The sequence below is a fragment of the Streptomyces canus genome, from assembly GCF_041435015.1.
Taxonomy (GTDB): Bacteria; Actinomycetota; Actinomycetes; order Streptomycetales; family Streptomycetaceae; genus Streptomyces; species Streptomyces canus_G.
Window position 1 is genome coordinate 56,310 of the sequence record NZ_CP107990.1, and the last position, 56,199, is coordinate 112,508.

Sequence of the window (56,199 nt, forward strand, 5' to 3'; positions counted from 1 at the left end):
GCACGACGCAGGGGGAGCGCGGGCATGACGCCTGAAGAGGCTGTGGCGCAGTTGCGTCAGCGAGTTGACCGGGCGAGGGTCGCGGCCGGCCTGACCAAGACTGCGTTAGCTGAACGCACTGCTCAGGGACGAGTGAAGGTCTCCCGCGGGACGGTGCAGCAGTTCTTTCGTGCTGACGGGCCGATGCCGAGCATGGACACGGTCACCGCGCTCGCGACGGTACTGAAACTCGATGTCCAGGATCTGCTCGATCTCCGTGATGTAGCTGCGGGAAGTGCGGACGTGGCGGATGAAGCAGTGCCGCCTGGACCCGCGCCCAAACCTGGCGGTGGACCGAGCAGCGTGCTCAGGGACGGTCCGGGGCCCGAGCCGCGGCTGGTCGGGCCGATCCCTCCGGCCGCGTTGGCTTTCCAGCACCGTGCAGAGGCCGACCAGTTGCGGGCAATGCTGGAGGACGGCGGGACCGCCGTCCTCGAGGGCCGGTCAGCGGGCAGGATCCCGGTAGCGGGTGCGCTGGTCGGCCTGGGAGGTGTCGGCAAGTCCCAGCTCGCCGCTGACTACGCCCGCACGGTGCTCGCCGACGGGACAGTGGATCTGGTGGTGTGGGTGACCGCCACCGAACGGCCAGCGATCATCGACCGCCTCGCGCAGGCTGGCCGTGAACTCTGCGCGAGTGGATTGGCAGATCCGGAGCAGGCCGCCCGCGCTTTCCTAGCGTGGCTCGCCCCGAAACGGTCGGCTGCACCACTGCGGTGGCTGGTAGTACTGGATGACCTCACCCTCCCCGGGGACATGAACGACCTGTGGCCGCCGGCCAGCCCCCAGGGACGCACCCTGGTCACCACCCGCCGCCAGGACGCAGCGCTCACCGGGCCCGGCCGAAACCGCCTCCAGGTCGGCCTGTTCACCCCCGGGCAGGCCATCGCCTATCTCTCCGAAGCCCTCGCCGCGTACGAACGGACCGCGCATGACGAGGACCTCGCAGCATTGGCCGCGGCCCTCGGCCACCTGCCGCTCGCCCTGTCACAGGCTGCCGCCTACCTCGCCGACACCGGCAGCACCATCAGCGCGTACCGGCAGGCCCTCGCCGACCGGGCGACCGCGCTGCACGACCTCGCCCCCGACCTGCTGCCCGACCAGCAATCACACACGGTCGCCGCCGCATGGGCACTGTCCATTGACCACGCCGACACCCTCAAGCCCGAAGGCCTCGCCCGCCCCCTCCTCCAGCTCGCCGCCTGCCTCGATCCGTACGGCATCCCGGCCACCGTCCTAACCAGCGGGCCCGCCCGCACCTACCTCGCACACCACCGCACTTCCCGGCCCGACAATCAGCCAGCTGAGAGCAGAACCAAGTCGGCAGCGGAGGTTGAACCGGTCTCGGCAGCGGAGGTGGAACGGGCGATCAGCGCACTGCGTCGGCTCAGCCTCCTTACCTACACCCCCGACACACCCGCGACCGCCGTACGCGTCCACCAACTTCTCCAGCACGCCGTCCGCGACACCCTCACCCCTGATCAAAGGTACGAAACCGCCCACGCCGCAGCTGACTCGCTGATCGACGCCTGGCCCGACATCGAACGCGACACCCAACTCGCCCAAGCCCTACGCGCCAACACCACCGCTCTCACAGCACAAACGGAAGCCGAACTGCACCGGCCCAACGCGCACAGGGTGCTGCACCGCTCAGGCCACAGCCTGGGCGAAGCAGGACAGGTCACCGCCGCCCGCGACCACTTCCAGTACCTCACCAAAACGACCCACCGTCACCTCGGCCCCGACCATCCCGACACCCTCACCACCCGAGGCAACCTCGCCACCTGGCAGGGACAGGCGGGAGACGCCGCCGGAGCGGCCAAAGCGTACGCCGACCTCCTAACACACATGATCCGGGTACTGGGTCCCGACCACCCCGCCACCCTCCCCACCCGAAGCAACCTCGCCAGTTGGAGGGGAGAGGCAGGAGACGCCGCCGGAGCCGCCGAAGCGTACGCCGACCTGCTCACCGATCTGATCCAGGCACTGGGCCCCGACCACCCCGCCACCCTCACCACCCGAAGCAACCTCGCCACCTGGCAGGGACAGGCAGGAGACGCCACCGGAGCCGCCGAAGCCTTTACCGACCTGCTCACCGATCGGATCCGGGTACTGGGCCCCGACCATCCCGACACCCTCATCACCCGAAGCAACCTCGCCAGTTGGAGGGGAGAGGCAGGAGACGCCGCCGGAGCCGCCGAAGCCTTTACCGACCTGCTCACCGATCGGATCCGGGTACTGGGCCCCGACCACCCCGACACCCTCATCACCCGAAGCAACCTCGCCACCTGGCAGGGACAGGCAGGAGACGCCACCGGAGCCGCCGAACCGTACGCAGGCCTCCTAACACACATGATCCGGGTACTAGGCCCCGACCATCCCGACACCCTCACCACCCGAAGCAACCTCGCCACCTGGCAGGGACAGGCAGGAGACGCCACCGGAGCCGCCGAAACGTACGCCGACCTCCTAACACACATGATCCGGGTACTAGGCCCGAACCACCCCGCCACCCTCACCACCCGAAGCAACCTCGCCAGTTGGAGGGGAGAAGCAGGAGACGCCACCGGAGCCGCCGAAGCCTTTACCGACCTGCTCACCGATCGGATCCGGGTACTGGGCCCCGACCACCCCGACACCCTCACCACCCGAAACAACCTCGCCACCTGGCAGGGACGGGCAGGGGACGTGAGCGGAGCTGCCGAAGCGTACGCCGACCTGCTCACCGATCGGATCCGGGTACTGGGCCCCGACCACCCCGACACTCTCACCACCCGAAACAACCTCGCCACCTGGCAGGGACGGGCAGGGGACGTGAGCGGAGCTGCCGAAGCGTACGCGCAACTCCTTGCTGCTCAGCAACGACTCAACGGCGAGGATCATCCCGATACATTCGCGGCCTGGGGCAGCTACGCATACTGGCGAGGTCAAGCAGGGGACACAGCAGAAGCCATCGCCGCAACCACACAACTGCTGGAGCGAATGACAGAGGCTCTAGGAGACGATCACCCGCACCTCCAGGTCCTACGGCACAACCTTGCCTATTTGCGCGATCACAGCTGACCTTCGAGTTAGGCGGCCAGCCGGTGCGCGGCCGCGGTGGTGATGTAGCTGGAGGGGGCGGCTGGGGTGCCGTCGTGGCATTCCAGGCAACTGCCGAGGGTTTTCAGCGGGATGCAGTGGAAGTAGCGGCGGCCGCAGAGGGGGCAGGTCTGCCGGGCGGCCATCGCCTTGTCGAGCGCGAGTTCTTTCGCGAGCGTCATCGGCAGCTTCGGTTTCGCCAGGTCGATCCTGTACAGCCAGGCGAAGCGCTGGCCGCCGCGGCATTCGATCCGCGCGACGGGATCCTGGCCGCCGGGACGCAGCCCCATCTCCCGCAGCTGCCTGCGGGTTGCCAGGTTCTGGTGTCCGGCCTGCTTCCACCTAAAGACTGGTAGGGAGCCGTCGCCGGGATCGTGCGGGTCGACGTCGACCAGGTCGACGCCTTCGTGCTGTGGGGCGCCCATCATCGCCACCAGGCACGGGGCAGCCGCCGGGGCCGGTGCGAGTAGCGGGGGCCGGGCCGGTGCGGGCGGGGCCTGCCGATCCGTCGTCGGGGAACGAGCACGAGCGATCTCCTCCAGCAGGTCGTGGACAGCACCGCGCCCCCGACAGAGACGGTGTGGCGGGGGGGAGGTGCGGGTTCGGCAAGGTCAGGCGGTGCCGAAGGCCGTGTGCGTGCTGTGCGGGCCGGGCGTGGTGGGGGCGGTGTGTCCCGGGGCGCGGGGTGTTCGGCTGCTGCGGCGCGGGTGCGTCGCCGATGTGGGTGCCGATGTAGTAGCCGGCTAGCAGGCCCAGGATGAGAAGCACCTTGTGCCGGTTGGCTCGCCACCAGGTGGGGGCCGGGGGCTCCGTGAGGATGCCTATGACGGTCGGGCCTTTCGCCAACGCACGATCTCCTTCTGTCTCGGGGAAACGGGGCGGCCGGGCAGCCTGTCCGGACTTCGCGCTCTCGCGGCTGTACGCGAGCAGGGCGAGGACCAGGCGGAACACCCGGAGATCGGCGCGTGGTGGGAGCCGGGGGCCCGTTGGGCCCCTACACGCTGCGGGCCCGCGCCCCGTGAAAGGGGTGCGGGCCCGCAGCGGCAGGATGGGATCTAGTCGGAGGGAAGTCGCTTGCCGGTGTCGCCGTCGTAGGCGACGCCGGTCGGGGACAGCCGGATTGTCCGGGACTGCGCCCGGGCGCCCTCCTTCCATGTCTTGCCGCCGACCGCGATGTTCACGGTGATGTCCGCGAGCGGGTCCTTGACCGGGAGCGAGAGCTCGGGGGTCTTGGGGTACCAGCGGTCATTGCCCCGCGTGGTGTAGGCGCTCTTGCCGGAGGCGTCGATGCGCAGGTACTTCGCGTTGCGGTCGAAGTAGGAGCGCAGTTCGATGACGACCCGCTCCCGGTCGCTGCTCCACTGGGCGATGAGATCGGTGCTGATGCCGTCGAGCTGGACGGTTGCCCCGGATCGGCCCTTGTAGGCGGCGGCTTTGGCCTGGCGTTCCTGCTGCTTCTCATTGTCGGCCGCGTACTGGTAGACGCCTGCGATCGTGATGCCCAGGGCGGCGATCGCGGCGACGTAGGGCCAGGTCCGCCGGCGCGGTTGCGGCTGCGGGGCGGCCTGGGGTTCGGGTGTGTACGGCTGGGGGCCGCGGTGCCATTGCGGGGACGTGCCGTCGTCGGTCTTCTCGAACCATGCAGCGTCGTCAGTGCCCATGCGGGCGACCGTAGCGCGCAGTTGCATGGCCTGTCCGGGCTCTCCACTGAGATCGGCTACCTGTGCCCGGGTCTCCAACCAGGCAAGCGTCTGGGCGGAGTTGAGGCCGTGGGTGGTGATGTCCTCCCGCTCGTAGAGAGCGGCGAGCTGGGAGGCTTCGTTGAACCGGTCTTCGAGCGCGGCCTGGAGGACGCGCTCGTGCCGGGTGAGGTCGCCGATGACGTTCGGAGGCAGGCTCTCCCAGTCCCAGGTGTCGTTGGCGGTGGTGAACGGGGCGTGCAGGTCCTCGGTCGGGTGGACGGCGCCGGTCTCTTCGCGGCTCGATGCCGTGACCGGTTCCGCCAGGGCGGTGGCGGCCTGTTCCACGGCCAGGTCCTGCTGCGCCAGTTCCTCGGTAGCGGCCTGTTGTGCTCGCCGGCGCCGCGACGACGTGTCGGTCAGTGTGATCTCGTCTTCGGTGAGGATCGTCTGGACGACGTCGATGTAGTCGGGGCCGACCTTCCACACTGCCTGGCCGGGTTCGAGGGTGGGGATGATGTCGATGAGCGACTGGGGGAGTCCCAGCAGGGCGCCGACGATCGCGGCTTCCTCCGGTCCGAGGCGTCCGACGTGGGCGATCTCGCACAGCTTGGCCAGGTCTTGCGCCTTGCCCTGTCCGAGGTCGGACAGGGTGTGCATCACCACGTCCAGACTCAGGGCGGCCTTGCGGCTGTTCTTCAGCAGGCGCTGGATGAGTTCGCTGGTGGCCGGGGACAGCAGGATTTGCCAGGCCTCTTCGAGGACCAGGTGGCGGTGCACGGCGGTGGACTGGGGCAGCCATACGTGTTCAGCCCAGCAGGAGATCGCGGCCATCAGGGAGGGGATCGCCGGGGAGTTGCGGTCCAGTCGGCTGAAGTCGAAGGTCAGGATGGGCAGGTCGGTTTCGGGGAGGCTGGCGTCCTGGCCGTCGAACAGGCCGGTCAGTGAGCCTTCGGTGTAGCGGGACAGGGCGATCGCCGGGCCCTCGCCCCACTCGGTCAGCTTGGCGGCCGGCCAGCGGCCGTCCTGCGGCGTCACCAGCGCGTCGACCAGCCCGTTGAGCGAGGTTGCCTTCGGGTGGGCGAGGGCGTGCTGGAGGGCGTGGGCGGCCTGGACGGTGAGGGCGCCCGGCTCGACGGCGGTGATCAGGGAGCGCACCAGCTGTTCGCGGACCTCGCGCGGGAACAGCTCGCTGCACGGGTTGAGGGTGAAGGAGCCGGCCTCGATGACTCGGCCCTCCAGCGAGCGGGCCAGCGGCGCCCACTCGCCGCTCGCGTCCTCGCCGAAGGAGTCGATGACGACGTACTGGTGGGCGTTGTCGAGGATCTCGCGGCGGGCCCTCGTCTTGGCCGTCGTGGACTTGCCGGAGCCGAGACCTCCCAGCGCGAGCGAGTTCGTGGAGGGGAGGATCGCGGCGTCGGTCAGGACGGGGGAGAGGTGGAAGGCGCGGCCGTCCAGCAGGGAGCGGCCGATCGGGATGCCGGGGAAGGTGGTGTTGGAGGCGATGAGGGGTGCGGTGATCGCGGCGTGGTTGGAGGGCAGGCGGATCACAGGATCGCCCCTTTCCGGGTGGATGCTCCGTGCGGGGTGGTCATCACGTGGGCGCGGTGCTGCTGGCCGGGCAGCCAGTCGAGGCGGATGCGGTGCCGGTCGGCGGCCAGGGATGCATGCCAGCGGGTGTCGGTGACGGCCTCGGGGCTGTCGCCCCACACCGTGAGGTAGCCGTCGAGGTCGACGAGGGTGGCGCCTTGCACGAGGGCACCGTGTCGGGTGCCGCTGGCGATGGCGTTGGCGTCCTGCTTGACCTTGTCGGCCGTAAACGCCTCGGAAGCCGCCTCCTGCCACTTCGCGGAGCGGCGCGACGCCGCCACGGGAAGCGGCCGGTACAGCACGGCGAAGGAGCGCTCTGCCTGGTCGTCGAGCAGGAGCTTGCCCATCAGGTCGCCGCCGGTCTCGTCCGGCCAGCCGGTGATGCGGGCGGTGGCCGCGTACCGGCCGTCCTCGAGGCCGACCCAGCCGGGGCCGCGGTCGACAACGACGGGCAGCGGTTCGGGGTCGAGGGGGGTGAGGGAGCCGAGGCGGGCGAACTCGCCCTCCAGCGTGGCCAGGATCCGGTCGGGCTGGCCGGCCAGTCCTTTGGGGACGTGCACGGAGAGGGTCTGGGTGTGGTCGGTGTACGCGCCGACCGCGGCGTGGTGGGTGACGTGCACTTGGACGCCCGCCTGGCGGGCCTGCCCGGCCGCGAACGTCAGTGCCTTGGAGAACGCGTCGTGGAAAGCGGTGCGCCGCGCATCGTCCTGCATGGTGCCGTGGCCCGGGTACAGGGCCCATGTCGCGGTGGCGCCGGGCTGGTTGGTCATGGAGGCGGGTGCGGTGCGCTCGCGCAGGTGCCGGTATCCGACGGTCGCCCACCGGGCCATCGAGCGCGGGCCGGGGGCGAGGTTGAGCGCGGCCGCGGCGGCGCCGACCGCGCCGAACGCCCACACGGGGGGCGGGGAGATCATCGCGGACGCGAGGACGGCGCTTCCGACACCGGCGTTCACCCGTGTCAGCAGAGTCTCCGCCGGGCTCAGTCCGCGCTGGAGGGCGGGGATGCGGTAGCCGGGTGTCAGGGAGTACATCGGAACAACCTCCGGAAGTCTGGGGGTGAGCCGAGCCGGGCCCGGCCCCTCCCTAGCGATGCAGGGGGGAGGGGCCGGGCCCGGCTGGACTCGTTACGGGGTGGGCCGTCGCCGACGGGGCGCTGGCGGCGGGGAAGTGGCTGGGGTCTGGCCGCCGTTGGCGTCCGGGTTGCGCTGCTGTCGGCCGGGGAGGTTGTAGGCGGCGCGCACTCGACTGCGGCGGTCGGCGTCCCGGTTCGCCTCGCTGACGGCGGACTGGGTGGTCAGCCGTCCCGGCCGCCGCTGCTGCCTCACGCCATACGCGGCGAGCAGGACCCCGCGGTCCTGGTGCGCGGCCCGGCCTGGGGTGTCGATGATGCGGCGCGGCCGGCGGGCGTTCTCCCGCTCGTAGATGTCCGGGGCACCGGCCCGGACGACCGCGTGGGCCAGCCGGTTGTCGGTGCGCCGTTCCACAAACGTCCGGGCTCCGCGCGCGATCCGGGGTCCGAAGTAGGGGATCCCGTGGAAGATCATGCGCAGCATCAGGGCGTCCGCGGCGAGCAGGAGGACGGTGTCGACCACGAGGGAGCCGTGGGCGAGGGCGACGAACGGGGAGACCAGGAGCAGGGCGAACGGGCAGAGCATGAGCCCGAGCAGGCGCATCGCCCACGTCTTCACGGCCGTCGTGTCGCCCCCTCGGGCCAGCGAAGCCAGCACGAGGGGAGCCATGCACACGAACGCGAGGATGCCGAGGTTGCGGGTGAGGAAGACCAGCCCGGCGGGGGCGAGCGCGACCACCAGGGCGGAGATCAGCAGGAGCCGTGTCAGCGGCACGTTGGTGTCCGCGCCGTTCTGGATGTCTTCCACGATGACCTTGAACAGGGTCGACTCGTTGCTGTTGAACGCGGCCGTGAACGCTGCGCTCACGGCCTTGTTCAGCATCATTACCGCCCCCGGGACCGCCGCCATACCGGCGACGGCCGCCAGGGTCCAGCCGGTCGACGTGCCCATCTGGCGCAGGCGCGGTGCGCCCTGCCAGGCGGTCAGGCCGCATACGACGATCACGCACACGAAGATGGCGACGGCCAGGTGCTGACCGAGCCACAGGAACGGCTCGTACAGGGCACTGTCCGCGCTCTTCGGCGCCCACGCGTCCTTCGGCGCGACCAACGCGTTGATCTTCTTTAGGAGGCTCTCCGCGGTCTTTTGGACGTTGTCGGCGGCCCCGTCGGTGAGGCTGGTGCCCCCGCCGGTGCCGCCGCTGGAGGGGAGGTTGTGATCCTCCTCGCAGAGCTTTCGCACCGGTTGAGTGAGGTAGCGGCAAGGATTGTCTTTGTTGCCCTCCGATTCGCAGATCTCCAAGGCCTGGCCGGTGAGCAGACTGCAGTTGTCGTTCTTGCCCGCCATGCCGGATCAGCCCTTGGCCTGGGTGACGGTGGAGAAGAGGGTGTCGCCGTAGAGGGCGAGGACGACCGCGACGAACAGCGTGCCGATCGCCATCGACCCCTTCCTGAGGGCGCCCTTCGGGTCGCCGGACAGCTGCAGCAGCATGCGCAGCGCGATGACCACGATGACGGCGGCGATGCCCTTGGTGACCAGGCCGCCGCCGGTCAGGCCGATGGTGTCGAAGAAGTCCTTGAAGCCGGTGGACATGTCGATCGGCTTGGCGAGGAAGAGGGACTTGTTCATGGGTCAGATCTCCTTGTGGTGCTGCGGGGTGGGGCGGGCGAGGGCGTACAGGTCGGTCAGCGCGTTGAGGGAGTCGAGGCGGACCGTGGTGCCGGGGCGGGGGGCGTTGAGCATGTAGCCGCCGCCGACGTAAATGCCGACGTGGTGAATTCCCGCGGCGGTCTTTCCGTAGAAGACGAGATCGCCGGTGCGGACGTCTTCCGGCTTTACCGGCTCGGAGGCCGCGTACTGCTGGGCTGCTGTGCGGGGCAGGGAGATCCCGGCCTTCGCGTAGGCGTAGAGGGTGAGCCCGGAGCAGTCGAATCCGGTGATGTTCGCCCCGGACTTGCCGTTGGGTGAGCAGCAGATTCCGGTGCTGGGACCGCTGGCGTTTCCGCCGCCCCACGAATAGGGCTTGCCGAGCATCGCGTAGGCCGCGTTGACGGCCATGGCGGCCTGCTGCACCGTCGATGTCGTCCCGCCGGACGGCTGGGCGGCGAGCGCCTGAATCGATTTGACGTAATTCTGGGTCTCTTTGTACGGGGGTATTCCCCCGTATTTGCGGACGGCGCCGCTTCCGGCGTTGTAGGCGGCCAGCATGTTGGACTGCTGGTCTCCCGGAACGCTCTTGACGTCCTTGGCGATGGAGCAGAGGTACTTGGCTGCCGAGGGGATCGCGTCAGCGGGATCCATGACGTCGCGTTTTCCGTCGCCGTTGCCGTCGATTCCGTGGGCTTCCCACGTGGACGGCATGAACTGCGCGATGCCCTCCGCACCGACCGAAGATCTTGCCTTCGGATTGAAATTGGATTCCTGGGTGAGGAGCGCGGCGAGCAGGTTCGGCGTGACCGCCGGGCAGGTGTTTCCGGCGGCCTGGATCAGGGATTTGTACTGGCTGGGCACGGACAGGCTGAGCAGCGTTGAGGCGGGGTCGTCGCCGACCGCTTGCAGGCAAGCGGCCGCGGCAACGAGCACGGTGGCGCCCACGCCGGCGGTAACGGCTGTAGAGGCACGCAAGGGGCCTCCTCCCTCCTTCCGGGGTGTTGTGATCGTTTTCGCTGATCAGGACCGTCACCCGGCACCGTCAGAGCACCGTCAGGCCACCGCCACCCAGAGGGTGCTGACCGTCACCCGGGCAGGCCGGGTGACGGTGTTGTGGCGGTGACCTGGCGGTCTGTTCGGCGGTGCCGGGTGACGGTCACGAATCGGACAGAGCGGCGGCCGTGAGATCGGTCAGGCGGTAGCCCCGCACGCCCTTTGAGCTCCGGTCTGCGGAAACCCCGAGAAGACGGCTCAGCTGCTTTCCGCGTTCAGCAGGATCGCTTTCCGTGATCCCGAGAGCCGGAGCGAGATCAGCCGTGGGCATGAACTCGGCACCCGCATTCCGCATCAGCTCGATTGCCTGCTTGATCGGAGACGGAGGACCTGTGTCGATCACCTTCTGCTGACGGTCATACACCTCGTCGACGATCTCCCACATGAACTCATCCGCGAAGTTGAAGCCTCGGATGAGAGTGGACACCCCGTGAGCAAACAGCACGCCTTGTCCCTTGATGTCCGGGTCCAGGAGTGCCGGATTGATCGGGGCGATCGTGTCGAAGTACGTGTCACCGAGGGCGACCTTTGCGGTTCCTTCCGATGCCACGTAGAGGCACAGTCGGTAAAGGAACTGGTCCCTCACCATGACAGGAATCGCATTCTGTGACGGACGCTGCGTCAGCATCACCACGGAGATCCCGGACTCCAGGCACTTGGAGACCAGCGACCGCGACTTTTCAGCGATCCGTCCGGCGTTATCCTTGCCGGCGTTGGTTCCGTCGTGGGCGAAGAAGTCTGCCGCTTCATCAACGATGAAGAACACCGGCTTGAACTGGGGTTCGGGCTGACGGTTCCTTTTCGCCTCCTGGAGGCGCTCATACCTCCGGTCCGCACGGGTGTTCAGCGTGTCGACCATGTCCTCGTACACGTCCGGATCATCGGACGCCTCGTACCGGACGGCGACTTTCTCGAATTGCGTCAGCCCGCAGAACTTCCCGTCGAGCAGATACAGGTCGAACTCGCCGTACGCGATCAGCAGACAGGTGATCAACCCGTTGATCAGGGTGGTCTTGCCGGTCTGCGTCATGCCCGCGACCAGCAGCGATGCCTTGTTGAAGGTCCTCGCGCCCGTCAGCTGACCGGTGACGTCGTGACCGAAGGGAACCCCGGCAAACGACTCGATCTCATGCCGGGCGGGCACGATGAACGGGCGGGTGAACGGCGGCTCGTCGAGCACCAGCAGGCGTACCCGGCGCTCGTTGTCCCGGCTGCGCTCCATCTTGGTGTGCAGCCTGGTCTTGCCGAACATGCCGGCCACTTCTCCCAGACGTCGCTCGACGTGCGCGTACGTCTTCCCCTCGGGAACGAGGAAGTCGTAGAAGGTGCCGACGCCGGGCAGCGGCTCGATGCGGACCTCATCGTCCCGGACGATCTCGTCTTTGCTGATCGCTCCGGCCTTGATGAGGGCCGCGGTCAGCTGGGGGTGCGCCACGGCGGCCTGTGCGGCGGCCTGGTCGCCCCCGATCACCGCGGTGGCGGGCGCCGCCTCCTGATTCAAAGCAGCCGCGGGCTTCAACTCGCTCGCCAGCCACCGCTTCAGACGGGTACGCAGCTGCCAGGCCGCATAGGCCAGGCCGACCAGCACTCCGGCGGTCAGCAGGACGGTGGCTGGCCACGACAGACCGAGCTTGTCCTTGATGGCCGCGAGGACACCGAACACGATGGCCAGGACGCCGATCGCGCCCGCCGCCTGCCCGTAGGTGTCCTCGCTGACCTGGGATTTCTGGGCTTTTCTGGTTCCCACATCCCCTCCTTTCGTGATCGCAGGCATGCGGGGCTGTCGGGGTGGTGCGGTGCGCGCCGGGGTCTGCTCGCCGGGTCTGCGGCTGTGCCGCTCGCCGGGTCTGCTGGCCGGGTCTGCACCGCGCTCGACTGCGGTGTTTTGGGTTCCGGCAGTCGCAGCAAGGGCCAGCCCGCATTGGCGGGCTGGCCCTCACTGGTGGTGCCGGACGCGCTGGTCAGGCGTCCGCGTCTTCCTCTTCCTCGCTCTCGCTGGGGTCGCCTTCCTCCTTCGAGAGCAGTGCGCCCCATGCGCGGCGAACCCGCTCCTCGCTGCCGACGAAGCCGGCCTTGCGGTAGGCCTCACCGGCCTTGCGGTAGGACGGGGGCGGGTCCTCGCGGTAGCGCAGGTGCCGCAGCACGACGTCGAGCTGAGCGTCGGTCAGCGGCTCGCCGGGCTGCGGGGTCGGCACGCCCGCGACGGTCGCGAGCTGCGCGAGCGTGACGGCGTCACGGTCCTCGTCACGCCTACCGTGACGGTCACCGTCACGGCCGTCACCGGAATCGCTGTGACCTGCGTGACGGCCACGGGCGTCCGTGCCGGTGGTGTCACGGCCACCAGGCAGTGCCGGGTGATCCTCGCCAGGGGCGTCACGGTCGGCCGTGACGGGCAGGGCGGGCGCGGTGGGCGTCCATGTGCCGAGCTCGGGCAGCCGGATCGCTGCGACGGTGGTGGGCAGCGGCTTGTCCGCGACGGTCTTCGCGGTGGACACGGCCTGGGTGTGCAGGTCCTCGGTCATCTCCTGCTGGATCTTGAGCTGGGACTTGCGGTAGGCGGTCTCCGCTTCGGCGACCCGCTCCTCCAGCGTGGTGGCCAACTCGAGCAGTTCGATCCGGTCGGCTGCCTCCGCCTCCATTTCCTCCAGGCGGTCGGCGACCTGCTGGCGCTTGGCGTCGATGCGCTCGCGGGTGGTGGGGGACACCCGGCGTCCCAGCGAGGGCAGCGCGATCCACCAGGCGCCCTTGGTCGCGACGATCGCGACCGGGGTGAGGATCACGGCCAGGCTGAACTCGCCGTGTCCGGTGAGGATCAGGTCGGTGGTGGGGATGGCGGCGTTGATGGCCGTGAGGGCGAGGCCGGCGTACTGGACGCGGCGGGCGCGGGCCCGGTTGTTGCCGGAGAGGATCTCCGTGGCCTGCATGACGACCCACAGGGCGTCCAGGGCCCCCACGGTCGGCACCGCCCAGCTGCCGAACTTCGGCTGGAGGATCTGGTAGCTGACGTACATCGACAGGATGGCCACCCCGAGGGTGACGATCCCCAGGACGGTGATCACCATCCCGCGCTGGGACGGCGTCCGCTTCCACCATCGGTTTTGCGAGTTCTTCGCGGTCACGGTCGTTGTCCTTTCTCTCAGACGGTGGCCGTGCCGGACAGGCGGCCGACCTTGGTGATGTGGTTGTCCTGCTGCTCGATGAGGCGGCGCACCCGCTCCGTGAGCGGGACGCCGGTGTCGTACTGGCTGAAAAAGCCGCTGCCGTAGTCCTCGGCTGAAGCGATGTGCCAGTCCTTGGCCTCGGGGTAGCCGTCACGGGCGAATGCGGCGTCGTGACCGAGGTCGGCGTAGAGGTGCTTGCGGTGGACCACCGCGATATCCAGGGCCCGTTCGTCGAACGCGACGGCGGCCGCGCGGGTGCGGTCTTGGGCGTCGACCAGGCGGGAGAGCGCGGCCGGCCATACCCGGGCGGCGTCGGGGGTGCGCAGGTAGGAGTACGCCGACTCCAGCGCTTTGGCCTCCCGCTCGTAGGTCTTCCACCGGTCCGGGGCGTCCGCGACGACCTGCTTCAGGTCCGCGACGTAGGCCGCGTCCCGCCATTCGTCACCCGCCTGTTCCAGCAGGTCGGACATGACGCGGTCGGCCATCTCCCGGATCCGGAACTCGCGCGGGTCGTCCTCCTCTGCCACGAAGCGCAGCGCGGGGTCGTCGTAGAACGACCGGGGCCTGGTCGGGCACTCTTCGCGGCCGGTGAACGGGACCAACTCGAACCGCAGCCTGTTGTACGCAGTCGGCTCGATCTTCCGCAGGTACGGCGGCAGGTGCGGCTGGAGACGAGCGAAAGCCTCGCTGACCTCGTCGGCCGGGACGGTGATCGTGCGACCGCGAGACATGGCGGCTCCTTCGCGGGGTTCGGCGGGCTCGCTTGTGCTCTGCTGCGGCAGGGCGGCCGGCGCGGGGTGCGGCAGCCCGGAGTCGTCCAGGCGGGCGCGTAACGGAATGAGTGGGGACACGAAAGTCCTCCGTGATCAGACGGAACGAGGGTGTGGCGGAGCGGCTGCGCGGCTCCCCTGGACACCGCCCGGACCGGCGCCGGCAGGGCGGGCCGGGCCTGGCGGGTCAGGCCCGACAGACGGTGCACTCACACGAGGGCGAGCACGGGGGTGGGCCGGTGCGGGGCGATGGCGCGGCCGTCGGGCAGCAGATCGCCGGTGTCGTCGAAGAGCAGGACGCCGTTGCACAGCAACGACCAGCCCTGTTCCGGGTGGGCGGCCACCACCAGGGCGGCTTCCGCGTCCGCGCTGTCGGCGGTCGGGCAGGCCGGGGTGTGCTGGCACAGGGAGCGCGGCTGACGGCAGGTCGACGTATGCATCAAGAACCTCCAGGCGGGTGAGAAGCGGGGTGCGCGGCTGCGCGGCTCCCCTGGACACCGCCCGGACCGGCCGCCGACGGGGGGCGGGGCCGGGCCGGGCGGGTCAGGCAGCCGACAGAGGTGGCGATGTCGGGCTGGGGTGATGGCTCATCGGTGGCCGTTGGCCTGACAGGCTCCGCAGACGCCGCCGGGCCAGTTGTCGAACCAGCCGGAGCAGACGCTGCATTGGCCGCCGTTGCAGCACAGGTGGTGGCGTAACCGTGCGAGGCCGCGCCTCATGCGAAGGCCTCCATGCGGCGCACGGTGTCGGCCTCGCGCACCAGGTAGTCCGAGTCGGTCCACACGGAACCGATCACGAACGGCTCGCTCCCGGCGCGGGTGACGTCCTTGACGATCAGCGCCCACTGCGCGCAGCGCCGGTTGAGCAGGCCGCGAGCCCTGGCCGGATCGCGGGTGACGGCGATGACCTCGAACGCGCCGTCGCTGTTCTGGTAGATCGCCCCCACCCCGCGCGGCCCGATCTGGTCGTCGACGACGCGGCGCAGCGCCTCGGTCGTCGCCGGGTCGGGCAGCACGGCGTGTGCCTGCGGGTGAGGGCGGCCGCCGGACGGGCTGGCCTGACGGCCGTCCCGCTCGTGCGGGGCCGGACGGATCGGCAGCTGAGGCTTGGTGTCCAGGGCAGGCTGAAGTGTCATGATGCTGGGCATGCAGGTCGTTCCTTTCACCGGTTGACCTGCGACAAGAACCCCCAGGGCCGCAATCCCTGGGGGTTCGTCGCGTGCGTGGCCCCGCCGGAACCGGCGGGAAGTGCGTCCTGCGCACTCCGCCGGCTACCAGCCCCGCAGTGATGCGGGCCGGTCGACGACGGGCAGCGCAGGCTGCGGGTGCCGGAAAGTGAAGAGGAGCGGGCGGTCAGTTCCGCGACTGCACGTCCTGTCGGCGCTGGCGGTTGGCCGCAGGCCGTACGACGAAGCCGTCGCGGGTGAGCTGGACCGTCTCCACCTGGCGCGTTGTGCGGTACAGATCCGGGCGAGTGCTGCGCATTCGGTCGTGGGCGATCCCGGAGATCCGGGCGCCAAGTTGGCGGCCCGTCTCGCAGGGGTTGTTCACCTGGCACGGCGAGCAGGTGGTGCGGTGCTGTTGAAGTGCCGTACGCAGCTGCGCGTACAGGGCGGGGACTTCGGTCTGGGCAATGCGGCGGATCCGCTGACGCATCTCGATCGCGGTGGCGCAGTGTCCGGAGCGGCACTGGGCACAGTCGTCCTGGATGTGCTCTGCAAGGAGCTCTCGCGGCCCGCGGGTGGCGGGAGTGATTTGGCCCGTGGCGGGCGTGGCCTGGGGGCGCGGCTTGCGGATCGGGCGGGTGGTGCGGCGTCCGGAAGCCGTGCTCTCTGCGGCGAGGAGTCGCTGGGACCACTGCTCGGGGGTGAGGTCGATCTCGATGCGCTGCCCGCTGCCGTCGCAGCGGCGGCCGTTCGCCGGCCGGGCCGTGCTGGTGTCGTCCAGGTAGCGGCGGCCTTCGGGCTTCGGCTGGTCAACTCCGTCGCGGTGCGGGCGGATCATCGAGCGGGTCAGGCGGCGCCAGGTGTTGCAGTTCGGGCAGACCACCGCGCGGGGCTCGCCCTCACGGAGGTTGAGGTTTTCGGGGCGGATCGTGCTCGCCTTGATGGCGGGACGGCCGTTGTGACGCATGCGTTCTCCCTGGTTGCGATTGCGCTCTCCTTCGGCCAGGAGTCGGGCGGGGCCCGGGTCCTGGCTGGCGGGCAGCGCAATAGCTGCGGGTGGCGCACCTGGCTGTGCTCCGAGGGACCGCGTCGTACTCGTCACCCCGGCCGCGCCTGAAAGCGGCGGTCAACCAGACGTATGGAGTTGATCGGTAGGCGCCGTGAGCCTGGAAGGCCCTTACGGCGTTACCGACTTACTTAGCTTGGTTGATACAGTGCATGAACCACCCATGCTGTGTCAACTAAGCTGGTGAACCTATCTAGATTGGTGAGGGAGCTCTACGATGTGGCTCATGACGGCCGAGGACTTGCAGCCCTACCAACGCATCACGCAGGACGTGAAAGACCAGGTCAGACTTGGCCGCCTGCAAGGCAACGACAAGTTGCCCAGCACCCGAGAACTCGCGGACCACTACGGCGTTGCCCCGGGAACGGTGCAGCGCGCGCTCGCACAGCTCCGCACCGAGGGCGTCATTTACTCCCACCAGGGGCGCGGATCCTTCATTCGCGAGTCGGCCATCGACGCCGTTGCCGATCCGACCTCCCAAGCGATCAAGCGCCTGGAGGAGCAGGTTGCCGAGTTGATTGAGCGGCTGGATCGGCTTGAAGCCGGCGACGGCAAGAGCAGCTGACTGGGTGTCGCAAAGGGGGGTGGACTGGGTTGCATCAAACACGACGCTCACCGATCCCTCCTGTTGGAGGACGTCAGCAGGGCCTTCACGACCAGTCCAGTCAGGCTGGTGTTGGCCACGGTGATGGCGATGTCGCGAATGACTATCAACAGCACCGATATGACCAGGCCAGCCGTCAAGATCGCGGCAAGTCGTATCACCACTGCGCCAGGTCGGCCACGAGACCGGGCCCCTATGACCGGTCTCGTGCGGGGGTAGCCATGTGTCGGCGTCGCCCCTGTGAGCGTGAAGTCGACGTGGCGACCATGTGCGTCAGCGACGGTGTGCGTCGTGCTGTGGGCATGCCGATTCGAGGTCATCTCGCCCTCCTGGAGTGGCAGTTGGGAACTCCGGCTGGTGGAGTCGCCATTACAGGTGTAGGCGTGATCTTCAGCAGCTTCTACGGTTGGCCTGTATCCGTCCGGCGGATACAGGGACTTGGATACATGGAGGGGGCCCGGAATGGGGCAGAGGCCGAATGTGCTGACGCCGGATCAGTCGCCCCAGCATCGCCTTGGCTACATGATTCGGGAACTGCGCGAGGCGCGCGGCATGTCCATGCGAGACCTCGCCGCCAAGACGTTCGTTTCGCACTCCAAGGTGCAGCGATGGGAGAACGGCGACCGGCCGCCAAAGGAGCGGAGCGAAGTTGAGCTCATCGACCAGGCGGTTGGTGCCGGCGGGTTCCTGATCGAGCTGTGGCAGGAGATCGACCGAGGCGTCACCGGGGCCGGGCATGTATCCGATCCGGTGCTCCATGTATCCGATACATCGTCAGACCTGGCCATGGCCCTGTCCCAGGCGGCAGCGTCGAACGGTGAGGGGATCTTCGTCCCCCGACGTCTCGACGATGGAACGGTGGTGCTCGTGGCACTCGATCGACGCGCGCTGTTGCGCGCCGGTGTGGGGATCGGCGCGGCAGCGATGGCTGGTCTTCCCGCGCCGACGGCCGCGGTGGTCAGTCCGGCAGAAGATCCCTTCGGGTTCGCGAGTACTGCCTCCGAGAGCTGGTCGGGACTTCGGCTGTCCCGGCCTGTCCCAGACTTCGGGGTCGACTGGCAGGCGCTGCTGCCGGGAGGCCGTTCCATGCTCGGTTCCCAGCTCTCCCTCCAGGTCCACCCCGCGCGCATCGAGGGGAGCCGTGTGGTCGTGTCAATCCCTGACCACCGGCGCGCGGAGGAGTTCCTGTCCCGGCCACACCGAAGCCTTCTGGTCGGGGCAGTCAGTAGCGAGGGCGCCTCTACGTTTTACGCCCTTGACGGGCGCGCGGCCCGCGGCAAGCTTGCGCGGAACGGCGGCGTGTACGAGGTCGCTGCGCCCGCCGCGTACGAGCTGGACGATCTCACCTACGGCATCCTGTGGGCCGTCAGTAACTACGACGACGCTCTTCAGGCTGATGACCAGGCGCTTTCCGAGACGCGCAGTGATCTCAAGGCGTATGAGCGGCTGTCCTCCTCCGCGGTCAGCCGGGAGGCCGCGCCCGGGCTGAACGGGGTGGCCCACATGTGGCTGGGCTCGGACTTCTGCGCGCGCCACATCCTGAAGGCGTTGCCGGAGCTCCCGGAGCTGCCAGCGTTCTGGACGCGGGAACAGCGAGGTGAGGAGGCCAGCGCGTGGCTGATCTTCGATCACAAGTACCCGTATCTACGGGAGACCACGAAGGTGCTGGGCGGCGCGAGCACCCGGGCATTCTGCATCCCGGAGGAGGTCGTCCGTTCGTCTCCGAGGTACGAGCGGATCCTGCTGTTCCTGGCCGTGGCGCTGATGGAGTCGCTCGGGATCCACGCGCAGTTCACGTCCGACCCCGCGTACGAGTCCGTTGAGGGGTTCGTGGTCGCACCCGACAAGGAAGCTGTGATCGCGAACTGGGTCCGAGGTGATGGCATGTGGCACGTCGACGTGACCGCCCGGTCCTCGGTCGTCCGCGAGTTCACGATCGCGGCGCGCGACGTCGACGCGGACTCACTCACCGCAGCGCCGACGGCTGCCGGGCGGCTGCGTGCTCTGGCGCAGTACCTCGATCTGCCGTGGTCCTGGTTGATCCAGCGGTGCGGCCAACTCGCCCGATACGGATCATCCGGGCTGATCCAGTCCCGCAGCCGACTGGTCTCATCAGCTGGCATCGACGCCGCGTGCGCGTACGTGGCCTCTCTTCCCGCCGATCACTGATCCCGCACCATCTGCCTGTCCACGAAGGGGAAAGAGGCCATGGCCGACACCGTCCGGCACGTCGCAGTGATCTCACTCGGCGGCACCATCGCGATGACCGCACAGACCGACGGCGGCGCGACGCCGACGTTGTCGGCCGACGACCTCATCGCGGCCGTACCGGGTCTTGCCGACACCGGCATCCACGTCCAGGTGCACGACTTCCGCCGCCTACCCGGCGCCTCGCTGTCCTTCTCCGACCTGTTCGAGCTCGCCGCGACGATCGAGACGCTTACGGTCGACGGCGTGGTCGTCACCCAGGGGACGGACACGATCGAGGAGACCGCGTACCTGCTGGACCTAGTCACCACAGGCGACAGGCCGATCGTGGTCACCGGCGCCATGCGCAACGCAAGCATGGCGGGAGCGGACGGCCCCGCGAACGTGCTGGCCGCGATCCGCACCGCGGCCAGCACGGAAGCCCGGGGCACGGGCTGTGTAGTGGTGTTCGGGGAGGAGATCCACGCTGCCCGCTGGATCCGCAAGACCCACGCCACGAGCCCGACCGCCTTCACCTCGTACCCCGGGCCAATCGGCTACGTCGCGGAAGACCGCGTACGGATCCTCGCCCGCCCCGATACAGCCCCGACGATCGCTCCCCAGGACATCGCCGCTCCCACCGTCCGCACCACCATCTTCACGGTCGGGATCGGAGACGACGGGACGCTCCTCCAGGCCCTCGGGGACCACGTCGACGGCCTGGTCGTCGCCGCGTTCGGGGCCGGCCACGTGCCGATGGCCTGCGTGGACGCCCTCACCGATCTCGCCAAGCGCATGCCGGTCATCCTGGCCACCCGCACCGGATCCGGTCCTGTGCTCCGGCAGACCTACGGTTTCCCCGGCTCCGAGTCGGACCTGCTCGCTCGCGGCCTGATCTCCGGCAGCACTCTCGACCCGGTCAAGGCACGCATCCTGCTGCACCTGCTCCTGATGACAGGCGCTGACAAGGACCAGATCCTCCAGCTCTTCAGCACCCTCTCCTAACCGCCTCAACAGCCCCGGGACCCCCACTTTGCGCAGCTACGAACTGACCACCGGCCGCACCTTCGGCGTCACCTTCGACCACGGCGACGACTTCTTTCCCACGCTCGCCGACTTCTGCCGCCAGAACGGCGTGCGGCACGGCTACATCCCCATGTTCATCGCAGGCTTCGCCGAAGCGGAGATCGTCGGCGCCTGCGAGAAGCTGGAGAACCCCGAAGCCCCCGTGTGGAGCAAGGTCCATCTGACCGGGGTGGAAGCAATGGGCTGCGGAACGCTCGCGTACGACGCTGAGACCGACACAGTCCTGCCGCACATCCACACCTCGTTGGGGGAGAAGGCGCGATCAGCCACCGGGCACACGAGCCACCTGCTCAGCGCCCAAGTGCAGTTCCTTGTCGAGATGCTCGTAGTGGAAGTCACGTCGCCAGTGATGACCCGGCCCAACAACCCCGATCTCTACGACGTTCCCTTGCTGACCTTCGGCACGTGAGAGAAGCGTGTGAATGCCCCGCGCCCTGGCCACTGTTCCTCGGATTGAGTCCGTTCCATCGAACGAAACGCCGCCAACCGCACTGTTTACAGCGGAGAGTTATGTATAGTTTCGGTTCACGTGAGGGGAGGGGGAGCAGTGTCTGAACTACTCGATGCGGTCGATGCTCTGCTCGCGCGACCAGATGTCTTGCCGCCACCAACTGTGCGGGCGAATCTCCGCAAAGCCGCGGACCTGACGCAGGATGAGGTGGCTGAGGTTTTCGGGGTAACCCGCGTCGCGTTCCACCGATGGGAGACCGGCCAGGCAAAGCCCCATCGGCGACGCCTGCACGCCTACGCCCACCTACTGAAGGGTTGGGCCGAGAAATACCCGGAGGCGGCGACAGCGGCTGAGACACCCGTGCGAGAGGCAGGCTGAGGAGAATGACGCTCGCCCGATCCCCGTAAATGCGAAGCGGCCCCTGTCGCCACAACAGGAGCCGCTTCCAAGTCCGACTCATCCGAGCTACCAACTCTGAGTCGTGTTCCGGTGAGGTGACCTCGCCGGGGGTGATGCCCGTGAGCCCTAGAGCCCGCGTGGTCACCTATACCCAGAGTATGCGCTACAGATTGCGCAACGCCACTACTCCGGGATCCTGCTAGGTCACACCTGCTGGTCGCGGCTCCCCTACCTGGGGAGATGACCCAGTTGCACCGCCCGTTCCACCGTCCGCCAAGGCCGCGGACCACAGATCTTGCCGGTGTGTCCGGCGCACTCGCGCATCCGGCAGCGCCCGCGGAGAGGCTCCGCAGCTCTTGCCCGTCTGCTGAGGCGCCCGGGCCCGCTGCCTCGTCTTGCCGCAGCGTCGCTTCGCGAACCGCCCAGGCCACTGCTGCCCTCAGGGTGCGGGAGGTGGCGCGGTGATCCAGCACATGAACCTGGTCTTCCAGGCCGACGGGCTGAGCGTGGGTGAGGGCGCGTTTTTGCTGGCGTGCTGCAACCACACCGACGCCAAGGGCTACGTGATCGCGTCCATGCAGCAGTTGGCAGACGAATCCCACATGAAGATGACGGCCGCGAAGTCGAACAAGCAGCGGCTGATCCAGCGCGGCCTGCTGGCGTCGAGCGAGCGGTACAGCCCGAAGAACGGAGCGCGGATCGCGGACCTGTACCGGGTGAACCTGGACCTGCTGGCAAGCATGAAGCGTGCACGCACCGACTATGGGCCGACCCTCGTGGAGGAGCTGACCTTCAACGTGCCGAAGGAAACTACCAGGTCACACCCCCCGTCGGATTCCGACCCCCCTCAGGGTCGGATCCCGACCCACCCCCGTCGGATCCCGACCCACCCCCCGTCGGAATCCGACGGGGGTGCAGGGCCGGATTCCGACCCCCTTCTCCTTCCTTCTACTACTCCCTCTTCTCTCTCTCCTGTCGCAGGGGACGCTGACGGTTCAGTGGATGTCCCTCCGGACGGAGAGAGAGAGGATGAGGCTTCGCCCGAGGGACAGAACCCCTCCGGTGCTGAGCTGCCGCAGCAGCGGGAGCGGACAGGCCAGAAGGCAGCAGGGGAACGGGTCGTGGCGGCGTATGCAGAAGCACTCGGGCGACCGGTGCTGAACGGCACCCGGGCCAAGCTGGAGCGCCAGGCCGTTGAGCTGCTAGCCCAGGGTTTGCCAGAGGCGTGGCTGTGTGACCGGGCTCGGGAGATGGCTCCGCGCGGCTGGTCCAACCTTGCCCAGCACGCTGAGCGGTGCACTGCACCGCTCCCGTCCGAGGTTTCGAGCCGGAGTCGCCCTGGCTTGCCCGAGTGGTGCGGGAAGTGCGGGCAGGGCACGCCGGCAGCGCGCCTCAATCCGCGGTTTCGGACCCTCGGAGAGCTGGGCTCAGGAGAGAAGTGCCCCCGCTGCCATCCGGACCTTGCAACTCTCGCGGGTGCGTAGAACGTGCTGTGCGCCCCGTGTAGGCCCGGGCAGGTATCCAGCGGGGACCTGGCCTCCTTCGCTGCAAGATCTGCCCCCAGCGGCCAATACAGGCGATCAAGGAAGGTGCGATGTCTCAGCCGATGCCGAACCCCCTCGCCGCGTCCGGTTCAGACGTCGCGGCCCCGGTACGGGGTGCGGAAGACCAGCAGAGCCCAAAAGCGGGGCTCGGGATCGAAATGAGGGTAGTGCGACGTCGGGAGAGCGCCGCCGTACGTGCTCACGCTGTCCAGTCGCCACCCATGCACTTCGACGCCCTCGACCGCAGCCGCCAGTAGCTGCTCCGGCGCCTGGTGCGGGGCGTAGGGGTGGTTCAGCGGCACGCTCACGGAGAACACCTTCGCCGGCGATGTGCGCGCCTGAGCGGTGATCTCCTTCAGCCGAAGGACGGCGCCCGGCCGTTCCGCGAGCTGGAGGCGGCCAGCGACGGCGTCCTGGCCCACGCCACGGTCGGGCGCTTCCTCCGCCAGGAGGGCGGCCGCCCCACCCGACAGTTCGTCCGGGCGTTCGCCATCGCCTGCGGGGCGAAGGGAATGGTGCTGCGCGAGTGGGAACACGCGTGGAACCGGGCCGAGGAACAGCGGCTCGGAGCGCCCGCAGTCATCTCCAGGCGCCGGGCCTCGGAAATCGTTCTTGCGGACGGCCGCCCGGTGCACTTCCACTCGGACCCCGAGCGCACGCCCGACGGGCAGGAGGTCCGGCGTATCACCCCCGCAGGAACGCAGTCGACGGGCGGGACCCTCGTCAAGCTCTCCCGCTCGACCGCGGCGAAGCTGGCCGGGGCCTGCCCTGTCTGCGCACAGAACACTCAGTCGTTTGCTGCTGTGCTGCCGCCGGCCCGATCCCCGCAGCCGGTGCTGCGGAGGAGGGCGACCGCCGGAGTCGCTGGGACAGGTACCGAGAGACCGCGGAGGGCGCCGTCGCGCCTGATGGTGAAGGCCAGGTATTAGGGGCCAGCTACTCGCGCCGCGCGAGATCCTCGGGCATAGGCTGGCACCGGGTCACTTATGGGTGCCTGCTGCAGCCGACGGTCACCGCCGCAGAGAGCATCAAGGGGTCGTCGATGGTCGACGCGCGCCAGGCCCTCAAGCACGCCCCCGGCGCCGTCCCCGGCCCCCTCCGGCAGGAGGACGTCGGTGAGGCGGCCTGACCGCACCGTCCGGTGTTCCCTCTCGGGCTGCCGACGGGGGAAGCGCCAGGCCCGCCGTGGACAACGCTTCAGAGCCGGGGAGCGTGCTGGCGCATGCCCATGCCCCCATCGTCTTCACCATCTCCAGCACCATCTCCTGGCGCTCGCGGGAGAGGAACACCCAGGCGAGCCAGGCCGGGGCGGACAGGCACACGATCACGAGAAGGGGCAGTACGCGGGCGACCACGAGGAGGCTGCGGGACAGGTAGCCAAGGGACGGCAGTGACATCGGAACTGCTTTCGACGAGGCGAGAGACCCTGATCCGAGACGCTTGTGTTTTCCCAGCAAAAGCGGCTCGAGATTTTTTTTTGAGGGTGCTCGTGCCTCGAAAAAAGAGGAAAGCGGTCCTGACCTGCGCTGATCGCGGCTCCGTCGCGGGCCGCAACAACCAGGCTACCGCCGTCCGAAGAGGCGCGGAAGCGGGCATCTCCCGTCTGCGCCGGACGGGGATTCGTCGTACTGAATGGGCCGGCCCTGTCCAATCACGTCTCCCGGCACCGAATAGGTGAAGGGTGGCCCACAGGGGGCACGCCCCGCGTGAGAGGCCAGAACCCCGCCGCGGTGTTCGGGGAGCGCCGCATCGTCTTCCAGAGCTCCGCTCCGGCTGGTGAGGTCATCGAGCGCGAGCTACTCGGCCGTCGCGTCCGCGTCCTCCTGGACGACTACGTGGTCCGTGACGAGCACGGCGGCTCGTACTTCGCCGCGGAGCTCCAGCACCGCTACCTGTAGCCCGGGCACCGGAGGCGCCCCGTCACTCCCGGCGGGGCGCGCCCAGGCAGACCGGCGGCACGGCGGGCAGTCCAGCCGACTGCGTGACGTTCACGGTGACATTGGTGTCGGCATGGCCCGCACCGGCCGGGTCGAGGAAGAGGGCGAGGGCCTGCAAGACCACTCCGAACATCGCGATACCGGTGTCTATTCGATCCATCTGGCTCCTCTTGGTCGGCAGCGCGCGGTGCGCCTCGCTCCGGGTATTCCGGGCATTGCCCGGCAGGACGCAGTGATCCACATGAATGGGTGTCTTCGCTGCTCGACGACCGTACGACCCCACCTCGATATCGGCCCCGCAGATATCAAGAACTGTCGAGTGGCCGGGGTCACACGCGCCTACCGTCGGCGGAGGGCCCTCGGCATGTCGTCTTGCCGCCTGCCGTCCCTCGTCCCGCCCCTGCTCTCGCGCCCCGCCCGGGGCCGGTTCCGGAGACGTTCACCGGCCCGGCCGTGCCCGAGACGTCCGAGGCGGAGACGACCCAGGTCCAGGCGTCCGCCGTCGCGGCCGCACCGGAGCGTCCGGCCGTGCGCCCGGCGACGTCGTCGCGCCGCCCGGCCGGGAAGAAGGCCGCCGCAGACCCGCGGTTCCCGCACGGTCCGCTCGCGGTGCTGGACGGTGACGGCTCCGCGTGCGGCACAGGCGGCATCGTGCTCGACTGCCCAGCGACCACGATCCCGGAGCTGGTGGAGTGGACGCTGCGCGAGTCCGGCCTCGGTGCCGCAAAGCTGAACCGGTACGGCAAGGACTCCGATCCGCTGATCGTCCTCACCGCCACGGCCCGCGAAGGTGCTTGCTGCGCTGCCCGAGCACGCGGAGCAGATGGTGTGAGACGTTCTGGACTCCGCGGCCGGGAACCCGTGGGGGTTCGCGCAGTGGGATGCCGGCGACCCGGAGGGCGAGGACGTGCGCATCGCCTCCGTCGGCCAGCTGTCCGTCATCTACTTCGCCAACCGCGCGCTGAACCACATCTCGGTGCTGGACGTCGTCTGGCTCGGATGATCGACGACCCTGGAGAGAAAAGCGCTGTTCAGGTCATAGTTACGCCAAAGGGTTGCCTCCACGCAAGCATGTGGAGGCAACCCTTTGGTCTTGACGCTGATGGTCAGCAGCGGGACCGCGGTGATGCCCGTGGCACCGTACTTCCGCTGCATGATCTGCTCGAACGACTGCACCGCTCTGCTGCTACCACAAAGCGGCTAGGCACACCTCTGAGCCCCATTCGTCACCGAAGCAAAACTTCCACCACCGCTACCAAGTTGGCAACCAACTCTAACCCTGTTGTTCCCACTTGGAAGCCGTCCATAAACAAGCTTCCAACAACTCCCACTAGATAAGTGGAAGTTGTAGCGTTTGGACCTGGAGTCTCTCCAGGTCAGGGCGCTGCATGCGTCGCGCTTAGTGCTGGGGGGCGACTTTCCATTGAGGCTGGTGATACCGCCGAGCTGACGGTCAGCGCGAGTGCTCGTGCACCACGGGGCACACGTGTTGCACGGCGGCTTGTCCCCTCGGGCTCGATGCTCAGAACCTGCTCGGAGCAGTTCAGGAGCTGTTTGGCCTGGTAGAACCATGCACCAGCAGAGGCCGCCACCGGTCAAGTCGGTCAACTAAATTCCCCAATTGGTCGACCAACTTCACTCAAGTTATCTCCGCTTGGGAAGGGCTCATAACCACCTTCTCTGCAACCATCGAAATGGCGTGAGATAGCTACCATTGTTACCTCTGAGGCTGACGTCACCAAATGTTGATCATTTTTCGGAAGGGGCTGAAGATGTCAGAGGTTGGCTGCCAACTTCCCCAAGGCGGCGCCTACTTGAAAGTTGCCGAGGGCTGGCACGCGTTGGTTTCCAACACGTGCAACTAGGGCACAACCCGGCGTAAGCGATAAGCGCGGAATCGGGCAGGGGCGCCACGAGTGTTGCTACCACTCAGCCTTTGTCTCTTCGGCGTGATTATACGTGCACACCTCTGAGCCAAAGGAAAAAACACGTGACCGACACTTCTTCCGATCCGGAACCAGACGCTCGCGCCCCTCACTGGATCCCGGTGATCACCGCACTCGGACTCGCGGTTGCTGCTCTGACTGCAGCTGTCGTCATGACGGTTCTCCTCCCGCAGGAGCCGGCCGTCTTCACAGCCGCCTCCACGATCGGCGCATCGGGGCTCGCAGCAGCGGCGAGTGTTGCCCTGCCCCGCCGCTGAAGGCGACATAACGAGCCGGTTCCGTCCCCGGCATGTCAGCTGCCGGGGACGGAACCATTTCGCATCGTGGCCGCGGTCTTGTCCGCTCCTGGCCAGCTGGACGGCAACCCTGGCCATTGCTGCGATCAGTCAGGCCTCGGGGCCGTTCGAGAGTGTGGCGCGACGCTCTGTTGGGTCCTGCCAGCCAGCGTCGGCACCCGTCGCACCCGCCATTCCCACACCGTCGCGAGCAGCGTGGCCAGATAGAGGAGGCAAGATGCTCGCGACCGTTCCCGCGTCTGCCGGTTTCGGCATTGCGGAGCTCCACATCGATATCGACGACGTGGAACACATGCGGCGGCAGGCCGCCGGCCTGGGCGTGGCCACCGGGTACGGCTTCGGCGGCCTGGACGTGCTGATGGCGCTGCCCCACGGCCTGCGTCGTGCGTCGTGCGTCCGCGCCGGGTGCTGGTGGCCACGGTGCGGTCGGCGGGCGCCTGTCAGATCGCTCTGGACGCGGCACAGAGGTTCACGGGGTTCTGCGCGCGCCGGATGATCATCACCCGGGCTCCCAGCGTGCACTACCCGCAGAAGCTGCTGGAGTTCGGTGTCTACGGCATCGGCGTCTGCCTCCAGCACGGCGACGGGCAGCTCGAGACGTTGGTGGAACCGCGGCCGCAGAGCAGGAGACACACGCCCGAGTCATGGTGGTTCGCGGAGACCGCGTACGGCCAGTCCTCAACCAGCAGTCGTTGCCGCACGCCCCTGCGCTGTCGCCGGCGCCCTGATCGGGGAGGAGGGATCTGCCTCATGTCCGCATCCACAGCGTCCGGGCGCGCGTACCGTGAGGTGACGACCTGCCGGGAGGACCCGATGAGCGCGCAGCCCGACCACGCCTCCGTCGCCTCGTACGCCCCCGCGCCCGGGGCGCCGGCCGAACTCCTGGCCCGGCTGCGAGCCGACAAGCGCGCCAACACGTGGGTGCCGGCCTTCGAGCGAGCGTGGGCGGCCGCTCTCGAGGAATCGCGCCGGACGTTCTCCCTGGCTGGGCTGTACGAGGTCGTCCAGGTGTGGCAGGCCCGTGTCGCCTCCGCCCCCGCGGTCGACGCGTTCCTCGCCTCCGGCCGCGACGACACCGGCTTCGTGGACCTCGAGGAAATCCGGAGCAGGCGCCGGTGACCGGACGGCAGCTGTACGCGGTCCGCCTCTCCGCTCAGGCCGCGAAGGTGCTCACCGTCCTGCCCGAGCACGCGGCGCAGATGGCCTGGGACGTTCTGGACTCCGCGGCCGGGAACCCCTGGGGGTTCCCGCAGTGGGACGCCGGCGACCCTGAGGGCGAGGACATCCGGATCGCCTCCATCGGCCAGCTGTCCGTCATCTACTTCGCCAACCGCGCCCTGCACCACCTGTCCATCCTGGACATCGTCTGGCTCGGCTGATCAACGCGGACGGGCCTGCTCCGGAACGAGGTTTCCGGAGCCGACCGGCGCCTGAAGGGGCTGCGCACCAACGGCGACGTCACCCTCGGAGTCCGGGTCGCCGGCGACGTCCACGCCGTCTTCGAGTACATCGAGCCCAAGTCCGAGGCGCTGCCCGACTGGCTCGACCTGAACGTCCCGGACGACCGGTTCATCGCCTCGACCCTCTTCCTGCAGTCCCGTCACCCCGGCTCCGCCTGGTACGTCGCGACCAGCGACATCAACCTACAGACCAAACTGCACGCCGTCGCCCTGCCGTTCATCGAACCCTGACAAAAGGTCTCTGTCTCGGCAGAGGATGCCGGGACAGAGACCTTTCGGCTGCTCAGCTGTGACGCGCTGGACTGGGCGCGAGGTCCGGAGCCTTCACCGTGTCAGGTGTCGGTGCAGGTGCCAGCGTCCCCGGGGACTGCGTCGCGGGCGTGAGGGGCGGCTGGCCGGTCTGCGGACTCTTGGTCGTGATGAACACGAAGACCAGCACGGCGATCAGGGCGAGGACGACCTTGGCGGCGAGGTCGATGGCAGCGCCGATGGCGGGGTGCCGGTGGTGGATCCAGCCGATCACGCACGCGACCAGCGCGATGACGACGATCAGCAGGAGCGGGTCGTGGCCGTACATGTCATACCTCTTGGGTCAGAGGCCGGGGGAGGCACGCGGTGTCGGCCGATGCGCCGCGCGCTTCCCCCGGTGAGGAAATGCCCGCCGTGGGAGGGCACTTGTGCCTCCGGTCGGCGGCACGGCAGCAGTCCAGTGGCCCGGCGCCGTGAGTGGAGTGACTACGGCGTTCGGAAGCTTCGGGATCTTCTGACGGTCCTCGGAAACGTTCGGAAGCCGTTCGGAACGGCATTCGCGCAGATCAGAGAGGGGTTCCCGCGAACATGACAAAAACACTGAATTGCTTTCATAGGGCAAGTAGCCGCATAAGTCGATCTTCTGACAACCTGTGCGTCACCTAAGTGTGATCAGGGAGCCGCTGTGACGCAGAACTACTTACTGGGCGTAACCAGTTGGGGCGACTACCGCGCCGCCCTGGCGCAGTACCGCATCGACTGCGGGGAGCCTACCTTCGGCACCGTCGAGGGCCGGGCCAGCGCTCTGGGACTGGGGGTCACTCTCCCGCCCGGCACGATGTCTCCCCTACTGCGCGGGGACCAGCCGATCAGGAAGCAGCAGTGGGCACGGATCGACGGGCTCCTCAAGGCCTGCGCCGACTTCGCCGACCGACCACAGCCCACCGTGGAAGAGATCAACCAGTGGAAGGAAGTCTTCGACCGCCTTCACGCCCCGCCCCGTGCGGACCCGCAGCCGCCTGAGCCCGATCCGAATCCCGATGCGCAGACGGGCAGGCCAGGGCGGCCTTCCCCGGCCCGCCGAAGGAAACGGTGGCCCTGGATCGCCGCCGCCAGCGGCGCCGTCGCGGTCGTCGCCGGGTTGGTGGCGTACATGGTGTGGCCGGACGCCGACTCCCATCCCGAGCTGCGGGTCAACGGCGCGTGCACCAGCGTCGGACAGGTCCTCCAGAGCACCTCGTCGGGGTTCACGAGCAACGGCCCCTACACCACCGAGGTCATCGAGCCCGACGGCCAGCCCTACACCCGCAGCGACTTCGACCCGCACGGCACGGCGAACAGCAGCGGCGTGCTCGGCTGGAAGTGGACCTGCGACCAGGGCGACCCGGTCGGCCAGTACAGGACCCGCGTCACCGACGACACCACCCACAAGAGCACCGACTGGGTCACCTTCCAGGTCAACGCGGCCTGACCCTCTCCAAGGAGTGCACGTGCCCGACAGCACCGAACCCGCCGGCAGTTCCCGGACCGCCCGATACCGGAGGCTGGTCCCCTTAGGCGCTCTGACGGCGGTCGTCCTGGTGTCCGGCGGTTATGCCGTGACGTCGGCGCACCACGACAACGCCACCCCGGCCGCGGACTCGAAGGTCGCCACACCGGCGCCCGAGGTTACCCGGCCCTACGGCGAGATCAGCCACGTCAAGCCCGACCAAGACCCCAACGACCTGGTGAAACTGCGCTCCTGCACCGGGCCTGCGCCGCAGGGAGACACCACCGGGGACTGCCCGATCCAGGACTGGCTGAAGCCAGAAACCCCCGTCACCATGCGGTGCTGGACGGACCTCGGAGTCACGCCCACCGGGTATCCCAAGAGCCACCACCGCTGGTTCTACGTCACAGAGAACGACGGCGCACCCCATCCCGGCTGGGCAGGATGGATCTACTCCGCCCTCATCCCGGTGCCCGAGCAGACCCGCACCCCCCTGTGCGACCCCGCCCTCATCGCCCGTTTCCCGCCCGTACCGGACACTTACACACCGACACCAACTGCGCCGGCCACGCCCAAGGCGACAACGCCCCCGCCTCCGTCGCCGGTCCCGTCTCCCACGCCGACCTCGGCCCCGTCGCCTCCGCCGCCTCCGCCGCCTCCGCCGACAACGACTCCTGCCACGCCGCAGACTGTGACCGAGCAGAGCGGCACCCACGGCTCGCCCACCTTCTCCGACCCGTACCACGCCAGCGGCCCAGGTCCGAAGATCGAGCCCATGGCGCAGGTGGAAGTGATCTGCCGGGTCTACGCACCCAGCATCGAATCCGCCAAGCCCGACGGATGGTGGTACAAGATCGGCGGTGACTGGCAGGGCCAGTACTACGCCGTCGCCAACACGTTCTGGAACGGCGACACCCCGGGCCAGAAGCCCTACACACACAACACGGACTGGAACGTCCCGCAGTGCAGCTGAGATACGGCCTGGCCCTGCCAGCGTACCGAGGCCCGCACGGACACATCCGCACGGGCCTCGGAGAGCGCGACTCTTATTGCGTGGCGGCCGGTACCACCGTCGCCTTCCTCGGCCGTCCGACGCTACGCCGGGCGATCGGGCCGAGTTCGGTGACGGTGACGTCGGTGTCGAGCGGTGCTGAAGGCGTACGGGACGGGAGAACACCCGTCGCGGGCTGGGGACGCTGAACCACCCACCGTCAGCGTTGCGCTGACGGGCCATCGGCATCGGGAGCTGTCGGCGAAGGCGCGGAGGGCACGTTCAAGAGGTGCTCCCGGTGCCGGCGCCGGTCGCGCCACCACTCCAGTCGGTCCCGGGAGTTCTGGGGAATCAGGGCCTGGAGGATCAGAGTCAGGGCGCCGGGCAGCGAAGCGGCCAGCAGGATCCACCAGGGCGCGCCGGTCAAGGTGAGGACGACGGGTGGCGCGGACGAGGCAAGGCCAGCCCCAAGCCGGGAAGTGATGTTGGGGGCGGACATGTGGGCCTCCTCAAGCTGATTGGAGGCCCAAACGTGGCAGTTGCTGGGATAGTCCATTCGAGGTCTTCGGCGTCGTCGCAGGTCGTTGCCGATTAACCACGGAGAACCGGCGCATGGGCGCCGGAAAACGCGATCGGGGGGCAGATCATGGCACGGCCGCTGGGACCGCCGAAGGGACGTACGGCTGCGGCGGACACGTTCGTCATATGGCTGCGCTCGATCATCGGCCACAAGACGGCCAACGAACTCGAGGAACGCTTCCACTACAAGCGTTCCGCCTGGTCTGAATTCCGCTCGGGCCAGTCCCTCATCTCCGAGGACCTGCTGCAGAAGCTTGTTGAAGCGTACGTAAGCAAGCCGGATCAGGCGGACGAGATAGAAACAGGCCTGCGGTTGCTCAGGGCGGCGCGCGCAGCCGTCAAGATCATGAACGCCCCGGCCGAGCAACGGCCCTCGCCGCCCGCGGGCCGAAGCGAGGAGCGGATCGACCTCGTCCAGGCTTTCCAACGCCTCGACAACGCACGGCAGCTGCAGATCGACGCGATACAGAGACTCGCCGAGTCCGAGCGCAACCGCGACCGCTTCGAGCGGCTCGCGGCCGCCCTGCAGGAGCGGTGTGACCTCCTGGAGGCCGAGCTCAAGACGGTCCGGATCCAGGCCCGCGAGGAAGCCCGCTCGGAGCTGCGCAGGGAACTCGATCTGTCGGAGGAGTACCGGCGCCAGGCCGATGAGAAGCTCGCGCAGGCCCGACGGACCGAAGAGCACGCCCGCAACCTGCAGGCCGCGGCCACCCAGAAGGTGACCCGGGAGCGCATCGTGCTGCGCGAGGCCGAACAGGACGAGGCGTACGTGACCGAGGACGCCCTGCCCGCTCCCGTCGTGTCCGCCGCCGAGGAACTGGGCTTGCTGCCGCTGGACCAGATACCCGATCTGCTGCGGGTCGGCCAGGAACAGCTCGACGATCAGGACCAGGAACTGGCCGAGCTCGACGAACGGATCGGTCTCAGCAGCACAGAGGGGGACAACGGGCACGAAGACGAAGGAGACGGTGGAACGGTTCTGTATGGCCAGGTCATCCATGACTCTTCGACCGCAGGCGCACCAGCCACAGACGACGGGGACGTCCACGCCGACGCAGCCCACCAGCCGGATCACGAAGTTGTCCGCGAAGAACCACCGGAGAACCCGGACAACCCCGTGACCAGTGACGTTCTCGGATCTCATTCCCCGGACAACGACGCGCCGACCGGAAAACCCGAAGAGCCGACCGACAAGGACCTTCTCCGCCTCCTCGCGGGCACCACCACATGGGCCTTGTTAGGTGCGGCGCTGCGCGACCTGCTCGTCCGGGAGGAGAGCGCTAAGAGGCTCACTCTGGCCTCCTTGACCAAGGTCGTGTACGGCCCCCGCTACGACAGCGTCGACAGCGTCGTCAGGACCCAGCAGGAACTCCGGGTCGAGCGCTGGCTTTCAGGGGAGCCGATGTACTCGGACCACCTGCGACGGATGGTGAGTGCCATGGGGGCCAGCTACGCGGAGGCCGAGGCGTTCGTCCTGGCCCGCGAGCGCATAGTCGCCGCCGAGAACGAGCAAACGCAGAAGCCGCAGGTTCAGACGAAGCCGCAGGTTCAGACGAAGGTCTCAGGCCGCGGGCGAAAAACGGCCTGGATCACCGCGGTCGTGACGGCCCTGCTGATGGGCGAGGCCACGGCCGCCTGGACAGCCGGCGTACAGGCAAGCCCTGGGATCGCCATATGGCAACTGGTCCTCTATGCGATCGGCACCCTGGTAGCCGTCTGCGTGGCGGGTGCCCTGTGCATCGGGGCGGTGGTACTCCTTCACCCGCTGGACCGCAAGCACGACCCGCTGGACTTCCTCTTTATCGCCGGGCTCCTGGCGGTCCTTGCCGGCCTTATCGTGCCGTGGATCATCGGTACGGACGTCCTCGGCCACTGGCTCGCCGACCAGGTCGGGCTGCTCCCCGCGCCGTCCAGCAGCAAAGGGAACTGACCCGTAACTAGGTGTTCAACCTTGACGCTGCAGGTCAGGGCCGCCATGTTGCCCAAGGAGGTCTGATCCGCCTTCCTGGGACGGCTGCCCGTCGTCTAAGTGATCAACGCATCAAAGGCCCCCGCCCTTCAAAGATGGCGCGGCGCCCCTCTTGCGGGTGAACCCCGCGCCCGAGGGCGCCCTCCCGCTACTTCCTGCGGGTGACGCCGTGTCAGTCCCGATGCCTACCGTCCGAACCGTGACACTCGCGCCCTGGTGGCGCCCGATGAAACGGCGGTGATCCGTTGAAACGGCGGTGATCCGTCATGTCCCTGGTCGATGGGCTACGCAGCCCCCACACCCCGCTGCGCCGGTTCCTGGACCGTGAACTGTCCGCCGGCGCGAAGCCGTTGCGCGACTCCTACCGCGCCCAGCACCGCGCCGCACACGTCCTGCATCCGCCGCCCGGCGTCGGCACCGAGGCCGGCACCGTCGGCACGGCGATCGACCAGCGGCTGCGCCTGGCCTTCACCGCGGCCGCGCCCGTCGACGACGCCTCCCTGATCGGCATCGAGCTGTCGGGCGGGATCGGCGGCCGCGGCGCGGGCCTTCGGATGCGCGCCGCCGGAAACGAGCTCGCGGTACGCCTGACCGAGACGGTGCACCGCCTGGCCCTCGACAACCGGGACCTCCCGGTCGACCACGGCCAGGACGAAGAGGAGGACCTGGCCCGCATGCTCATCGCCGCGGCCTGGTACCAGGTCCTCGCCCGTACGCCGATCGGCTTCGCCTTCACACCGCTCGCCAAGGCTGCCCTCGAGGACCCCGGCGCCTTCACCTTCGCCCAGCTGCTGGAGCTCCCGCACCGCGACCTGGTGGCCGATGTCACCAACCAGCTCCACAAGGCCGCCCACGGCCCCCTGGCGGCTCTGCGCGCCCGCACCAGGCCCGAGGACTGCGTCGGCGGGCCGACGTTCGCCGGCGCCCAGATCACGGCCGACGCCGACCTCGTTGTCGACGGTCTGCTGCTCGACTTCAAGAGCGCCCGCCGCCCGCTGACAGAGATGTCCCAGCGCACCGCCTGGCAGCTGACCGGCTACCTGCTCCTCGATGCCGCCGACCGGTACCGCATCGACACGGTCGGCCTCTACCTGACCCGCTCCGGGGTCCTCGCCTCATGGCCCGTCGACGACTACCTCGCCCTGCTGGGTACCTGCCGCCGCGACCTCACCGAGCTGCGCAGCGTGTTCGGTGAACTGCTCGCCGGATGCCGGGGCCAGGCCGACGCCCGGTACTTCGGCACGGAGGAAGAGACCGATCGCGTCCGGGAGTTCCTTGAGCGCCTGGCGCCGATCGCCGGGCCCGGCTGCTGCCCGGTGTGCACCCAGGCCCTGCCCGAGTCCACCCGCCGGCCCCGGAAGTTCTGCACCACCTGGTGCCGCGACCGGGACAAAGTCCTCCGGCGCCGCGGACTGCTGCCCGGCGGACCGCGCCTGCTGCTCCCCGCACCACGCAAGCCGTACCGGGACCTCCCCGACGACGCGGAGATTGTGAGCCTCACACCCCGTCTTCGCAGGTAGACGCGTCGCCCTGTGAGGCTGTCAGGTATGAGGAGCAGCATCGTCCCCGCGACCCGCGGCTGGTGAGGTGCTGCTTCTGGTCCTGCTGCACGGTGCTGTCCGGCGTGTAGGGAACGTGACTTCGCGAGCACTGGCTCCTGCGGTGATGGCGTTTTCCAGCTGGTCACCGGCAGGCGGCGAGCGCGGTGGTGAGGGCAGAGGCGAGCGTGAGGGTGGCGGCGAAGGCAACGGCGGCGCGGGTGAGCGCGGTGGGGTAGCTGGCACCGTTCAAGCGGGCCAGTTTTCCTGCCCCTGCGGCTGCCAGTACGGCGACCACGAGCACAAGCGCGATCGTGAGCAGGACGATGGGGATGGGGTTCACGAGTTCCTCCGTGGTCTGGCCAGCCGGAGTGCCGACAGATCAGACGGTGCCGGTATCGCCGTTCACTCAAGTCCGCAGTGAGCGCTGTTGAACAATGCGCTACAGAGTTGAACACCGCCGCGGGGCAGACGCGCGGTACAGGAGACCGGGGGGTGAGGTGGGGGTGACACCCTTCGATGCGCTGGCCGAGCTGCGCCGGCAGGTGGACCGGGCCCGGGTGGCGGCCGGGCTCACCAAGACCGCGCTGGCCGACCGTACAGCCCTGGGACACGTGCGGATCTCGCGGACTACCGTGCAGCAGTTTTTCCGAGCAGATGGCCCCCTCCCGAGCATGGACACCGTCAATGCCCTCGCGACCGCGTTGAAACTCGACGTGCAGCCTCTGCTCGACCTCCGCGGCCTCGCCGACGGGGCCGGCGGAGGGCAAGCGCCCGTATCGACTACCCCGTCCGCGCATCGCACTCCCAAGGACAGGCCGCGGCAGGCGAGGTCCGAGCCGCGGCTGATTGGGCCGATCCCGCGGGCCGCGCTTGCTTTCCAGCCCCGCAGTGAGACGAACCGGCTACGGGCGATGCTGGACGGTGGCGGCACCGCAGTACTGCACGGGCGGGCAACGTCCGCAGAGGTGGTGGGGGGCGCGCTGGTCGGGATGGGAGGCGTCGGGAAAACCCAACTGGCGGCCGATTACGCCCGGGCGGCCCTGGTTGAGGGGACAGTGGACGTGGTGGTGTGGGTGACCGCCACCGCCCGGTCTGCAGTCGTCGACCGCCTCGCTCAGGCAGCCGGCGAACTGTGCCCCACCGGGCTGAAAGCCCCGGAACAGGCCGCCGCCGCTTTTCTGGCGTGGCTCACGCCGAAGCGATCGACCGTCACACCCGTGCGATGGCTGGTGGTCCTGGACGACCTCACCCATCCCGAGGAGCTGCGCGGGCTGTGGCCGCCGGACAGCCCTCACGGCCGCACCCTGGTCACAACCCGCCGTCAGGACGCCGCCCTCATCGGACCCAACCGCATCTGCCTGGAGGTCGGCCTGTTCACCCCCGAGCAGGCCACCGCCCACCTCACCAATGCCCTCGCGGCCTACGGACGCACCGAGCACGCAGAGGATCTCGCCGCGCTGGCTGCGGACATGGGCCTTCTGCCGCTAGCCCTGTCGCAAGCCGCCGCCTACCTCGCCGACACCGGCACCACCGTCACCACCTACAGGCAGGCGCTCGCCGACCGTGCCACCGCGCTCGGCGAACTCGCCCCCGACCTCCTACCAGACCAGCAGCCCCATACCGTTGCCGCTGCGTGGACGCTGTCCATCGACCATGCCGACACCCTCCGCCCGGTAGGCCTCGCCCGCCCGCTCCTCCAACTGGCCGCATGCCTCGACCCCAACGGCATTCCTCGCACCGTTCTGACCACCACACCGGTCCGCACCTACCTCGCACACCACCGCACCCCCCTGCCCGGCCACTACCCACCGACCGAAACGACGCCCACGCCAGCCGACACCAATCCGGTCTCTGTAGCCGATACCGAGCGAGCGATCAGCGCGCTGCGCCGGCTCAGCCTCATCACCCACGACACACCCGCCGCCGTGCGCGTCCACCAGCTTCTCCAGCACGCCGTACGCGACACCCTCACCGCACACCAGCACGACGAGACCGCCCGCACTGCGGCCGACGCCCTGCTCACCGCCTGGCCCGACATCGAGTGCGACGCCCACCTTGCCCAGGCGCTCCGCGCCAACACCACCGTGCTTATCAAACATGCACAGGACGCCCTGTACCGACCAGACGCCCACGGGGTGCTGTACCAGGCTGGCAACAGCCTGGGCCGGATAGGCCAGGACGCCGCCGCCCGCGACTTCTTTCAGTACCTCACGGACACGACCACCTCGTACCTCGGCGCCAACCACACCGACACCCTTGTCGCTCGCGCCAACCTCGCCTACTGGCAAGGGGCAACGGGGGATGCGGTCGGCGCCGCAGACGCCTTCGCCGACCTGCTGGAGGACGCGGCTCGGGTGTTCGGCGACGACCACCCCGATACCTTCACCATCCGAGCGCAACTGGCTGATTGCCGGGGAGCGACGGGGGATGCGGTCGGCGCCGTGGACGCCTTCGCCGACCTGCTCGCTGACCGGACGCGAGTGCTGGGCGAGGACCACCTTGACACCCTGGCCGCCCGCAACAACCTTGCCCTCTGGCGTGGCGAGGCGGGGGATGCGGCCGGTGCTGCAGCGGCCTTCGCCGACCTGCTGGCCGACTGGACCCGGGTGCTCGTCGACGAAGACCACCCCCGGACTCTCGCCACGCGCCACAATCTCGCTCGCTGGCGTGGCGAGGCGGGGGATGCGGCCGGTGCTGCAGCGGCCTTCGCCGACCTGCTGGCTGACCGGACCCGGGTGCTCGGCGAAGACCACCCCGACACCCTCATCACCCGCGCCAACCTCGCCAGCTGGCGAGGGAAAGCAGGGGATGCGGCCGGCGCCATGGAGGCCTTCGCCGACCTGCTGGCCGATTTGACCCGGGTGCTGGGCGAGGACCACCCCGACACCCTGGCCGCCCGCAACAACCTTGCCCGCTGGCGGGGGGAGGCCCGGGAGGAGTGAAAGGCATCACGCTCTGATCGTTCATGAGGCGCTCTGGCCGGGCACCGTATGCACCAATCAGTGATGCCGACGCCGGGGAAACAACACAAGGAACGGCTTTCCTCGATCGGGTGTGAAACCCCGTACCCGGGCTGGACGCTGAATGGCCATAGGCCGGACGACGCTAGTTGTGGAACGTCACGTAATTCCCCACCAGCCGCGCCAACTTCCCCGCCCGCACGTTCGACCGAGGCTGACGCCTCCTGCGGCGAGTGAGCTGCGTGAGATCTGCTCCGGTCGGCTCACCTGATAAGAGTTTTGCTTGTACCCACTCCATGCCTCAGGATCCTGATGTGGCAGACATTGGACCTACCGAAGACGGGGTGCCGGAGGGGCTGCTGGGCTGGTGCTTGGTGGGCAATGTCGCGTGGGAAACCGCCCGCGGCGAGGGCGGCCTCGACGTCCAGCGCGGCACGCGGCACTTTGCGCCAGGGGCGTTGTTGTGGATCCCGCCAGTCCGATGGGACCCGGGCCATTGGCGCGTGCGGGCCGTGGGTCGGCACCGAGGTAACGCTCGCCGGTACGTCAACATGGTCGTGCGTGTGGACGACCTGGAGAACTTCCGGGTAAAGGGCGTTTACAGCGAGGGCCTTGTCCGTGCCCTCAACGGCTTCGACCACGATCCCGCTGCGCCGCGAACCCTCCAAGACCCGTGGTCTCGCGAGCGGGCTCAGAGTTGGGCAGACAGCTGGAATCAACCCCGTGAGCTGGTTCGCATCGACGGACGCCTTCAGGTAGGGCTCTTCGTGCCCAACCCTCCGCCCGCGGAGCTCCAGGTCGACGGTGAGACCCTGCACCTGGCTCACTACAGCGCAAGGGGTCCTCACTACAGCCGCATGCCCCCTCCGGTAGAACGGGCCCCGAAGAGCTGAGTCGACCTCTCGAACACGCGGGCGGGGAAGTTGACGCCGACTGGGGAATTACGGGCTCTGTCGGGGATCTTGTGATGCCACTCGTCTGAGCTGGGCATATACCGAGTGTGCGGTTCAGGGGGTTTGGGACGGTTGCTGCCGCATTTAGCTGATGTGGTGGTCGAGTCGATCGAGAGTGCGGCCGGTACGGTCACGTTCTGCGCTCACTCTGCAGTGCCGACGGCGAGGCGCCCAAGATGCGGGGTGGTGTCGTGGCGTGTGCACGGCCGGTACGCGCGCCGGCTCGTTGACGCGCCCATCGGCGGAGCGCCGACAGTGAGCTTCTTCAGCGTTGCCGCTCCAGGGTGAGGATGGCCTTGGCGATTGACGTCATTCGATTCGGGCTGCACCGGGACCTGCGGAAGATGCGCCAGGACTTCAGGCGGGCGACGCCGCGCTCGACCGGCGCTCGTGCAGAGGCCAGTGCCCGGTTGAGGGTCGTCTCGGTGAGGGTGAGTTTCTGCAGGGGCTTGCGTTTGATGCCGGTGGTCAGCCACGGGCCGCCGCCCTGGTAGGCGAGATCGGCCAGGACGGGAACGCCCTGGCGCCCGCAGATACGGATGATCCGGTGGGTGCGGGCCGCGGTTAGGTCGTGAGTCCGGCCCGGCAGAGCGGGTGAGAGCCATAGCAGCCGGCCGTCGGGGTCGGTGACGACCTGCACGTTCACGCCGTGGCGCCGGTGTTTGTGGGAATAGTCGGCCCGTCCGTCGCCGACCCGGTCGCACTCGGCGAGGGTGCCGTCCAGCAGGACGAAGTCGGGGTCGGTTTCGCGCAGGACCTTCAACAGACCCGGTGCCCGACCGGCGAGCAGGTCGATGACCTGGCTGGTGTAGGCGTGGGCGGTGGACTCGCTGATCCCGAACCCGGCGGCGATCTTTGCCAGGGTGGAGTGTTCGCGCAGGTACACCAGTGCCACCATCGCACGCTGGGAGGGCGGAGCTTGCAGCGCCGCTCGCCCTCACGAGTGACGACCAGCATGGTCACCCATCCCAGTTCGCGCAGTGGGCACCCCGTTGGAGATGCTTCTGCGCCGGCGCGGCACGAGACTTGCTGCAACCGAACTGGCCCAGACCGGCATGTACGTGTTGTGAGAACACCCCAACGTCTGCGGCCGGCCCAACAACATGTGCGGAAGTACCGACGGATCCTCGCGTTTGACAGGGAAGCGTTGCGCGTCTCCAAGCGTTTTCGGGACGAGATGACCGCGTCACTGCGACGCCGTAGACGAGCCCAACGAAAGGCCCGCGCCCGACGCTGGGGCACCATCGCGCTGATCACAGCGGGCGCGGCACTTCTGCTGGTCGGCTTGCCCTACGTAATCTGGCGCGGCCCCTATGTCATCGATGCAGGTCACCTCGACGAGGGCGAGTTGAGAAAGGGATCAGCGGCTCTGGTAACGGGCATCCGGACCGCGGTGGTCGCGTTCACCGCTGCCCTGGGCGCTGGCGTTGCTCTGCTCTACACCGCCCGCACCTACCGCCTGACCCGGCGGGGACAGATCACTGACCGCTTCACCAAGGCTCTCGAACGGCTCGGCTCACCCGAAATCTACGTACGCATTGGCGGCGTCCTCGCTCTCGAACAGATCGTTCAGGACACACCCGAACAAGCCGCCACGGACGCCGCTCGAGTCCTTGGCCACTTCGTTCGCCATCGAGCCCCCAAAGCCGAAACCCAGCCCGCCGCAGCTGAGGCCAGCAGCAACCCGCTGCCGACTGAACCGGAGGCCGATGTACAAGCAGCCCTTACGGCCCTCACCCGCACTGAATCCCGCACCCATATCGACCCCCGTGAACGGCTCGATCTTCGAGGCCTTCACCTTGCCGGCGCACGACTCCATGGTGCTGATCTCACGGATGCCGACCTGATGGGGGCGACGCTCACAGATGCCGACCTCAGCAAGGCGACGCTCACCAGGGCCAACCTGCACTCAGCGTCGCTGACAGGGGCCCAGCTTGTCGAGGCTCAATTCAGCAGGGCCTACCTTGTCGGGGCAAAACTCACAGGGGCAACCATGTTCAGGGCGACGCTCACAAATGCCGACCTGACCGCCGCGACGCTCACAGGTGCCAACCTGTTCAGCGCGACACTCACAGAGGCCGACCTGACCGGGGCGACCCTCACTAGTGCCAACCTAGGCTCGGCGTCGCTCACAGAGGCGAGGCTTAGCGGGGCGAAACTCACAGAGGTCAGCCTGCGCGAGGCGACGCTGACAAAGGCCGACCTGAGGGCCAGCGACTTGTCGACCGCAAAATCTCTGGTTCCCGCGCAGATCACTTCGGCCCGTACCGATGAAGACACGAAGTTGCCGCCACGCTTCTATGTCTCGACTGGGGCATCGGCGGTCTCTTGATCAGCAAGCTAACCGGTGGGGCTGCTCAGGGCCGCGTACGACGGCACTCCCCGGAAGATCGGACATCCTAGACACGCGCGACCGCAGCGCACGAGCGATGGTGAAAGCGATCGAGATGTCTGACGTCTCAATCACGTTGCTCGGGGGCCTCGTTGGTCATCCATCCTGCCGCACTCGACCTGCCGCATGCGCTCGTGGAGTGGGTGACCATGCTGGTCGTCACTCGTGAGGGCGAGCGGCGCTGCAAGCTCCGCCCTCCCAGCGTGCGATGGTGGCACTGGTGTACCTGCGCGAACACTCCACCCTGGCAAAGATCGCCGCCGGGTTCGGGATCAGCGAGTCCACCGCCCACGCCTACACCAGCCAGGTCATCGACCTGCTCGCCGGTCGGGCACCGGGTCTGTTGAAGGTCCTGCGCGAAACCGACCCCGACTTCGTCCTGCTGGACGGCACCCTCGCCGAGTGCGACCGGGTCGGCGACGGACGGGCCGACTATTCCCACAAACACCGGCGCCACGGCGTGAACGTGCAGGTCGTCACCGACCCCGACGGCCGGCTGCTATGGCTCTCACCCGCTCTGCCGGGCCGGACTCACGACCTAACCGCGGCCCGCACCCACCGGATCATCCGTATCTGCGGGCGCCAGGGCGTTCCCGTCCTGGCCGATCTCGCCTACCAGGGCGGCGGCCCGTGGCTGACCACCGGCATCAAACGCAAGCCCCTGCAGAAACTCACCCTCACCGAGACGACCCTCAACCGGGCACTGGCCTCTGCACGAGCGCCGGTCGAGCGCGGCGTCGCCCGCCTGAAGTCCTGGCGCATCTTCCGCAGGTCCCGGTGCAGCCCGAATCGAATGACGTCAATCGCCAAGGCCATCCTCACCCTGGAGCGGCAACGCTGAAGAAGCTCAGTGATCGAACTCGTGGTGCGCCGGTTCAAGTGCCTCAATCCGCAGTGTCCAGCGGTGACGTTCGCCGAGCAGGTCGAAGGGCTGACCAGCCCTCATGCCCGGTACACGCCGCTGCTGCGCACACTGCTCACCTCGATCGCCGCGTGTCTGGCCGGTCGGCCAGGTGCGCGGCTCGCGCCCGCGCTGGGCATCCGCGTCGCCAAGGACAAGCTCCTTGACCTTCTCCGCGGCTTACCGGAGTTGCCGCAGTCCAGCGTGCGCGTCCTCGGGGTCGACGACTTCGCGTGCCGCGACCGGGACAAGGTCCTCCGGCGCCGCGGCTTGCTGCCCGGCGGGCCGCGCCCGCTGCTCCCCGCCCCACGCAAGCCGCTTCTGAACCTCCCACACGACGCGGAGATTGTGAGCCTTACGCCCGTCTTCTCAGGTAGATGCGATGTCCTGCGAGACCGTGACACCGCTGGTATCCGTGCGCCCTATGTAGCACTCAGCGTCGAGCATTTAGCAGAGAGTGCCTTCGCCAGTTCGGTGAAGTGTGCTTGTCGATCCCACAAACCTTCCCAGTCGCTTCTATAGTTCTTCTTGGAAGCTATTTCAGACGGAAGCCTAGTCAGCATGCCACCCAAATCGCTGATCATGTGCGCGGGGTCATCCTTCGAGGGGAACGTCAACCCAGCCGCCGTGTAGCTGGCCATGGAATCGCCCAACTCCTCGGCGACACGCTTCTCATGCGCAACTGATCCGCGATAGCCAGTTAGGACGTCCACGGGTTCCGGATTATCTCCGTCACCACGTGTAGCCACTTGATCCTTTACCCCTTGGAGGGCTACTACCATGCCGGAGATCACCTTCTCGGTCCTCGTGCAGGTCGCCACTTGGGCAGCGGTGCGCCTATCGCGATCATCGCTGCTTGGTTTGGAATCCCTCGCCCATTGATTAGAAGCAAGCAGTCCCAACACCGCACCCAGTGCTGCGGCAGCGGCAGCACCGCCGAAGTACTTTGCGTGATCGCCCCAGTGATAGGGGCGCTGCGCCAAATTTAAAATGAATCCTGCCAACAGGGTAAGCAGCGTTGCTAAGATGGCAAAGATCCACTGATGCAGCTCCATCCGGTCATGGTCCCACACCGTTGACCCCATGCCTATAGGTCTACAACACGTCCGATGATCAAGAAAATGCGCGAGGTCACGCTCGCCCTACCTCTGATCATCGGCCGCCGCTATGACGCCTTAATAGTCATTCCATTTTAAGTCTGGTGTCGATCACTGAGACGGTGCGCCGCCTGGACCTCGACAACCAGGACCTCCCGGTCGACCACGGCCAGGACGAAGAGGACGACCTGGCCCGCATGCTCGTCACCGCGGCCTGGGACCAGGTCTCCGCCCGTACGCCGATCGGCTTCGCTTTCGCCCCGCTCGAGAAGGCCGCCCTCGAAGACCCCGGCGCCTTCACCTTCACCCGGCTGCTGGAACTCCCGCACCGCGACCTGGTCACCGACGTCACCGCACAGCTGCGCGCAGCCCGCTGGAGGCTCCGCGTGCCCGCACCCGGCCCGTGGGCTCCGACCACGACGGAAATCCTGCATGCCAGGCTCCTCGGCTGCTCGCGCTGGCATGGTTCCGCTAGTCGGTAGGCGGCGCTGTCGTCGTGGTGGCGGTACCGCTTGCGGCCCTGGTGGTGTCGAGACTGCAGCGCAGTATTTGCATGGGCCTGCGGAGCTCAAGACGTCTGCGTCTTGTCGGCGAACTGTGGGCGGACTTGGTAGGTGAAATACAGGGCGTTGCCGTATCCGGGCTTCAATTCGCCATCGAGATCATCACTCCCCAGCAACACCCCTCGCGAAGTGAAAAAGGTTTCATCGATGAATCTGCCTTCTTCTCCATACGAGTTTCCGTACACGCGGGCACTGCCTTCAATGAAATTGAGGTTGAAGCGGTCGGGGGCGGTCAAATTAATGCCGCTCCAAATCTCGCGGGGGAAGTTATTCTCGCCTTTCAGGAGGGCTTGCGATCCGATGGAAAGTCCTGTACATGTCGGAAGATTCACCATGAGGCGTACACCGCGGGCAGCAAGGTTGAGCTGCTTCGCATTGTTGTCGACGTACACTCGGATGGTGTAGGTCTTTCCGCGCTCGACAGTAATGCTGTGCTTCCACAGGTCCTTGCTTCCCGATTCGCGTATACCATAGAAGGCCCGCTCGTCACCCAACTGCGGGTTCTCTTGAATGGAATTAAGGGCTGGCCAGTCGCTATCATTTCCCTTGAAGAGGGGGCGATCTGGACCCCACCCCGCGACTTTATCCCCTTGCTTCTGGCTGCACATCGTGTCTTGTGCTGTCGGCGGAGACGGAACAGAAGGAACGTTAGATACCGCAGGCGGCTCGATGATGGCTCGCACTGTTGGCGGCTTCTGGTCCTTCATCGCGGTGTAGACCGCAGCACCGGTACTGCCAGCGCCCACGCACACTGCACCGATGGCGATTGCCGTCGTAACCTTCCAGTGCTTCCGACCAGGCGACCATGGCGGCGGCGGTGTTCCAGTACTCACCTGTGGCTCCTCCTGCGCTACGACTGCCGTGCACTCGACGCGTCCGATGGGATTGCCAGGTAAGAGTGTGCTGCGGGGGGTTAAAGTTCCACGTCTCACCGGGGAACGATGTGCGCAGCAGTCGGAGCAGGAGCTGTGCGCTACTGACCTGCAGATTTCCTTCAGCGGTGCGGTGATCTCCGGAAGCTCATGTACGTGAGGTCAATGAGCACCGCTCCCGGGAGCGGTTCAATACACGGTGGCTGAACGGCTACGTAGCTGGTGAACGGCGCGGCGCAGCAGACTAGGTCCGGCTCTCGGCGCCTACGGACCGCTGCATCCTCGGCCCCTGGGGGCCTCCGGTGCACCGAAGGGGCCCGCAGCTGATCCGGCGGCTGCGGCGTGCAGGGGGTGTTACGGGCCAGCGTGGCGGGGGTCGGTGGGGGGCTGAGGGAGGCACACGTGGCGGGTACTTCGTCGGCTGCGGTTGCGTCGTGGCGTGCTTTCGTGGGCTCGGGAGGGGGAGAGCCGGAGGGCATTTTGCCGAACTGTCGGAGGGGGTACCGATGTGAACGCCCCGCAGGGAGGCGCTGAGGGATGCTGTGCGCGACTGCTTCGCAGGGCACGGTGTGTGCGGGGAAAGGCCGCTGGTGACAGCCTGTCCTACTGCTAGAGAGGACGCCGACGTAGAAAGCATCCTGACCTGCAGAAACGCCCCTCTCCATCCAGACTCGACGATCTGGCACCCAGCTCCCAGCAACGTGCACCCGGTTTCTGGGAGCGGGGCAGGCAGCTCTGGGAGCCCTAGTGCCCATGTCATGAGGACCGTGACCACGGTTACAGGATCTGACCAGATTGACGTCAGGTTCATCAGGAGGCGCGCCTCAAGTCAGGCGGGAGGGCATAGCGATGGATCGGCATCAGGTTGAGCGACACGCCCTGGAAGCAGAGTTCATGAACTCCGTGCTCATGTACGTTAAGTTCATCTGGTCGGCCTGAGGGCCGCGGCTCATGCACGTCGAGGCAATGCCCAGTCATGGAGGGCCCGTTGGGAGCAGTACGCCGACTCGTTGATGCGGACACGGGCGAGGCCATCCCTTATGCGCCCTATGCCTTCTCCGGCGAGCACATCCAGGTCGACAAGGCGAGAGTCGCAGCAATCACGGAGAGCAAGGAGTTCACCCCGAGCCAGAAGTACCTGGTGCTGTGGTGGATCGGGGTCTCTCCCCAGGGCATGGCGCCGTTGAGGGCGACCGGCGCAGATATCGCCAAGAAGGTCGGGATGACCGGCGATGCCGTCGGCAAGATCAACCGGAAGCTGCTCAAGCGGCGCATCCTGATCGAGCGCGGCCGGATCGGCAACTACAGGCTCTACCGAATCAGCCCGTACATTGCCTTCCACGGGACCGGGATCGAGCAACGGGAAGCGATCAAGTCGTGCAACCCGCCGGACATCCCCGGCTTCGACAACACGTCCCCTTCGTGGTGGGAGGCCCAGTGAACAACGACGACAAGCGAAAGCTCCTGGACGTCCTCCACCGCACCGCAGGTATGACCGCCAACCAGCGCCTGGTCGTCATGCTCTACGCGATGCACCCCACCGACCGCGCCGGCGCCGTCGTCGAAACCGGCGCCAACCTCGCCAAGCTCGTCGGGATGTCGCCGACCGTCTTCTCCCGCACCCGACGCCAGGTCGTGGAAGCCGGATGGCTCGAGGAATCCGAGCGGCTCGCACACATCAGCTACTACCGACTCAGCGAGAAGAGCACCGGCGAGGACGTCGTCGTCCCTCTGCGCCGCGCAACCTGAACAGCTCCAAGAACCAGAACTCATGTACGTGAGGTCAATGAGCACCGCTCCCAGGAGCGGTGCTCATTGACCTCACGTACATGAGCTTCCGGTCCTCAGACACCACGAAATCAGCCAGGCCCCTGCTCAGCCCTTCTCCGACGGCGTCGAGCGCTGTGTCTGCCGAAGGTGGTCTCGCAGCAGCGTGCACAGCTGGGGCAGTGGAACCCGAGCGCCCAGAGCATCGAGGAATTCCGGCACGTCCCACGTGATCAGAGCGCCCTGACGGGAAAGATAGAGACCCACACGATCGATGCCGTACGCGTTGTCGTAGTCGAGCAGCAGGTATCCGGCAAGCTGCTGTACCGCAGAGCGGTTGAGCGTGTGCGGGCGCGTGGTGGCCTTGCAGTCGATCAGCAGCCCACCGACGATGAAGTCCGCATCAGCCCCGCCCAGGTCGCCACTGCCGGCGAACACCGGCCCGCACACCCGCTGCCCGTCCGGCAGCTGCCTGAAGGGTGCGAAAGGACGCTCAGCCAGCTCCATCTGCTCGGCAATGTCCTCCAGCACATACGCCGGCACCGCCGCGCTCAGATGGTCCAGGGTCGTGTGCGCGTCGGCGAGGGCGAGAAGGTTCCGGCGCCGGGAGAAGACGCCATTGCGGTAGACGGCCTCATAAAACCCCGCCACATGACACAGCCGGGTCAGTTCCTCCTCGCCCAGTCGGGGCGCACCCTCCAGGTGGTTCTGGAGACGGGCAAGCAGCTGGGCGCCGGCCGTATGCAAGGTCCTGCGCACCTCAGGGGCGGGAGCCCCCTCGATCGCGAGCGGGCTGCCGAGAAGCCGCACGCCCGCCGCGACCGCGCCTCCAGGACCGCGGCCGAGACTGAGCCGGAGGCGGTAGTCGATGGTGTGCCCGAGCGCCGCGTAATCGGGGCGCCGTTCATCCATGGGCTGCACCGCAGGCGGAAGTCTCCGGCAGCGCTGCAGGTAGGAGCCGACCACCCGCTCGGTGCGCGGCAGATGACGGTTCAAGAAGACGGACATCGGCGAGCGAGGGTACTGAAGCTGTCCCGTCAGTGGCAGCGCGGCCAGCGGCACGCCGTCTGGAGTACTCGTCACAGCCGCGCGCGAGGCCTGCCGGATCTGGGCTTCGGCGCACTGGATCCCGCTGGTATCCAGCACCTCGCGAGCCCGCGTCACCGCCACGTAAATCAGACGCGCCTCCGCTGCATGCACTCCACGTGCCCCGGCCTCGTCCGCCGGCGGCGTGAATCCGGCCCCGATCCGCACCCGCCTCCACTCCCGGCCCTTGGCCTTGTGGACAGTCGAGACCACCACACGCGCCTGGTCCTCATCGACCATTCGTCGCACAGCGGCGATGATCTGCTGGGGCCCGTAGGAATCGACCAGCTCCACGATCGCCTTCAGCTCCGCAGCCGCGGAGTCCTGCTCGGCATACTCTTGCACCTCGCCCCAGGATGAGAACAAGAACAGCTCATGATGCGAGGTCCGCCGGCCCGCCTGCAGATCGATCGCCGCCTCAGCGATCTTCAACAGCGGCTTACCGCCCCCGGCCAGCGCAACCGGCACGCCCTCCTCAAGGAAGCGCAGCACCTCAGCAAGTGCATCTGCGTTCCCGCGGCACAACACCGCATCGGGGACCTCGACCCGCCCCAGCCCCGAGACCCCACCTGCATGCCCGGTCAGCTGCATCGTCGACGACGCAGCCCGCAACCACCGATTCGCCACCTCCGCGATCGCCGGACCGAACCTGAACGACTGCGTCAACTCCAGCTGCTGACCAGGGAAACTGCTCATGATGTCCTTGGCATGGCGCCACTCATAGATCTGCTGCGCCGGATCCCCGACACACACGCGCTGCGCATCCTGCGCCAGGAAGATCTCCTCCAAGACCGGATTGGTGTCCTGCGCCTCGTCCAGCAGCACGAAGTCCGCCGGCAGTCTCGGCCGCGTCAGCGCCCACATCTTCAGGTAATGGTCGTGCTGGAACGGCAACTTCCCTTCGCGTGAACAGATGTCCTCCCACGCCCACTGCGCCCTCTTGAGCAGCACTTGCGCGAGATACTGCGCACCCTGATCATCCAGCCCGTTCACCGGCCCGAGATGCCGGGCCGCCACCTGCTCATCCGTGCTGTAGCAGAAACGGCGAATCATCTCCATCACGAGCCGCGCCTGCGTCGTCGCCCTCAGCCGCCTCTTGCCCACCGCCAGGTCGCGGTCCAGCCCCAGCAACTGCGCCGTACGCTTCAAAGGCATGTGGCGCGAGGCATCGAGCCGATCCTGGAACTGCCGACCTACTGCCCGGTGCGCCAGCGAGTGCGACGTACGGCACTCCACATTCCTTCCGAACCGTCCCTTGGCCTCGTCGGCGATCGGCTTGTTGAAGGCAACGTAGAGGCCCCGCCTGCGCGTGGCCGACCCCATCATCACTAGGGTTGACGTCTTCCCTGTGCCGGCGCCGGCCACCAACGCCAAGTCCTGGCCCGCTGCAAAAGCCTCCCGGGCCGATTCCTGCTCAGCCGTCGCCCTCAACGCCACACCACACGTCCCTTCCACCCGCAGCACGGGTTACCTCAATCCGGCCCGTTTCGGCCGCGCACGATCAGCATGGCGGAGCCCACTGACACCCTGTCACCTCATCCCATACGCCTATGCGAATCTTCGAATAGATGGCCGATCGGCTACCCCTGCCTGCCCATCTCCTGACACGGCCGTTCACGGAGCGAGAGTGCCGTTCCCATTCCCCCGTCGCAGATCTGACAGGTTGACCCGCTTCAGCACCGGACGCAGCACGGCACGCTCCTGATGGTGGTCCTGCCAGCGCCCCTCAAGCGCCTTGTCCTCCAGCTCGATGTAGCTAATCCCGGCACCCGAGTCGGGCAGAATCCGCAGAGCGTCCACCCCACCGTTGGCAGCGATGAACTCCTCGGCCAGGTCGAGGAACGTCGGGGCGGCATGGTCGATATGCAACTCCGTAGCAGACGGGATTGACGCGCCTGTGACGGAGCAGACGAGAGGCTGCCCAGAGTTGAGCACCGCGTTCCGTGAGGCCGCCACCTGATCGGCTATCGCGTGCCGCAGTGCGGTAAGCACCTGGGTGCGGTGGCTGAGGGGGGTCAGACAAGCGTTCCACGAGAAGTCGGCCACCTCGCCGTCGAGCCGAACCAGGGCGATTCCAACGCTTCTGCGTCCATGATCGGTGTGGGAGATGACGCGGAAGTGGGCGATGCCGTCACCCCGCTTCAGTTCATATTCGGGGTGGCGTTCGAGAAGGCCACGGAGGAACGCGTCGTCGTCTGGGGCAGTGACGTCACCGCCGATGCCGTATCGCTGGACGATGCTGCGGCAGACGTCCCTTACGGCTTCCTTGGTGGGGTAGCGGGTCGCGCCGATGGTTAAGCCTCTGGGCACAGGGATCTCCGTTCGGGTGGCGGTCTTCCTGCATAACCTTCCACCACCGGACGATGGAGACGCAGGCGCGGAAGGTCTGGAGCATGTTCGTCGGCGCCGCCCTGGCCTTACCACTGGGGCTACCTCACCTGTCTGGATTGCTGGCACTCGTCTCCGCGCATGTACCCCTGGTCGCCTGGGGGATCAGATCACGTCGCATGGCGAGAGCCGCAGCAGCGCTGCCCTCGATCTCCCACAAGCAGACTGACCCGGCCTAACCCGGCCCGCCACATCAAGGGCGGCGACGCCGTCCTGCACGAAGGGGAGTAAGGCCGTGGGGGAGATTGACGACGAGATCGAGCGGGCCGACCGGGAGAGTTTCACCCGTCAGCCGCCGAAGACGCTGAAGGGGCAGATCGGCTACCTGGTGCGGCAGTTGGGCAGTGCGAAGGCCGTCGCGCGGGAGATCGGGGTCACCGCCGACTCCGTCAACCGCTACCGGCGCGGTGCCCGCAAGCACGCCCGGGCCGACGTCGCCGCGAAGATCGACGACGCGGTACGGCAGCGGTGGCAGCCGCAGGTGCGCAAGCGCCGGCAGCAGCAGGCCGCCACCACGGGCGGGATCACGGTGGAGACGAGGGCCCGGTTCGGGTACACCGCGCTGGTCGGCACGACCGACGATGGCCGCTTCCGGCGACTCACCGTGCACCTCCCCCCGGCGTACTCCCAACGCCTGTTCGACGCCCGAGACAGCCGAGCCAGCGACCAGCAGATGTGTGGGATCATCGCCGTAGGATTTAATGAAATCTATTTCCAGGATGGCGGCAATCGCGCCATTGGACTCTCCGATGTCGAAATCAACGACATTGGCTATCTCGACCTCGACTACTAATCCGAGAACGCTTCAATTCGGCTACGCTGGCGCTCGGCCCGTCCAAGCAGCCGCTGGCCCTGACTACCTCACAGCACCGAGTGTGTAGGTGCCGAACCACGCTGCCCCTGTGATGCAGAGCAACACGACAAGGCGCGCAGTCCAGTTGTCCTTCTCGATTGCCAGCCGGATCGTCCGCCAGAACTCCCTGCCCATGGCTCCTCCTTGACGTCGCGCGAGGCTTGGGGCGCGGCCGGGCTTAATCACTCGCACCCGCATCACGGACCAGTCAGCTCACTCGCTCCTGCGCCAGCGGGGCAGAAACGCGTCACACTCGGAGCGGCAGCTCGGGGCTCCAGTACCCAGGCCACAGGACCGACCAGCGGCCGAAAGCATGGCGGCCCGCTCGTCGGCCGTCACACGTGCCGCTGCGCTACGGACGCGCATTAGCGTCACACTGGCAGCTCGATGTCCTGCCCGAGCACGCAGGGCGGATGGTGTGGGACGTACTGGAATCCGCGGCCGGGAACCCCTGGGGATTCCCGCAGTGGGACGCCGGCGACCCAGAGGGCGAGGACATCCGGATCGCGTCCGTCGGTCAGCTGTCTGTCATCTACGTCACCAACCGTGCCCTGCGCCACCTGTCCGTCCTGGACATCGTCTGGCTCGGCTGATCCGGGTATGACGAACGGCCCACCCCGGTCACATCGGGGTGGGCCGTTCGTCACGGCGGGATCAGGGGAGGAACGCCATCAGCTGCTTGTGCGTCAGGGGCGAGAGGACGATCGGGATGTACAGGGCCGCGGTGAGGAGGATGAGGCTCGACTTGTCCTTGAACACTTTGACCAGACCGCGCAGGCCCTCCCGACGGCGCCGGGACTTCAAGGCGCCCTGCCGCTCACGCTGGCGCATCTGCGATATGCGGATGCGGGTCACGGTGAAGTGCCACATCACCATGCGCTCCTCCTCCATCCCGCACGCGGACAAGAAGATGTGCAGCCACTCCGTGGTGGGCAGCGTGTTGCCGCTCAAGACCTGCGTGAAGGTGGAGTCGGAGATCATGTAGTGCCTGCGGCTGCGCTCCTCCAACTCCTTCAGCGAGAGCTTCTTGTCGTTGACGAGCTCGTTCATCAACTCGATGACGTCCTCGGGAGTCGTGCACAGCGCCAGGGCGGTGTGCATGTGGTCGCCGGAGGTGACGGACGTGACCCGCTTGTCCCTGCGTTCGAACGCGCGGGCCTGCTGGACCAGGGCCAGCAGGCCCTCCGGCTGTACCGGCACTGGTTGTGGGGCGGGCGGATCAGGTCGGCGACGGCGTGTGACCAGCGTGAGGCGGGGGATCGGCGTCTCGCCGGTGTCCTCGGAGCTGGTGGTCCCCCTGGTGTCGCGGAGGGCAGCGCGGTGGGCGCGCTTCCAGCGCTCCAGGTCGCCCTCGTATCCGCAGCCCTGGACGAAGGCCTGGACGAGGTCCCAGGAGGGCACCTTCTTGCCGTTGGTGGCCTGAGAGACGGAGGTGGGCGAGTAGTTGATCTTCTTGGCCAGCTCACTGATGGTCAGCCCGCTGTCCTGGCGGAGACTGCGCATGTCCAGGACCAGTGACCGGTGGGACATGGCGATGTCGATCGGGATCTCCTTTTCAGGCCGCGCCATGACCGTTCTCCTTCCGCCCGTTGTGCCGACACCGCTCGATGCGCCGTTGGGCGGCACGGGCGAGCTTCCGGTGCCGGGGGTGCTTGATCCGGGGCGCCTCGGCTCCGCCGTCGCTGGCCGCCGTGTCCGAGGCGGCCGGCGTGTCACCGGAACCCGGCGAGGCGGTGGAGGGCGGGGGCGTCACCGCGTCCGTGTCCGCCGTGTCCAAGCCGGTGCCCGGAGCGTTGGCAATGTCGGAGACCACCCCGTCCGACTCGTCTACGTCGGTCTCGATGGCGTCCGTGTCCTTGGGAGACCTGTCATTCTCACCCGGCGTCAGGCGGAAGGCCTGGTACAGGAGGTTGCCGACAGCGCCGCTGACCACGGCGCCGAACTGGGCAGAGTGCTGCGGGTCCAGGCCGTAGTGAGAGGCCGCCAGACCGGCGATACCCCCCGCCGTGCTGGAGAGCGCGGCGGCAACGGCCGCACGCTTCTTCGTGCTCATGTGCGTAGGTCCAATCTGTGCCCGGCCCTGACGGGCCGGGCACTCCTCAACTTCATGTTGGCGTGAGTGACTTGACTGCTCGGGGTCGCCGGCCCTGACGCCGTGTGACCTGGGGGCGCTGCATGACTGGGTGTCACGCGGCCTTACTGCGGCTCTCGTTGGTGCTGCGGACCGGGCTGCAACCCGTGACCACATGAGCGCCTGAGCACATTCTGCCCCAGCACATCGAGCCAGGGAGGGCGAGCGGAATCGGGCCGAACGGGGGACAACGATGTCGGGACGGACGCCCCTCACACACTCGTTGAACAGGCAACATGTGACGTATGCAGGAACAAACCTCGGTCGGTCAGCGGCTGTCTGAGACGGTCAAGAACGATCGCGAGCCACAGGAGGGCAAGTTGGCGCCCGAGTGATAAGCCATCTGAGCGCTAAAGAACCCGCCCCGCGCGACAGGTGAACAATCCCCTGCCCGATTCCGTACAGAGGGAAGAGTCCAGGTCACAGATCCAAAAGACCTGGTCACAGGTTGTTCACATAGTTCAGAGCACCGTACAATGGCAGGGCAAAAACGGGCGTTTTGGCTCCACACACTCCCCCAGGCACGTCACCATGGGGGAACCGGCTGGCAGCGACCAGCCCCGTCCAAGGCTTCAACTCATTGGCGTGAGTGCACCCTTGGCTGCGCCCCCCGCTGCAACGGGGGGCCAGAGGCTCCGCTTCACACGAAGCGATGTACGAAAAGCGGCCCCTCCAGAGAGGGGCCGCTCATGTGAAGAACTCGATCACGCGTTCGTCCGCCCTTGTGTGCCTGTGTGACGGATCCCACTGATCACTTGTCGCGGCTGATGCATGAGTATCCGCGCTCTAGCGGCCAGCGAACCGTCAAAGAAACGCAAAAGGGGCAGGTAAGGGCAGCCTTGCCATTCTGCCGCGCCGGCCTGCACACCACGGAATATGCATATATGCATACCGATGCCGCTGTGACTTCCCACTCGAGAGTCCCCTATGGCGGCACGCGCCGCCGGCGCTGAAGGCACTCGCCCCCCTCCTCGGGGCCACGCCGTGCGAAGCAACCGTGCGGAATCCCGCATGCCCGCCGTCGCGTCGACGGCGCTCCTTGGAACCCGTCGCAGCGCAGTCCTGCCCGGGTGAAGTGAAGCGCGGCCGAAAGGGTGCTGCCATGACGTGGCCTCGCCCAGCTTCTGTATGAGGGCAACGGGAGCCTCTCAGGCATTCACGGCTAACCTGCGCGCGTCCCGTGGCGGTGCGCCCTCGCCACGAGAACGCCCCATCGCGCGCGGCACGGCCGCTGACTCCATGCGCCGGCGAACCGCCGAGCCATCGGCGCAACTGCGCAGATCTTCAGAAGCAACACAAGGGCGGCACAAGGGAGATGTAGGCGGTACCAGCCCATTGACGACACGTACGCGCTAGGAGACGGTGTTCCGATCAGGGACGGCGAGCGAAGGAGCCCGACCGTGGCCGGGTGGCAGTTCGCAACGTTCGGATCATGCGGAGGCGCGCTTGTAGAAGTGCTGTCGCTGCTCTACTGGGTAGGCCAATGGCAGGAGGCACGGCGTACAGCCAGTGGTCGCATCAAAAGGAACACTCCAGCCTGGAGCACCTACGTCGACTGGAAGGTCCACACCGCGCTCATCATTCTGCGTGGTGGACTAGGGGCTTGCGCGGCAGCTCTTTTCGGCGTTACCGGTCAGATCAGCGGGGCGTATGTTGCAGTCGCCCTCGGATTTGCCGCGCCTTCTGTCCTAGCCCAACTCGGGGGAATTCCTCAGATCGCTGCTGCTGTCAACCAGACGTCAACGGCAGATTCGACACGCTCGGACAATGCGACAACCGGACTGTCGGAGCATGCCGTGGACAGTACTGCCAAGCGAGGGGCGGACAGGACCGCTGATGAGCGCTGACTCCCTGACCCGGCGCATCCTCACGGGTTTGGTGACACCACCGATCGGACGCCCGTCGTCTGGACAACCCCCGAACACCAGCGGCTACAGCCTGCCGCGAAGGGTTCTCGCAGGTCTCATGGGCGTTAGCCTGCGCCCGAATCCCGCAAGTGTCCAAGCACCTCTACAAGTGGCTCCTAACCAAGCTCTCGGCAGCGAGCATCGCTGGGAGGCCACTGGGTCCACATGGCGACGCAGCCACCCTGAATACCGCCGGGAGAGAAGAAGTGGGAAATCATGGCTGAGCTGGAAAGCGTTGCTGTGGCTCTTACTGCGGTCATTGTTGGAAAGGTTGCTTATGACACGTCGACGCCTAGAGGAAGAGCGATACCACCTGCAGCGTGCGGAGCTGCACGAGAAGCTGCACGAAAAGCTGCACCAGGAAGCGCTGCTTGATGCAGGGCGTCGCAGGCTCGAGCAGCTATACCGGGCCATCGATGACCCATCGCTCGCGGAAACCATGAGCCTCCTATATAACGTTTCACCAGAGAAGCGACGTCAGTTCCTCTTCATACAGGCCACGTACGAAAACATGGTCCTCGACGTCAGGACTGGCGTATTGACATGGGATGAGCTGATCGGGCGGCTGCGAATCTTCGCGCGGAACGCGGTAGTAGCTGAATACTGGGACCGTACAGCTGAGGAACGCAGGGCCCTGCCCCAAGACAGCCTCGAAGCACGTGTGGGACAGGAACTCGACGTCATGTTGGAGGAACTCGCGGACGACCCCGAAGAGTGGTGGATCACCGGCAGTAATCGCGGAGAAAATGGTTGGAGCTAGTGAGGGGAGTAAAATCCGGTGCAAGGTGCGCAGCGGTAGGGGGTGTAAGCATCTAATCCCAGACTCTACACAGGCACGAATCATGATGCATCACCCGCATGCCAACTTCATCCAAGGGTGGGCGCATGACTCAATATCACCCACGAGCGACCGGTTGCCTTGTATGCTGGCAGCCCATTGGTGAACATGTTGGGACAGCCAGACGATGGGGGAGGTGTTCAGGGTGGAGCGCAGCGGAACCCGTCACTACAGCGAGGCCGACACCCCATCAGGTCGACGGTCCGTCACATCTATTGCCAGGCTGACAGTGGGGAATCTCAGTCCTTACGCAGTCCCGCACACGATGCAGCGCCCTTACTGCCAGCCTTAGGAATCCCGCTTGCGGGATTCCCCCAATTCGCGCTTGCGCGAATTGACACGCACTCAGAATTCCGCTTGCGGAATTCGATTCCCGCGCTTGCGCGGGAATCTGGCGGAGCGTCAGCGGAGCCGTTCCCTATGCAGCGCGCCAGCGCTGCAT

The 56,199-nt window shown here is 67.5% G+C and carries 45 protein-coding genes and 3 pseudogenes; 24 read left to right on the forward strand and 24 right to left on the reverse strand.

Annotation, left to right across the window (positions count from 1 at the left end):
- Positions 1-24 precede the first annotated feature (24 nt).
- Positions 25-234, forward strand: a pseudogene (locus OG841_RS47765) (helix-turn-helix domain-containing protein); the annotation flags it as partial.
- Between the two features lie 108 nt (positions 235-342).
- The gene (locus tag OG841_RS47770; protein WP_371571353.1) at positions 343-3,099 is read left to right on the forward strand and encodes a tetratricopeptide repeat protein; all 2,757 of its coding nucleotides are present in this window, start codon (positions 343-345) and stop codon (positions 3,097-3,099) included.
- A gap of 8 nt (positions 3,100-3,107) precedes the next feature.
- Here OG841_RS47770 and OG841_RS47775 read toward each other — a convergent pair whose 3' ends face one another.
- From OG841_RS47775 to OG841_RS47830, 12 genes are all read right to left on the reverse strand, one after another.
- Positions 3,108-3,542: an RRQRL motif-containing zinc-binding protein gene (locus OG841_RS47775; RefSeq protein WP_371571356.1), complete on the reverse strand. Its 435-nt coding sequence runs from the start codon at positions 3,540-3,542 to the stop codon at positions 3,108-3,110.
- 630 nt (positions 3,543-4,172) lie between these two features.
- On the reverse strand, positions 4,173-6,347 hold the full coding sequence (locus OG841_RS47780) for a hypothetical protein (RefSeq protein ID WP_331724778.1): 2,175 nt from the start codon (positions 6,345-6,347) through the stop codon (positions 4,173-4,175).
- On the reverse strand, positions 6,344-7,417 hold the full coding sequence (locus OG841_RS47785; protein ID WP_331724779.1) for a hypothetical protein: 1,074 nt from the start codon (positions 7,415-7,417) through the stop codon (positions 6,344-6,346). The genes OG841_RS47780 and OG841_RS47785 overlap by 4 nt, the downstream gene beginning before the upstream one ends.
- A gap of 93 nt (positions 7,418-7,510) precedes the next feature.
- Complete coding sequence (locus OG841_RS47790; RefSeq protein ID WP_331724780.1) at positions 7,511-8,803, reverse strand: hypothetical protein; 1,293 nt, start codon at positions 8,801-8,803, stop codon at positions 7,511-7,513.
- A gap of 6 nt (positions 8,804-8,809) precedes the next feature.
- Complete coding sequence (locus OG841_RS47795) at positions 8,810-9,085, reverse strand: hypothetical protein (RefSeq protein ID WP_331724781.1); 276 nt, start codon at positions 9,083-9,085, stop codon at positions 8,810-8,812.
- Positions 9,086-9,088: 3 nt separating this feature from the next.
- Positions 9,089-10,051, reverse strand: a complete 963-nt coding sequence (locus OG841_RS47800) for a C40 family peptidase (RefSeq protein WP_331724782.1) — start codon at positions 10,049-10,051, stop codon at positions 9,089-9,091.
- 211 nt (positions 10,052-10,262) lie between these two features.
- Complete coding sequence (locus OG841_RS47805) at positions 10,263-11,906, reverse strand: FtsK/SpoIIIE domain-containing protein (RefSeq protein WP_371571310.1); 1,644 nt, start codon at positions 11,904-11,906, stop codon at positions 10,263-10,265.
- 214 nt (positions 11,907-12,120) lie between these two features.
- Positions 12,121-13,278: a hypothetical protein gene (locus OG841_RS47810; protein ID WP_371571312.1), complete on the reverse strand. Its 1,158-nt coding sequence runs from the start codon at positions 13,276-13,278 to the stop codon at positions 12,121-12,123.
- Between the two features lie 17 nt (positions 13,279-13,295).
- Complete coding sequence (locus tag OG841_RS47815; protein ID WP_331724785.1) at positions 13,296-14,051, reverse strand: hypothetical protein; 756 nt, start codon at positions 14,049-14,051, stop codon at positions 13,296-13,298.
- A 248-nt stretch (positions 14,052-14,299) separates the two neighbouring features.
- On the reverse strand, positions 14,300-14,497 hold the full coding sequence (locus OG841_RS47820; RefSeq protein WP_331724824.1) for a DUF5999 family protein: 198 nt from the start codon (positions 14,495-14,497) through the stop codon (positions 14,300-14,302).
- Positions 14,498-14,805: 308 nt separating this feature from the next.
- A complete protein-coding gene (locus tag OG841_RS47825) occupies positions 14,806-15,237 on the reverse strand; it encodes a hypothetical protein (RefSeq protein ID WP_331724786.1) in 432 nt (143 codons plus the stop codon).
- A gap of 205 nt (positions 15,238-15,442) precedes the next feature.
- Positions 15,443-16,222 carry a hypothetical protein gene (locus tag OG841_RS47830; RefSeq protein ID WP_331724787.1) on the reverse strand — a complete coding sequence of 260 codons (780 nt, stop codon included), beginning with the start codon at positions 16,220-16,222 and terminating at the stop codon, positions 15,443-15,445.
- 325 nt (positions 16,223-16,547) lie between these two features.
- Here OG841_RS47830 and OG841_RS47835 point away from each other — a divergent pair, with 325 nt between their 5' ends.
- The 6 genes from OG841_RS47835 to OG841_RS47860 all read left to right on the forward strand — a co-directional run bounded on the left by OG841_RS47835 (position 16,548) and on the right by OG841_RS47860 (position 22,532).
- Positions 16,548-16,886, forward strand: a complete 339-nt coding sequence (locus OG841_RS47835) for a GntR family transcriptional regulator (RefSeq protein WP_331724788.1) — start codon at positions 16,548-16,550, stop codon at positions 16,884-16,886.
- A 561-nt stretch (positions 16,887-17,447) separates the two neighbouring features.
- Positions 17,448-19,094: a helix-turn-helix domain-containing protein gene (locus OG841_RS47840; RefSeq protein ID WP_371571316.1), complete on the forward strand. Its 1,647-nt coding sequence runs from the start codon at positions 17,448-17,450 to the stop codon at positions 19,092-19,094.
- 39 nt (positions 19,095-19,133) lie between these two features.
- On the forward strand, positions 19,134-20,117 hold the full coding sequence (locus tag OG841_RS47845) for an asparaginase (protein ID WP_331724791.1): 984 nt from the start codon (positions 19,134-19,136) through the stop codon (positions 20,115-20,117).
- A gap of 28 nt (positions 20,118-20,145) precedes the next feature.
- Complete coding sequence (locus tag OG841_RS47850) at positions 20,146-20,607, forward strand: PPC domain-containing DNA-binding protein (RefSeq protein ID WP_331724792.1); 462 nt, start codon at positions 20,146-20,148, stop codon at positions 20,605-20,607.
- Between the two features lie 249 nt (positions 20,608-20,856).
- Positions 20,857-21,027: a hypothetical protein gene (locus OG841_RS47855; protein ID WP_331724825.1), complete on the forward strand. Its 171-nt coding sequence runs from the start codon at positions 20,857-20,859 to the stop codon at positions 21,025-21,027.
- Between the two features lie 482 nt (positions 21,028-21,509).
- Complete coding sequence (locus tag OG841_RS47860; protein ID WP_371571320.1) at positions 21,510-22,532, forward strand: hypothetical protein; 1,023 nt, start codon at positions 21,510-21,512, stop codon at positions 22,530-22,532.
- A 149-nt stretch (positions 22,533-22,681) separates the two neighbouring features.
- On the opposite strand, the gene OG841_RS47865 is transcribed toward OG841_RS47860, so the two are convergent.
- Positions 22,682-23,128 carry a hypothetical protein gene (locus OG841_RS47865; protein WP_371571323.1) on the reverse strand — a complete coding sequence of 149 codons (447 nt, stop codon included), beginning with the start codon at positions 23,126-23,128 and terminating at the stop codon, positions 22,682-22,684.
- 1,170 nt (positions 23,129-24,298) lie between these two features.
- Here OG841_RS47865 and OG841_RS47870 point away from each other — a divergent pair.
- Positions 24,299-24,490 carry a hypothetical protein gene (locus OG841_RS47870; RefSeq protein ID WP_331724795.1) on the forward strand — a complete coding sequence of 64 codons (192 nt, stop codon included), beginning with the start codon at positions 24,299-24,301 and terminating at the stop codon, positions 24,488-24,490.
- A gap of 22 nt (positions 24,491-24,512) precedes the next feature.
- Here OG841_RS47870 and OG841_RS47875 read toward each other — a convergent pair whose 3' ends face one another.
- Positions 24,513-24,689 carry a hypothetical protein gene (locus OG841_RS47875; protein ID WP_371571325.1) on the reverse strand — a complete coding sequence of 59 codons (177 nt, stop codon included), beginning with the start codon at positions 24,687-24,689 and terminating at the stop codon, positions 24,513-24,515.
- A gap of 2,895 nt (positions 24,690-27,584) precedes the next feature.
- On the opposite strand from OG841_RS47875, the gene OG841_RS47885 reads away from it, so the two are divergent.
- Both OG841_RS47885 and OG841_RS47890 read left to right on the forward strand, forming a co-directional pair.
- Complete coding sequence (locus tag OG841_RS47885; protein ID WP_331724826.1) at positions 27,585-27,890, forward strand: DUF6247 family protein; 306 nt, start codon at positions 27,585-27,587, stop codon at positions 27,888-27,890.
- Positions 27,887-28,150: a hypothetical protein gene (locus tag OG841_RS47890; RefSeq protein ID WP_331724797.1), complete on the forward strand. Its 264-nt coding sequence runs from the start codon at positions 27,887-27,889 to the stop codon at positions 28,148-28,150. Before OG841_RS47885 ends, OG841_RS47890 begins: the two co-directional genes overlap by 4 nt.
- 364 nt (positions 28,151-28,514) lie before the next feature.
- Here the strand turns inward: OG841_RS47890 and OG841_RS47895 are convergent, their stop codons facing one another.
- Complete coding sequence (locus OG841_RS47895) at positions 28,515-28,808, reverse strand: hypothetical protein (protein ID WP_331724799.1); 294 nt, start codon at positions 28,806-28,808, stop codon at positions 28,515-28,517.
- Positions 28,809-29,165: 357 nt separating this feature from the next.
- Here OG841_RS47895 and OG841_RS47900 point away from each other — a divergent pair, with 357 nt between their 5' ends.
- Together OG841_RS47900 and OG841_RS47905 are read left to right on the forward strand one after the other, a co-directional pair.
- Complete coding sequence (locus OG841_RS47900) at positions 29,166-29,951, forward strand: hypothetical protein (RefSeq protein WP_331724800.1); 786 nt, start codon at positions 29,166-29,168, stop codon at positions 29,949-29,951.
- 19 nt (positions 29,952-29,970) lie between these two features.
- A complete protein-coding gene (locus OG841_RS47905) occupies positions 29,971-30,942 on the forward strand; it encodes a hypothetical protein (protein WP_371571330.1) in 972 nt (323 codons plus the stop codon).
- Positions 30,943-31,180: 238 nt separating this feature from the next.
- On the opposite strand, the gene OG841_RS47910 is transcribed toward OG841_RS47905, so the two are convergent.
- The gene (locus OG841_RS47910) at positions 31,181-31,459 is read right to left on the reverse strand and encodes a hypothetical protein (RefSeq protein WP_371571333.1); all 279 of its coding nucleotides are present in this window, start codon (positions 31,457-31,459) and stop codon (positions 31,181-31,183) included.
- A 147-nt stretch (positions 31,460-31,606) separates the two neighbouring features.
- Between OG841_RS47910 and OG841_RS47915 the strand changes: the two genes are divergently transcribed.
- Both OG841_RS47915 and OG841_RS47920 read left to right on the forward strand, forming a co-directional pair.
- Entirely contained in the window at positions 31,607-33,469 is a 1,863-nt protein-coding gene (locus OG841_RS47915) for a hypothetical protein (protein WP_331724803.1), read from the forward strand.
- Between the two features lie 305 nt (positions 33,470-33,774).
- On the forward strand, positions 33,775-35,028 hold the full coding sequence (locus OG841_RS47920; RefSeq protein WP_331724804.1) for a hypothetical protein: 1,254 nt from the start codon (positions 33,775-33,777) through the stop codon (positions 35,026-35,028).
- A gap of 163 nt (positions 35,029-35,191) precedes the next feature.
- On the opposite strand, the gene OG841_RS47925 is transcribed toward OG841_RS47920, so the two are convergent.
- Complete coding sequence (locus OG841_RS47925) at positions 35,192-35,389, reverse strand: hypothetical protein (protein WP_331724805.1); 198 nt, start codon at positions 35,387-35,389, stop codon at positions 35,192-35,194.
- Between the two features lie 163 nt (positions 35,390-35,552).
- On the opposite strand from OG841_RS47925, the gene OG841_RS47930 reads away from it, so the two are divergent.
- Entirely contained in the window at positions 35,553-37,991 is a 2,439-nt protein-coding gene (locus OG841_RS47930; protein ID WP_331724806.1) for a tetratricopeptide repeat protein, read from the forward strand.
- Positions 37,992-39,227: 1,236 nt separating this feature from the next.
- Here OG841_RS47930 and OG841_RS47935 read toward each other — a convergent pair.
- A pseudogene (locus OG841_RS47935) lies at positions 39,228-39,919 on the reverse strand (transposase family protein).
- Positions 39,920-40,247: 328 nt separating this feature from the next.
- Here OG841_RS47935 and OG841_RS47940 point away from each other — a divergent pair.
- Together OG841_RS47940 and OG841_RS47945 are read left to right on the forward strand one after the other, a co-directional pair.
- Positions 40,248-41,294 carry a pentapeptide repeat-containing protein gene (locus OG841_RS47940; protein WP_371571337.1) on the forward strand — a complete coding sequence of 349 codons (1,047 nt, stop codon included), beginning with the start codon at positions 40,248-40,250 and terminating at the stop codon, positions 41,292-41,294.
- Between the two features lie 152 nt (positions 41,295-41,446).
- Positions 41,447-42,195: pseudogene (locus tag OG841_RS47945) on the forward strand (transposase family protein).
- A 482-nt stretch (positions 42,196-42,677) separates the two neighbouring features.
- Here the strand turns inward: OG841_RS47945 and OG841_RS47950 are convergent.
- The gene (locus OG841_RS47950) at positions 42,678-43,310 is read right to left on the reverse strand and encodes a hypothetical protein (protein ID WP_331724809.1); all 633 of its coding nucleotides are present in this window, start codon (positions 43,308-43,310) and stop codon (positions 42,678-42,680) included.
- Between the two features lie 146 nt (positions 43,311-43,456).
- Between OG841_RS47950 and OG841_RS47955 the strand changes: the two genes are divergently transcribed.
- Positions 43,457-43,834 (forward strand): hypothetical protein, encoded by a 378-nt coding sequence (locus OG841_RS47955; protein WP_331724810.1) that lies wholly within the window; start codon positions 43,457-43,459, stop codon positions 43,832-43,834.
- 86 nt (positions 43,835-43,920) lie between these two features.
- Here OG841_RS47955 and OG841_RS47960 read toward each other — a convergent pair whose 3' ends face one another.
- The gene (locus tag OG841_RS47960) at positions 43,921-44,748 is read right to left on the reverse strand and encodes a hypothetical protein (protein WP_371571342.1); all 828 of its coding nucleotides are present in this window, start codon (positions 44,746-44,748) and stop codon (positions 43,921-43,923) included.
- A 1,027-nt stretch (positions 44,749-45,775) separates the two neighbouring features.
- Here OG841_RS47960 and OG841_RS47965 point away from each other — a divergent pair.
- A complete protein-coding gene (locus tag OG841_RS47965; RefSeq protein ID WP_331724827.1) occupies positions 45,776-46,228 on the forward strand; it encodes a MarR family transcriptional regulator in 453 nt (150 codons plus the stop codon).
- Positions 46,225-46,536 (forward strand): replication initiation protein, RepL2, encoded by a 312-nt coding sequence (locus OG841_RS47970; RefSeq protein ID WP_199578030.1) that lies wholly within the window; start codon positions 46,225-46,227, stop codon positions 46,534-46,536. Before OG841_RS47965 ends, OG841_RS47970 begins: the two co-directional genes overlap by 4 nt.
- A 126-nt stretch (positions 46,537-46,662) precedes the next feature.
- Here the strand turns inward: OG841_RS47970 and OG841_RS47975 are convergent, their stop codons facing one another.
- Entirely contained in the window at positions 46,663-49,104 is a 2,442-nt protein-coding gene (locus OG841_RS47975; RefSeq protein ID WP_331724812.1) for a UvrD-helicase domain-containing protein, read from the reverse strand.
- Between the two features lie 150 nt (positions 49,105-49,254).
- Positions 49,255-49,950, reverse strand: a complete 696-nt coding sequence (locus OG841_RS47980) for a DCL family protein (protein ID WP_331724813.1) — start codon at positions 49,948-49,950, stop codon at positions 49,255-49,257.
- Between the two features lie 313 nt (positions 49,951-50,263).
- Between OG841_RS47980 and tpg the strand changes: the two genes are divergently transcribed.
- Together tpg and OG841_RS47990 are read left to right on the forward strand one after the other, a co-directional pair.
- Positions 50,264-50,821: a telomere-protecting terminal protein Tpg gene (gene tpg / locus OG841_RS47985; protein WP_331724814.1), complete on the forward strand. Its 558-nt coding sequence runs from the start codon at positions 50,264-50,266 to the stop codon at positions 50,819-50,821.
- A gap of 473 nt (positions 50,822-51,294) precedes the next feature.
- On the forward strand, positions 51,295-51,474 hold the full coding sequence (locus OG841_RS47990; protein WP_371571348.1) for a hypothetical protein: 180 nt from the start codon (positions 51,295-51,297) through the stop codon (positions 51,472-51,474).
- A 61-nt stretch (positions 51,475-51,535) separates the two neighbouring features.
- Here the strand turns inward: OG841_RS47990 and OG841_RS47995 are convergent, their stop codons facing one another.
- Positions 51,536-52,450, reverse strand: coding sequence for a helix-turn-helix domain-containing protein (locus OG841_RS47995; protein WP_331724817.1), 915 nt, complete (start codon positions 52,448-52,450; stop codon positions 51,536-51,538).
- The gene (locus tag OG841_RS48000) at positions 52,437-52,934 is read right to left on the reverse strand and encodes a hypothetical protein (RefSeq protein ID WP_331724818.1); all 498 of its coding nucleotides are present in this window, start codon (positions 52,932-52,934) and stop codon (positions 52,437-52,439) included. The genes OG841_RS47995 and OG841_RS48000 overlap by 14 nt, the downstream gene beginning before the upstream one ends.
- Before the next feature lie 2,262 nt (positions 52,935-55,196).
- On the opposite strand from OG841_RS48000, the gene OG841_RS48005 reads away from it, so the two are divergent.
- Complete coding sequence (locus OG841_RS48005; RefSeq protein WP_331724819.1) at positions 55,197-55,679, forward strand: DUF6082 family protein; 483 nt, start codon at positions 55,197-55,199, stop codon at positions 55,677-55,679.
- The last annotated feature ends 520 nt before the right edge of the window (positions 55,680-56,199 follow it).

What these genes read in the sequence shown, in the direction of transcription:
- OG841_RS47815 (WP_331724785.1), bottom strand. Translation starts at nt 14,051, where the DNA reads ATGTCTCGCGGTCGCACGATCACCGTCCCGGCCGACGAGGTCAGCGAG.
- OG841_RS47790 (WP_331724780.1), bottom strand. Translation starts at nt 8,803, where the DNA reads ATGGCGGGCAAGAACGACAACTGCAGTCTGCTCACCGGCCAGGCCTTG.
- OG841_RS47775 (WP_371571356.1), bottom strand. Translation starts at nt 3,542, where the DNA reads ATGGGCGCCCCACAGCACGAAGGCGTCGACCTGGTCGACGTCGACCCG.
- OG841_RS47910 (WP_371571333.1), bottom strand. Translation starts at nt 31,459, where the DNA reads ATGTCCGCCCCCAACATCACTTCCCGGCTTGGGGCTGGCCTTGCCTCG.
- OG841_RS47995 (WP_331724817.1), bottom strand. Translation starts at nt 52,450, where the DNA reads ATGGCGCGGCCTGAAAAGGAGATCCCGATCGACATCGCCATGTCCCAC.
- OG841_RS48000 (WP_331724818.1), bottom strand. Translation starts at nt 52,934, where the DNA reads ATGAGCACGAAGAAGCGTGCGGCCGTTGCCGCCGCGCTCTCCAGCACG.
- OG841_RS47830 (WP_331724787.1), bottom strand. Translation starts at nt 16,222, where the DNA reads ATGCGTCACAACGGCCGTCCCGCCATCAAGGCGAGCACGATCCGCCCC.
- OG841_RS47825 (WP_331724786.1), bottom strand. Translation starts at nt 15,237, where the DNA reads ATGCCCAGCATCATGACACTTCAGCCTGCCCTGGACACCAAGCCTCAG.
- OG841_RS47845 (WP_331724791.1), top strand. Translation starts at nt 19,134, where the DNA reads ATGGCCGACACCGTCCGGCACGTCGCAGTGATCTCACTCGGCGGCACC.
- OG841_RS47885 (WP_331724826.1), top strand. Translation starts at nt 27,585, where the DNA reads ATGAGCGCGCAGCCCGACCACGCCTCCGTCGCCTCGTACGCCCCCGCG.
- OG841_RS47840 (WP_371571316.1), top strand. Translation starts at nt 17,448, where the DNA reads ATGATTCGGGAACTGCGCGAGGCGCGCGGCATGTCCATGCGAGACCTC.
- OG841_RS47875 (WP_371571325.1), bottom strand. Translation starts at nt 24,689, where the DNA reads ATGGATCGAATAGACACCGGTATCGCGATGTTCGGAGTGGTCTTGCAG.
- OG841_RS47895 (WP_331724799.1), bottom strand. Translation starts at nt 28,808, where the DNA reads ATGTACGGCCACGACCCGCTCCTGCTGATCGTCGTCATCGCGCTGGTC.
- OG841_RS47795 (WP_331724781.1), bottom strand. Translation starts at nt 9,085, where the DNA reads ATGAACAAGTCCCTCTTCCTCGCCAAGCCGATCGACATGTCCACCGGC.
- OG841_RS47915 (WP_331724803.1), top strand. Translation starts at nt 31,607, where the DNA reads ATGGCACGGCCGCTGGGACCGCCGAAGGGACGTACGGCTGCGGCGGAC.
- OG841_RS47920 (WP_331724804.1), top strand. Translation starts at nt 33,775, where the DNA reads ATGTCCCTGGTCGATGGGCTACGCAGCCCCCACACCCCGCTGCGCCGG.
- OG841_RS47990 (WP_371571348.1), top strand. Translation starts at nt 51,295, where the DNA reads ATGGTGTGGGACGTACTGGAATCCGCGGCCGGGAACCCCTGGGGATTC.
- OG841_RS48005 (WP_331724819.1), top strand. Translation starts at nt 55,197, where the DNA reads ATGACACGTCGACGCCTAGAGGAAGAGCGATACCACCTGCAGCGTGCG.
- OG841_RS47835 (WP_331724788.1), top strand. Translation starts at nt 16,548, where the DNA reads ATGACGGCCGAGGACTTGCAGCCCTACCAACGCATCACGCAGGACGTG.
- OG841_RS47785 (WP_331724779.1), bottom strand. Translation starts at nt 7,417, where the DNA reads ATGTACTCCCTGACACCCGGCTACCGCATCCCCGCCCTCCAGCGCGGA.
- OG841_RS47950 (WP_331724809.1), bottom strand. Translation starts at nt 43,310, where the DNA reads ATGGAGCTGCATCAGTGGATCTTTGCCATCTTAGCAACGCTGCTTACC.